The organism is Pseudomonas sp. LJDD11 (genome assembly GCF_024584215.1).
In the GTDB taxonomy this organism is placed as follows: Bacteria; Pseudomonadota; Gammaproteobacteria; order Pseudomonadales; family Pseudomonadaceae; genus Aquipseudomonas.
In genome coordinates this window covers 56,488-112,807 of sequence record NZ_JANJFL010000013.1, presented here as the reverse complement: position 1 = coordinate 112,807, position 56,320 = coordinate 56,488, and the positions used below count along the sequence as shown (strand labels likewise).

57 protein-coding genes and 1 riboswitch (2 of these 58 running past the window's edge) are annotated in these 56,320 nt (G+C 61.4%); of the genes, 21 read left to right on the top strand and 36 right to left on the bottom strand.

Going from position 1 to position 56,320, the window contains the following annotated elements; genetic code table 11:
* On the bottom strand, positions 1–741 hold the 5' portion of the coding sequence (rmuC, locus tag NRB16_RS16450; protein WP_257106532.1) for a DNA recombination protein RmuC. 624 nt of this gene lie to the left of the window's left edge; 741 of the gene's 1,365 nt are visible here — the first part of the coding sequence; its start codon is at positions 739–741; its stop codon lies off the left edge, out of view.
* Between the two features lie 1,064 nt (positions 742–1,805).
* Here rmuC and NRB16_RS16445 point away from each other — a divergent pair.
* From NRB16_RS16445 to NRB16_RS16435, 3 genes are all read left to right on the top strand, one after another.
* Positions 1,806–2,033: a hypothetical protein gene (locus tag NRB16_RS16445; RefSeq protein WP_045482064.1), complete on the top strand. Its 228-nt coding sequence runs from the start codon at positions 1,806–1,808 to the stop codon at positions 2,031–2,033.
* Between the two features lie 201 nt (positions 2,034–2,234).
* A complete protein-coding gene (locus NRB16_RS16440; protein ID WP_045482067.1) occupies positions 2,235–2,714 on the top strand; it encodes a hypothetical protein in 480 nt (159 codons plus the stop codon).
* A gap of 151 nt (positions 2,715–2,865) precedes the next feature.
* Positions 2,866–4,140 carry an OmpP1/FadL family transporter gene (locus tag NRB16_RS16435; RefSeq protein ID WP_045482070.1) on the top strand — a complete coding sequence of 425 codons (1,275 nt, stop codon included), beginning with the start codon at positions 2,866–2,868 and terminating at the stop codon, positions 4,138–4,140.
* A gap of 70 nt (positions 4,141–4,210) precedes the next feature.
* Here NRB16_RS16435 and NRB16_RS16430 read toward each other — a convergent pair whose 3' ends face one another.
* From NRB16_RS16430 to NRB16_RS16335, 20 genes are all read right to left on the bottom strand, one after another.
* Positions 4,211–4,774 carry a glutathione peroxidase gene (locus NRB16_RS16430; RefSeq protein WP_045482074.1) on the bottom strand — a complete coding sequence of 188 codons (564 nt, stop codon included), beginning with the start codon at positions 4,772–4,774 and terminating at the stop codon, positions 4,211–4,213.
* A 71-nt stretch (positions 4,775–4,845) separates the two neighbouring features.
* On the bottom strand, positions 4,846–4,968 hold the full coding sequence (locus NRB16_RS16425) for a hypothetical protein (protein WP_257106519.1): 123 nt from the start codon (positions 4,966–4,968) through the stop codon (positions 4,846–4,848).
* Entirely contained in the window at positions 4,965–6,167 is a 1,203-nt protein-coding gene (locus NRB16_RS16420) for an MFS transporter (RefSeq protein WP_253115067.1), read from the bottom strand. The genes NRB16_RS16425 and NRB16_RS16420 overlap by 4 nt, the downstream gene beginning before the upstream one ends.
* Positions 6,168–6,212: 45 nt before the next feature.
* Entirely contained in the window at positions 6,213–6,617 is a 405-nt protein-coding gene (locus NRB16_RS16415; protein WP_045482079.1) for a MarR family winged helix-turn-helix transcriptional regulator, read from the bottom strand.
* A gap of 128 nt (positions 6,618–6,745) precedes the next feature.
* The gene (locus tag NRB16_RS16410; protein ID WP_257106518.1) at positions 6,746–7,474 is read right to left on the bottom strand and encodes an adenosylcobinamide-GDP ribazoletransferase; all 729 of its coding nucleotides are present in this window, start codon (positions 7,472–7,474) and stop codon (positions 6,746–6,748) included.
* A gap of 1 nt (position 7,475) precedes the next feature.
* Positions 7,476–8,054 (bottom strand): alpha-ribazole phosphatase family protein, encoded by a 579-nt coding sequence (gene cobC, locus NRB16_RS16405; protein WP_045482086.1) that lies wholly within the window; start codon positions 8,052–8,054, stop codon positions 7,476–7,478.
* Entirely contained in the window at positions 8,051–9,103 is a 1,053-nt protein-coding gene (gene cobT / locus NRB16_RS16400) for a nicotinate-nucleotide--dimethylbenzimidazole phosphoribosyltransferase (protein ID WP_045482089.1), read from the bottom strand. Before cobT ends, cobC begins: the two co-directional genes overlap by 4 nt.
* Positions 9,100–9,621 carry a bifunctional adenosylcobinamide kinase/adenosylcobinamide-phosphate guanylyltransferase gene (gene cobU / locus NRB16_RS16395; RefSeq protein ID WP_045482092.1) on the bottom strand — a complete coding sequence of 174 codons (522 nt, stop codon included), beginning with the start codon at positions 9,619–9,621 and terminating at the stop codon, positions 9,100–9,102. Before cobU ends, cobT begins: the two co-directional genes overlap by 4 nt.
* Position 9,622: 1 nt before the next feature.
* On the bottom strand, positions 9,623–11,083 hold the full coding sequence (locus tag NRB16_RS16390; RefSeq protein WP_257106517.1) for a cobyric acid synthase: 1,461 nt from the start codon (positions 11,081–11,083) through the stop codon (positions 9,623–9,625).
* On the bottom strand, positions 11,080–12,087 hold the full coding sequence (cobD, locus tag NRB16_RS16385) for a threonine-phosphate decarboxylase CobD (protein ID WP_257106516.1): 1,008 nt from the start codon (positions 12,085–12,087) through the stop codon (positions 11,080–11,082). Before cobD ends, NRB16_RS16390 begins: the two co-directional genes overlap by 4 nt.
* Positions 12,080–12,988: an adenosylcobinamide-phosphate synthase CbiB gene (gene cbiB / locus NRB16_RS16380; RefSeq protein ID WP_045482101.1), complete on the bottom strand. Its 909-nt coding sequence runs from the start codon at positions 12,986–12,988 to the stop codon at positions 12,080–12,082. Before cbiB ends, cobD begins: the two co-directional genes overlap by 8 nt.
* Entirely contained in the window at positions 12,985–13,635 is a 651-nt protein-coding gene (gene bluB / locus NRB16_RS16375) for a 5,6-dimethylbenzimidazole synthase (protein ID WP_045482104.1), read from the bottom strand. Before bluB ends, cbiB begins: the two co-directional genes overlap by 4 nt.
* Positions 13,632–14,933, bottom strand: a complete 1,302-nt coding sequence (locus NRB16_RS16370; RefSeq protein ID WP_257106515.1) for a cobyrinate a,c-diamide synthase — start codon at positions 14,931–14,933, stop codon at positions 13,632–13,634. The genes bluB and NRB16_RS16370 overlap by 4 nt, the downstream gene beginning before the upstream one ends.
* The gene (gene cobO / locus NRB16_RS16365) at positions 14,930–15,541 is read right to left on the bottom strand and encodes a cob(I)yrinic acid a,c-diamide adenosyltransferase (protein ID WP_045482110.1); all 612 of its coding nucleotides are present in this window, start codon (positions 15,539–15,541) and stop codon (positions 14,930–14,932) included. The genes NRB16_RS16370 and cobO overlap by 4 nt, the downstream gene beginning before the upstream one ends.
* Positions 15,542–15,637: 96 nt before the next feature.
* Positions 15,638–15,857: riboswitch (cobalamin riboswitch) on the bottom strand.
* 374 nt (positions 15,858–16,231) lie between these two features.
* Positions 16,232–16,771, bottom strand: a complete 540-nt coding sequence (locus NRB16_RS16360) for a C40 family peptidase (protein WP_045482113.1) — start codon at positions 16,769–16,771, stop codon at positions 16,232–16,234.
* 154 nt (positions 16,772–16,925) lie between these two features.
* On the bottom strand, positions 16,926–17,618 hold the full coding sequence (locus tag NRB16_RS16355) for a C40 family peptidase (protein WP_045482116.1): 693 nt from the start codon (positions 17,616–17,618) through the stop codon (positions 16,926–16,928).
* Positions 17,619–17,694: 76 nt separating this feature from the next.
* Positions 17,695–18,471 (bottom strand): NAD-dependent deacylase, encoded by a 777-nt coding sequence (locus NRB16_RS16350; protein WP_045482119.1) that lies wholly within the window; start codon positions 18,469–18,471, stop codon positions 17,695–17,697.
* Complete coding sequence (hda, locus tag NRB16_RS16345) at positions 18,465–19,169, bottom strand: DnaA regulatory inactivator Hda (RefSeq protein WP_045482122.1); 705 nt, start codon at positions 19,167–19,169, stop codon at positions 18,465–18,467. The genes NRB16_RS16350 and hda overlap by 7 nt, the downstream gene beginning before the upstream one ends.
* A 161-nt stretch (positions 19,170–19,330) precedes the next feature.
* A complete protein-coding gene (locus NRB16_RS16340; protein WP_045482125.1) occupies positions 19,331–20,404 on the bottom strand; it encodes an AI-2E family transporter in 1,074 nt (357 codons plus the stop codon).
* Positions 20,405–20,580: 176 nt separating this feature from the next.
* Positions 20,581–21,639, bottom strand: coding sequence for a DUF2066 domain-containing protein (locus tag NRB16_RS16335; RefSeq protein WP_257106514.1), 1,059 nt, complete (start codon positions 21,637–21,639; stop codon positions 20,581–20,583).
* Positions 21,640–21,920: 281 nt separating this feature from the next.
* On the opposite strand from NRB16_RS16335, the gene purM reads away from it, so the two are divergent.
* From purM to NRB16_RS16315, 4 genes are all read left to right on the top strand, one after another.
* A complete protein-coding gene (purM, locus tag NRB16_RS16330; RefSeq protein WP_257106513.1) occupies positions 21,921–22,979 on the top strand; it encodes a phosphoribosylformylglycinamidine cyclo-ligase in 1,059 nt (352 codons plus the stop codon).
* A complete protein-coding gene (gene purN / locus NRB16_RS16325; RefSeq protein ID WP_045482134.1) occupies positions 22,979–23,641 on the top strand; it encodes a phosphoribosylglycinamide formyltransferase in 663 nt (220 codons plus the stop codon). The genes purM and purN overlap by 1 nt, the downstream gene beginning before the upstream one ends.
* 8 nt (positions 23,642–23,649) lie before the next feature.
* Positions 23,650–24,363, top strand: coding sequence for a DUF3108 domain-containing protein (locus NRB16_RS16320; RefSeq protein ID WP_045482137.1), 714 nt, complete (start codon positions 23,650–23,652; stop codon positions 24,361–24,363).
* Positions 24,364–24,439: 76 nt separating this feature from the next.
* A complete protein-coding gene (locus NRB16_RS16315; protein WP_257106533.1) occupies positions 24,440–24,841 on the top strand; it encodes a hypothetical protein in 402 nt (133 codons plus the stop codon).
* Between the two features lie 203 nt (positions 24,842–25,044).
* On the opposite strand, the gene NRB16_RS16310 is transcribed toward NRB16_RS16315, so the two are convergent.
* The 5 genes from NRB16_RS16310 to cysM form a co-directional block, all read right to left on the bottom strand.
* Entirely contained in the window at positions 25,045–25,584 is a 540-nt protein-coding gene (locus NRB16_RS16310; protein WP_257106512.1) for a DUF2058 domain-containing protein, read from the bottom strand.
* A 21-nt stretch (positions 25,585–25,605) separates the two neighbouring features.
* Positions 25,606–26,439: a nucleoside triphosphate pyrophosphohydrolase gene (gene mazG, locus NRB16_RS16305; protein WP_257106511.1), complete on the bottom strand. Its 834-nt coding sequence runs from the start codon at positions 26,437–26,439 to the stop codon at positions 25,606–25,608.
* 85 nt (positions 26,440–26,524) lie between these two features.
* Positions 26,525–28,768 carry a GTP diphosphokinase gene (gene relA / locus NRB16_RS16300; RefSeq protein WP_045482143.1) on the bottom strand — a complete coding sequence of 748 codons (2,244 nt, stop codon included), beginning with the start codon at positions 28,766–28,768 and terminating at the stop codon, positions 26,525–26,527.
* Positions 28,769–28,933: 165 nt separating this feature from the next.
* Complete coding sequence (gene rlmD, locus NRB16_RS16295) at positions 28,934–30,289, bottom strand: 23S rRNA (uracil(1939)-C(5))-methyltransferase RlmD (RefSeq protein ID WP_045482146.1); 1,356 nt, start codon at positions 30,287–30,289, stop codon at positions 28,934–28,936.
* Complete coding sequence (gene cysM / locus NRB16_RS16290; RefSeq protein WP_045482149.1) at positions 30,289–31,191, bottom strand: cysteine synthase CysM; 903 nt, start codon at positions 31,189–31,191, stop codon at positions 30,289–30,291. The genes rlmD and cysM overlap by 1 nt, the downstream gene beginning before the upstream one ends.
* A 380-nt stretch (positions 31,192–31,571) precedes the next feature.
* On the opposite strand from cysM, the gene NRB16_RS16285 reads away from it, so the two are divergent.
* From NRB16_RS16285 to NRB16_RS16275, 3 genes are read left to right on the top strand one after another with little or no spacing between them, the layout of a single operon-like run.
* Positions 31,572–34,325 (top strand): response regulator, encoded by a 2,754-nt coding sequence (locus NRB16_RS16285; RefSeq protein ID WP_045482152.1) that lies wholly within the window; start codon positions 31,572–31,574, stop codon positions 34,323–34,325.
* Positions 34,326–34,371: 46 nt separating this feature from the next.
* A complete protein-coding gene (locus tag NRB16_RS16280; protein WP_045482155.1) occupies positions 34,372–34,809 on the top strand; it encodes a hypothetical protein in 438 nt (145 codons plus the stop codon).
* Positions 34,806–35,207 carry an META domain-containing protein gene (locus NRB16_RS16275; protein WP_045493696.1) on the top strand — a complete coding sequence of 134 codons (402 nt, stop codon included), beginning with the start codon at positions 34,806–34,808 and terminating at the stop codon, positions 35,205–35,207. The genes NRB16_RS16280 and NRB16_RS16275 overlap by 4 nt, the downstream gene beginning before the upstream one ends.
* A gap of 13 nt (positions 35,208–35,220) precedes the next feature.
* Here NRB16_RS16275 and NRB16_RS16270 read toward each other — a convergent pair whose 3' ends face one another.
* Positions 35,221–35,688 (bottom strand): TlpA disulfide reductase family protein, encoded by a 468-nt coding sequence (locus NRB16_RS16270; RefSeq protein WP_253140688.1) that lies wholly within the window; start codon positions 35,686–35,688, stop codon positions 35,221–35,223.
* Between the two features lie 129 nt (positions 35,689–35,817).
* On the opposite strand from NRB16_RS16270, the gene arsC reads away from it, so the two are divergent.
* The 3 genes from arsC to NRB16_RS16255 are packed head-to-tail and all read left to right on the top strand — an operon-like array spanning position 35,818 to position 37,476.
* Positions 35,818–36,171: an arsenate reductase (glutaredoxin) gene (gene arsC, locus NRB16_RS16265; protein WP_045482160.1), complete on the top strand. Its 354-nt coding sequence runs from the start codon at positions 35,818–35,820 to the stop codon at positions 36,169–36,171.
* Entirely contained in the window at positions 36,168–36,767 is a 600-nt protein-coding gene (wrbA, locus tag NRB16_RS16260; protein ID WP_253140687.1) for an NAD(P)H:quinone oxidoreductase, read from the top strand. The genes arsC and wrbA overlap by 4 nt, the downstream gene beginning before the upstream one ends.
* A gap of 37 nt (positions 36,768–36,804) precedes the next feature.
* Complete coding sequence (locus NRB16_RS16255) at positions 36,805–37,476, top strand: DNA-3-methyladenine glycosylase I (RefSeq protein ID WP_253115054.1); 672 nt, start codon at positions 36,805–36,807, stop codon at positions 37,474–37,476.
* A gap of 6 nt (positions 37,477–37,482) precedes the next feature.
* Here the strand turns inward: NRB16_RS16255 and ttcA are convergent, their stop codons facing one another.
* Positions 37,483–38,307 carry a tRNA 2-thiocytidine(32) synthetase TtcA gene (gene ttcA / locus NRB16_RS16250; protein WP_045482168.1) on the bottom strand — a complete coding sequence of 275 codons (825 nt, stop codon included), beginning with the start codon at positions 38,305–38,307 and terminating at the stop codon, positions 37,483–37,485.
* A gap of 269 nt (positions 38,308–38,576) precedes the next feature.
* On the opposite strand from ttcA, the gene NRB16_RS16245 reads away from it, so the two are divergent.
* Positions 38,577–39,176, top strand: a complete 600-nt coding sequence (locus tag NRB16_RS16245; RefSeq protein ID WP_045482171.1) for a Yip1 family protein — start codon at positions 38,577–38,579, stop codon at positions 39,174–39,176.
* Positions 39,177–39,272: 96 nt separating this feature from the next.
* Positions 39,273–39,767: a SprT family zinc-dependent metalloprotease gene (locus tag NRB16_RS16240; protein WP_257106510.1), complete on the top strand. Its 495-nt coding sequence runs from the start codon at positions 39,273–39,275 to the stop codon at positions 39,765–39,767.
* Between the two features lie 58 nt (positions 39,768–39,825).
* On the opposite strand, the gene NRB16_RS16235 is transcribed toward NRB16_RS16240, so the two are convergent.
* The 3 genes from NRB16_RS16235 to NRB16_RS16225 all read right to left on the bottom strand — a co-directional run bounded on the left by NRB16_RS16235 (position 39,826) and on the right by NRB16_RS16225 (position 43,608).
* Positions 39,826–41,172 carry a dicarboxylate/amino acid:cation symporter gene (locus tag NRB16_RS16235; protein ID WP_045482177.1) on the bottom strand — a complete coding sequence of 449 codons (1,347 nt, stop codon included), beginning with the start codon at positions 41,170–41,172 and terminating at the stop codon, positions 39,826–39,828.
* A 415-nt stretch (positions 41,173–41,587) separates the two neighbouring features.
* Positions 41,588–42,934 carry an ATP-binding protein gene (locus NRB16_RS16230; RefSeq protein WP_257106509.1) on the bottom strand — a complete coding sequence of 449 codons (1,347 nt, stop codon included), beginning with the start codon at positions 42,932–42,934 and terminating at the stop codon, positions 41,588–41,590.
* Positions 42,931–43,608 carry a response regulator gene (locus NRB16_RS16225; RefSeq protein ID WP_045482183.1) on the bottom strand — a complete coding sequence of 226 codons (678 nt, stop codon included), beginning with the start codon at positions 43,606–43,608 and terminating at the stop codon, positions 42,931–42,933. The genes NRB16_RS16230 and NRB16_RS16225 overlap by 4 nt, the downstream gene beginning before the upstream one ends.
* A 227-nt stretch (positions 43,609–43,835) precedes the next feature.
* Between NRB16_RS16225 and NRB16_RS16220 the strand changes: the two genes are divergently transcribed.
* Positions 43,836–44,624, top strand: a complete 789-nt coding sequence (locus tag NRB16_RS16220; protein WP_045482186.1) for a dienelactone hydrolase family protein — start codon at positions 43,836–43,838, stop codon at positions 44,622–44,624.
* A 96-nt stretch (positions 44,625–44,720) separates the two neighbouring features.
* Positions 44,721–45,446 carry a 4'-phosphopantetheinyl transferase gene (locus tag NRB16_RS16215; RefSeq protein ID WP_257106508.1) on the top strand — a complete coding sequence of 242 codons (726 nt, stop codon included), beginning with the start codon at positions 44,721–44,723 and terminating at the stop codon, positions 45,444–45,446.
* 11 nt (positions 45,447–45,457) lie between these two features.
* Here NRB16_RS16215 and fhuF read toward each other — a convergent pair whose 3' ends face one another.
* The 3 genes from fhuF to NRB16_RS16200 are packed head-to-tail and all read right to left on the bottom strand — an operon-like array spanning position 45,458 to position 48,491.
* A complete protein-coding gene (gene fhuF, locus NRB16_RS16210) occupies positions 45,458–46,198 on the bottom strand; it encodes a siderophore-iron reductase FhuF (RefSeq protein ID WP_373568474.1) in 741 nt (246 codons plus the stop codon).
* Complete coding sequence (locus tag NRB16_RS16205; RefSeq protein ID WP_045482196.1) at positions 46,144–47,766, bottom strand: ATP-binding protein; 1,623 nt, start codon at positions 47,764–47,766, stop codon at positions 46,144–46,146. Before NRB16_RS16205 ends, fhuF begins: the two co-directional genes overlap by 55 nt.
* The gene (locus tag NRB16_RS16200) at positions 47,763–48,491 is read right to left on the bottom strand and encodes a response regulator transcription factor (RefSeq protein ID WP_045482199.1); all 729 of its coding nucleotides are present in this window, start codon (positions 48,489–48,491) and stop codon (positions 47,763–47,765) included. The genes NRB16_RS16205 and NRB16_RS16200 overlap by 4 nt, the downstream gene beginning before the upstream one ends.
* Before the next feature lie 648 nt (positions 48,492–49,139).
* Here NRB16_RS16200 and NRB16_RS16195 point away from each other — a divergent pair.
* From NRB16_RS16195 to NRB16_RS16180, 4 genes are all read left to right on the top strand, one after another.
* Complete coding sequence (locus NRB16_RS16195; RefSeq protein WP_253140678.1) at positions 49,140–52,055, top strand: ribonucleoside-diphosphate reductase subunit alpha; 2,916 nt, start codon at positions 49,140–49,142, stop codon at positions 52,053–52,055.
* Positions 52,056–52,241: 186 nt separating this feature from the next.
* Positions 52,242–52,412: a YhfG family protein gene (locus NRB16_RS16190; protein WP_253115134.1), complete on the top strand. Its 171-nt coding sequence runs from the start codon at positions 52,242–52,244 to the stop codon at positions 52,410–52,412.
* On the top strand, positions 52,412–53,008 hold the full coding sequence (locus NRB16_RS16185; protein ID WP_253115050.1) for a putative adenosine monophosphate-protein transferase Fic: 597 nt from the start codon (positions 52,412–52,414) through the stop codon (positions 53,006–53,008). The genes NRB16_RS16190 and NRB16_RS16185 overlap by 1 nt, the downstream gene beginning before the upstream one ends.
* Positions 53,009–53,637: 629 nt before the next feature.
* On the top strand, positions 53,638–54,891 hold the full coding sequence (locus tag NRB16_RS16180; protein ID WP_045482210.1) for a ribonucleotide-diphosphate reductase subunit beta: 1,254 nt from the start codon (positions 53,638–53,640) through the stop codon (positions 54,889–54,891).
* A 159-nt stretch (positions 54,892–55,050) separates the two neighbouring features.
* On the opposite strand, the gene NRB16_RS16175 is transcribed toward NRB16_RS16180, so the two are convergent.
* A complete protein-coding gene (locus NRB16_RS16175; protein WP_257106506.1) occupies positions 55,051–56,172 on the bottom strand; it encodes a Gfo/Idh/MocA family protein in 1,122 nt (373 codons plus the stop codon).
* A 64-nt stretch (positions 56,173–56,236) separates the two neighbouring features.
* Positions 56,237–56,320: the final stretch of an ABC transporter permease gene (locus tag NRB16_RS16170; RefSeq protein ID WP_045482216.1), read on the bottom strand. It continues 942 nt past the right edge of the window; the window shows 84 of its 1,026 coding nt (coding positions 943–1,026); its start codon lies off the right edge, out of view — the gene reads right to left on this strand; the stop codon is at positions 56,237–56,239.

The window sequence follows — 56,320 nt, the reverse complement described above, 5'->3', positions numbered from 1 at the left end:
CGGCAGCATGATCAGCACGTCAGGCTGAAAGCGTTCACCCTCAGGCCCCTTGAGGCTGACCTGGGTCTGGTACTCACGGCCCTTTTCCAGCCCGGCGTGCTCCAGCACCCGCTCCAGGATCAACTCTCCCCAGTTGCCTTGGGTCTTCTGACCCTTGAGGGCCTGGGTCAGGTTGGTGGCTTCATCGCTCAGGCGCAGATTGAGCTGTTGCAGGCGCTCCAGCTCCTTACCTAGCGAGAAGCGCTCGCGCGCTTCGTTCTGGTAGCTTTCCTCCACGCGCTTTTCGAACGATTGAATGCGCTCCTTGAGCGGGTTGAGCAACTGGCCGAGCTGCTCCTGGCTGGTCTGGGCAAAGCGCTGCTCGCGCTCGTCGAAAATCTTGCCGGCCAGTTCGGCGAATTGCGCCCGCAGTTCATTGCGTGAATCCTGCAAATCATTGAGGCGTTGCTGGTGGCCTTCCTGCTGCTCGGTCAACTCGGCCTGCAACGCCGCGCAGCGGGCTTCCAGGCGCCGTAACTCGCTTTCTTTGCCAGTGCGCTCGACATTCCAGCCCTCAGCGGCGTCGCGGCGGTCATCGCACTCCTGACGCAGCAACTGGACCTCACGGCGCAATGCCGCCAGATCGGCCTGGCGGGCGGCGTTGGCCTCGCTCAGGTCGCTGACTTCGTCACGGCTGGCTTCAAGCTGCACGGTCAGCCCGTCCTGCGCCAGCTGCGCGGTGCTCAGGCGCTCTTCGAGCAATGCCTGTTCGCCAGCAGCGGTCGCGGCCCGCCGCTGCAACTGCCAGGCCAATGCCAGTAGCGGCGCAGCAGCCAAGGCCAGGCCCAACAACAGGCTGTTCAGTTCAAGCGCCATTTGAGAACTCCACGGCCAGCAGCAATGTGCGTGTTCAGACCCGTAGCGAAGACTGCGTCCTGATGACCGAAGGATCAAGGACTTAAATCGAGGGGGAGCATACTCTACGCCATTTTCTGCCAAGGTAAAGCCCCTGATACACACAGAAATGCACCGGGACAATCCACAGAAGCTGTGGATAACTCAGTGGACAACCCCCCCTATCCCCTCGCAAAGCCACACAGAATGAGGCCTGCGCTCAAACTGTCGATTTTTTCACCAGTAAAAAAAAGCGATGTTTTTCATTGACTTATTAATTCACCGCAGTAAATCAAGCTCTTAGGCGCCCATATGACAGTGATGCGGCAGCTTGTGCCGCTAATGTGCACAACGATGCTTGACAGCTGGCCAGGCTGTAAGCCTCGCCTTACAGAAAGTGAAAAACCAGCGAGCCAGACACTACGGCCGGTCATCGACGCCTGGACGCACCCGGCGTGCAAACCGGTTCACCAGAAATTTTGTCAAAGGGCTTGCATTACCCGCCAATCTCAGGCAGCATCGCCGCCGTTAAGTACCAAGCTGAATGTCAATTCACTCAGGTCAACCAGGTTCCCAAGGCCAGCCACGGCTATAACCCACGGGAACAGACCCCATCGCTGGTTTTTCGAGCACCTCCTTGCTCTCTCTGCTGCGCCAACGCGCTGCACATCAAGGCCCATGCTCCACCGACCCTTCTGCAATTGATCAGGATCTTCATCAGAGCGCGAACCTTTGCTCTTGTATGTTGCCTGACTTCCCACGTACCTACCGGTCAGCCCGAGCGCCACATATTTATGCGCTTCAACTGGCTGCTTTTGTTCCAGTCAGGTTCTACGCCCAATTACGGCCCCAAGACTCCGTACCCCGCGTTTACTGGAATCCTTAATGGATGCACGGCATGCAGACATGCCGTACTCAGGAATATTTTCATAATGACAACTCAACACTTTCATACCCAAGAAGCCATCAACGCCCTGACTCACGCTTTTGCCCCCATGAACTGCCTTATCGTCGCAGCACGCAAGGGCAGCTTCAGCTTTACCCTGGTCAACGAGCACGGCATTGCCCGTCACAGTGAGCGCCTGTACCCCGAGCAGTACGCCAGCGCAGCCCCGCTGCAGGCCGTCATCGACCGCACCCGCCAGGCCCTGGCGGCCTGATTGAGCGGCAGCCGGCTAATCGCCAAGCGTTCTATCGAAGTGATGCTGATAAGACAAACGATGTAAAAACAGACCTTTACACCGTAAATATGACACTACACTTGAACTCAAGCGGCCCTGCCGCTTCCGACGGACCCAACCTTTCATAGTGCTGCCACGCGCGCGGGTCCGCCGGCCACTTCACAGTGAGCGGACTGTCTTATGGGTATCGCAGCCGTACATTTGCACCGTCACGTCATTCGCCCGACTCTGGCCTACCTTGATCGTCACCACCCCGCTGCCGAGGCATTGCTGTTGGGTATCGCCGCCAGCCAGTCGGCGCTCGGTGCCGCACTGGACAGCCCTCGCGGTCATGGCCTCTATCATATTTCCGAATCACGCCATCAGCGGCTCTGGGACGACTACCTGGCGCAGGACCCGAACCTTGCCAGTCTGGTCCGTGGGCTGGCCAGCCAGCATGCGTTTCTCAGCGGCCCGCACCTGGAACTGACCGTCAACCTGCGGTACGCCACAGCGATTGCCTGGCTGATGGTCGAGGCGCAGATCAACACCCTGCCCACGGAAGACGATCCTCTGGCAATGGCCAGAATCTGGCGACAGATATTTCAGCCGCAAGGCAGACTGAAAGATTTTGTCACTGCATGGCAACTCAGCGTCGCCCCTTTATTTGCCACCGCCTAAGCGATGGCCGTAGTCCGCACGTTCTGGGACGATCGTGCAAAAAGGTCCGATTGTCAGACAAAAAAAGGCTCTATCTCGGGCTCTTCAGGCTATGGCGCACGGTAGGAAATATTGATACTTTCGATGCCGTGATTCTCATGGAGTACTAATAATGAAAAAAGCAATGCTCAAGACCACACTCGGATTGACTGCCTGTCTCGCCTCCTCCCATCTGCTGGCTTCCGGTTTCGCCCTCAACGAACAAAGCATCAGTGGCATGGGCACCTCGTTCGCCGGTCGTGCATCGGCAGCTGAAGACGCCAGCACAGTGGCTGGCAACCCTGCCGGTATGTCACGCCTCAAGCGTGAACAGGTCAACCTCGGTGCCGCTGCAATTTTTGCCAAGACTGACATCGACAATGGCCAGGGCACCTTCGGCGGCAGCAATGATGGCGACATGGTCCCTGTGGTCGCGGTACCCATGGGTTACTACGTCAAGCCACTCAGCGAACAATGGACCTTCGGCCTGGGCATGTATGCACCATTTGGCCTGAAGACCGACTACGAAAGCGGCTTCGCCGGCCGTTACTGGGGCTCCAAGAGCGAAGTTCAGGTCGTGACGCTGCAGCCGACCATCAGCTACGCCTTCAACGACCGGGTCTCGATCGGTTTCGGGCCGACAATCAACCGTATTGAAGGCGAGCTGGCTTCGGCAGCCGTCAACGCCGCCACACCTGGCCGCAACGACGGCAAGGTCACCATCAAGGGTGATGACGTCGCGGTAGGCTTCAACATCGGTGTGCTGGTCCAGGCCACCGACGACACAAGCATCGGCCTGGCTTACCGTTCCAAGGTCGACTACAAGCTCAAGGGCAAGACCAAGATCGAAGGCCCGGGCTTCAGTGTGTTCAACGGCCAGAAATACGACGCCTCGCTGAAACTGGAAACCCCGGAGTCTGCCGAACTGTCCATCACCCACCAACTGGATGACCAGTGGACACTCTACGCAGGCAGCACCTGGACCCGCTGGAGCCGTCTGCAATCGATCGACGTGAACAACAGCGGCGTGCCGGCCCAGCTCGGCGGCGCAACAGGCCCGATCGGGCGCATTTCGGAAGTCCAGGAGTGGAAAAACACCTGGTACCACGCCATTGGTGCAGCCTACAAACTGAACAACCAGTGGACCCTGCGCACCGGCCTTGCCATGGACCAGTCGCCAGTCAGCAACTCGCATCGTTCGCCACGCATCCCGACTGGCGATCGCAAGATCTTCAGCCTTGGCGCCGGTTACAGCCCGACCGAAGACATCACCATCGACTTCGCTTACCTGTACCTGCGTGAAGAAGAAGCCAAGCTGCGCGATGCCAGCGCAACCAAAGGCGCCTACAACGCTGACTTCCGCAACAGCGCACACACCATCGGTACTTCGCTGACCTACAAGTTCTGATCACGGATCAGCCATGAAAAAGCCCGCAGCCGGTCACGGTTGCGGGCTTTTTAATACCCCTGTGTATGCCTCAAGGCTTTGAAGCAATCGCCTTCTCGATGGCCGCAATCAACTGCGGATCATCCGGCTTGGTGGTGCTGCCGAAGTGGGCGACGACCTTGCCCTGACGATCCACCACATACTTGTTGAAGTTCCAGCGCGGTGCGGCGCCATCGCTTTGTTCGGCAAGATTACGAAACAACGCAATGGCATCGCTGCCGCGTACCGGTTGCGGCTCGGTCATGGTGAAGGTCACGCCGTAATTGACGTAGCAGACCTTGGCCGTTTCTTCACCGTCCCCGGACTCCTGCTTGAAATCATTGGACGGTACGCCCAGCACCTCAAGGCCTTGAGCCTTGTACTGCTGATTCAACGCCTCCAGGCCCTTGAACTGCGAGGTAAAGCCACAGAAGCTGGCCGTATTGACCACCACCAGCGGTTTACCGGCAAAACGCTGGCACAGGTCAATGGTTTGTTTGCCGCGCAACGCGGGCAACTCGCCCTGTTCCTTGAGCACGGCGGGGCAATCGGCGGCCTGGGCGGTACTGCCCAAGGCCAGCAATAGAAGTGGCAGTGAAATCCAGCGCGCAGTCATCGGAGCATCCCTGTGGGTGGTGTTTTAGTCGGTGTATTGTCCGACACGTTACTCCCACAACCGGCCACAGCTCAACAATTGCCCATGCCCAGTTGCAACGCCGCCAGCCCCATGCGCTGCCATCCCCACCAGCTCAGCGCCAGCAGCGCAGTGCCGGCCGCCACAACGAGCAGCCAGGGGCCAAGGCGGATCACACTGCAACCTGCAAACGAGCCACCGGACGCTCACGCACCGGCCAGTTCAGGGCCGCCGCCAGCACGCTGAGCAACACTGCGATTTGCCAGACCAGATCGTAACTGCCGGTACGGTCATAGACCACCCCGCCCAGCCAGCCGCCCATGAACGAGCCCAACTGATGGAACAGAAACACGATACCGGCGAGCATCGACAGGTTACGCACACCGAACATCACCGCCACCGTGCCATTGGTCAACGGCACAGTCGACAGCCACAACAGCCCCATCACCACGCCAAACAGGTAGGCCGAGGTCTCACTGAGCGGCACCCAGAGAAATATCACGATCGCCACGCCGCGCAGCAGATACAGCGCGCTGAGCAGCCGAGGTTTGGACATCCGCCCGCCCAGCCAGCCGGCGGTGTAAGTACCGAAGATATTGAACAGCCCCACCAGCGCCAGCACCGTGGTGCCGACCTGCACCGGCAGGTGCTGATCCACCAGATAAGCCGGCAGGTGCAAGCCGATGAAAACCACTTGAAAGCCACAGACGAAAAAGCCCAGCGCCAGCAGCCAGAAGCCGGAATGGCTGCAGGCTTCGCGCAGCGCCTCAGCCAGCGTCTGCTGCGGCCCCTGCGCCTCCACCGGGCGCTGCTCCTTGAGCATCGCGGCCAGCGGCAGGATCAGCGCCACCAGCACGCTGAGCACCAACAAAGCACCGGACCAGCCCAGGCCGCCAATCAGCCCCAGGGTGCCTGGCAGCATCGCGAACTGGCCAAACGAGCCCGCCGCACTGGCAATCCCCATGCCCATGCTGCGTTTTTCAGCAGGCAACGAGCGCCCCACCAGGCTAAGCAAAATCGAGAACGAGGTCCCGGACAAACCGATGCCGATCAGAATCCCGGCACTCAACGACAGGCTCCAGGGGGAATCGGCCATGCTCATCATCGCCAGGCCGATGGCATACAGCACACCCCCTACGAACACCACCTTGCCGGAGCCATAGCGGTCAGCCAGTGCACCGGCGAACGGTTGCGCCAGCCCCCAGCACAGGTTCTGCAGGGCAATGGCGAAGGCAAACACTTCGCGGCCCCAGCCAAAGTCGCTGCTCATGGGCGCAAGAAACAGCCCGAAACCATGCCGCGTTCCCAGTGATAACGCCAGAATCAGCGCACTGCCCACCATGATCCAGCCGCTGGTTCGCCAGGCTGATGTCATTTGTCATTCCCTCGTTCGTTATTCGGGTGGTTTACCCGTTGTTATTCAGGCCAGGCTTTGCAGCACGCGCAGCAGTTCATTACGCCGGTCTTCACCCAATCGATCGATCAATTGTTGCTGGGCCTGCTCCCAGGCCGGGCCGGCTGCGTGCAGACGCTTATTACCTTCAGCCGTCAGGCGCACCAGCCGATTACGCTGATCACGCCCCTCATCCAGCGCCACCAGCCCTTCGGCTTCCAGCACCCGCAGATTGCGACCCAACGTACTGCGCTCCAGCCCCATGGCTTCAGCCAGACTGGAGATACTCGGTTGGTCGAGACGCTGCAGATGGCGCAGCAGGGAAAACTGGGCGACATTAATCCCGAAGCCGTCCAGCGCTTCGTCATAATGCCGGCTCACCCCACGGGCAGCACGACGCAGATGGGTACAGATACATTCGGTGGTCAACATGAATACGTGTATATACCCGCATCAGTGGATATTGCAAGATATTTCACAGTATGCCAGCCACGACAAGAACAACATCGTCTGTAGGAGGGGCTTGTGCCCCGAAGGCTCTATTCACAGCGAACGCTGCTTTACAAGGCCAACGCCACCAGCACGGCGACCTCAAGCAACTCCAGCAACGCCCCGGCGGTGTCCCCGGTGGTGCCGCCGAGTCGGCGCAGCATCAGGTTGCGCAGCCAAATGAAGCCCGCGCTGGCGACGAGCAAGGCAACTACGCCGCTGGCGCCCCCCAACAACAGGCAGGCCACCACCACTACGCCCGACACTTGCCAGCCAGCGCGACGCGGCAGGTGATCGGCTAGCGCCTGGCCCAGGCCGCCAGCACGCACGTAAGGCGTGCTGAGAAACAGTCCCAGCAACGCCGTGCGCCCGATCAGCGGTGCCAGCAGCAAGCCGATCCATGCCTGCTGCTCAAGCAGGACCAGGATCGCGCAGAACTTCAGCAGCAACACCAGCACCAGGGTGACCACCGCAATCGGTCCGCTGCGCGGGTCTTTCATGATGCTCAGGGTGCGCTCACGATCACCGAAACCGCCCAGCCATGCGTCCGCGCTGTCGGCCAGGCCGTCCAGGTGCAGCCCACCGCTGAGCAGCACCCAGGCGCAGAGCAGCAGCGCCGCCTGCAAGATCGGCGGGGTTGCGGACAACAGCGCCGCGAGCAACATCAACAACGCGCCGAACAGCGCCCCGACCAGCGGATAAAACAGCAGCGAACGGCCCATCTGCTGCGGTTCCGGCATGCCCGGCAAACGCACCGGCAGGCTGCTGAGAAATTGCACGGCGATCCACAAAGGCAGCATCTCAAAGCTCCGTCAGGGTGCCATCCACCGCCACTTGCACGCTGTGCAGCGCGCCATGGGCCACCGACACTTGCAGCAACTGCTCACGGGGCAGGCCGCGGGCACGGGCCAACAACAGGCGGATCACCCCGCCATGACAGACCAGCAATACCCGCTCGCCACTATGGCGCTGTTGCAAGCGTTGCAACGCCGCGCCCACACGCTCGGCAAACACCGCCACCGGCTCGCCATTGGGCGGGGTGAAGGTGTAGGGGTTGTTCCAGAACGCGCCCAGGCCATCGGCATCGGTTTGCATGATCTGCGCCGCGCTGCGCCCTTCCCAGTCACCGAAATGCAGCTCCTGAACATCAGCGTCCAGGCTCAGCGGCAGTTGCAGACGCTCGGCCAATACTTGCGCGAACCGTGCACAGCGCTGCAACGGCGAACTGACGATCCGGGTCCATGACGCGGCACCTGTTGCAGCGTCGGCCACGGCGGCATGCATCTGTGCCCAGCCCGCTTCGGTCAGGGCATCGTCGATACTGCCGCGCAGACCGCCGCCCAGCTCGGTTTCGCCATGGCGCAGCAGGTCGACGATCATGCCGGGCGATCCGCCACGGCGGCTTCGGCAAAGGTCGCCATGCCGTTATGCAGCTCGCAGGCCAGGCGCACCAGCGGTACTGCCAGCGCCGCACCACTGCCTTCGCCCAGCCGCAGCCCCAGATCAAGCAGCGGCTCGGCCTGCAGCACTTCCAGGACATGCCGATGACCGGGCTCGGCACCGCGATGACCAAACAACAGCCATGGCCGTATCGATGGATTCAGGCGCACCGCCACCAAGGCGGCGACGCTGCAAATAAAGCCATCGACCAGCGCGACGATACCTTCCTGAGCGCAGGCCAGGTAGGCACCGGCCAGAGCGGCGATCTCGAAGCCGCCAAGGCTCAGCAAACTGCCCAGCGGATCGCCCGCATGTTCGGCATGCAACGCCAGGCCGCGCTCGATCACGGCGGTCTTGTGCTGCACGCCCTCGGCGTTCAGACCGGTGCCCGGACCAACCATCAATGCTGCTGCACACTCAAGCAATGAACAGGCTACGGCACTGGCTGCGGTGGTATTGCCAATGCCCATTTCACCGCCGACAAACAGCTCGATACCGGCGGCCTTGGCGCGTAGTACGCTGTCACGCCCGGCCTGCAACGCCGCATGGCCCTGCCCGGCGTTCATCGCCGGGCCGCTGACGAAGCTGGCGGTGCCGGCGCCCAGTTGCAGATGACGCACACCTGGCAAGTTCAGGGCACTGACAGTGCCGAGGTCGACCACATCCAGCTGCGCGGCCAATTGCCGGGCCAGTACGCTGATAGCCGCACCGCCATTGACGAAGTTGCCGAGCATCTGCCCGGTGACTTCCTGCGGATAGGCCGACACGCCTTCGCTGACCACCCCGTGGTCGCCGGCAAAAATCGCAATCCACAGCCGGTCGACAGCTGGTTTTTCGCGGCCTTGCAGGCCCGCGATCTGCACCGCCAGACGCTCCAGTTGCGCCAGCGAGCCGGCCGGTTTGGTCAGTTGCTGCTGACGCGCCAGCGCCGCTTCACGGGCCGCCACGTCGATACCGCGAGCAGGGGCAAGCCACCAGGATTGAGTCATGGAGCAGTTCCTTTCAAAGTCAGAGGCAGGCCGGCAACCGTCAACACCACGCGCTGGCAGCGTTCGGCAAGGGCCTGATGCAACAAGCCGGCTTCGTCAACATAGCGACGGGTCAGCTCACCCAGGGGCACTACACCCAACCCGGTTTCATTGCTGACAAAAATGATTTCGCCCGGCAGGGCCGCCACGCTATCGAGCAGCGCCTGGCGCTCATGGGCCAGCCGTTGCGGGTCGTCGAGCATCAGCAGGTTGGTCAGCCACAGGGTCAGGCAATCGATTAGCAGGCACTGGCCCGGCGCCGCCCACTCACGCAGGACCCGCGCCAGTTCCAGCGGTTCTTCGACCAACCCCCAGTGCTCGGGGCGTCGCGCCCGGTGCAGGGCCACACGCTGGTTGAGTTCGCCGTCTACCGGCTGGCTGGTGGCAATGTAGGTCACCGCCAGCCCCGAGCGGCTTGCCAGCTCTTCAGCCAGGCGGCTCTTGCCAGAGCGGGCGCCGCCGAGAATCAGTTGCAGCATGTCAGTTGTTCTCCAGACCGCACAGCCCACGCAACAGCGCGCCATCGAGGTGCTTGTCGACCAGATCGGCGAGGCGTTCGATATCGCGCTCGCGCAGCGCGTGATAGTCAACACTCTGCACGTCTTCAAGCCCGGCCCAGCGCAGCAGCGCGCCGCAAGCGGCCGGCGATTCAAACAGGCCATGCAGATAGGTGCCAAGCACCTGGCCATCGGCGCTTTGCGCGCCATCACAGCGACCGTCTGCCAATTGCACCGCTGGTTGCTCCAGGGCCGGGCCACTGGTGACCCCGGCATGAATCTCGTAGCCGCTGACCTCGGCGCCTTCCAGGCTCAGCACACCGCGCACGTTACGCAGTTGCTTTTGCGCCTCCAGCACCGTGCTGATCTGTAGCAGAGCAAAACCGGCACTGGAACCCGGCGCGCCTTCCAGGCCCAACGGGTCATGCACCTGCTCACCGAGCATCTGCAGCCCGCCGCAAATGCCCAACAGCTTGCCGCCATAGCGCAGATGCCGGGCGATCGCCGGCTCCCAGCCATTGGCGCGCAGATACGCCAGGTCACTGCGCACGCTCTTGGAGCCAGGCAGGATGATCAGGTCGGCGGGCGGAATCGGCTGGCCGGCGCTGATGAACTGCAAGTTAACCTGCGGGTGCAGGCGCAGCGGGTCAAAGTCCGTGTGATTGCTGATGCGCGGCAGCACCGGCACCACCACGTTGAGTACCTTGTCGAGCTTTTCGGTCTGGCGTCGGTCCAGACCGTCTTCGGCTTCCAGATGCAAATCCATCAGGTAGGGCAGCACACCCACTACCGGCTTGCCGGTGCGTTGCTCCAGCCAGTCCAGGCCTGGCTGCAGCAACGCCACATCACCACGAAAGCGGTTGATGATAAAGCCCTTGACCCGCGCCTGCTCGCTGGGCGAGAGCAGCTCCAGCGTACCGACCAGGTGGGCAAACACCCCGCCGCGGTTAATGTCGGCAATCAACAGCACCGGGCAGTCCACCGCCTCGGCAAAGCCCATATTGGCGATGTCGTTCTCGCGCAAGTTGATCTCGGCCGGTGAGCCGGCGCCTTCGACCATCACCACTTGATACGCCGCGCCCAGGCGCTGGTGCGAGTCGAGCACAGCTTGCATGGCGATGGCTTTGTAACCGTGATAAGCCACCGCATTCATGGTGGTCACCGCCCGCCCATGAATGATCACCTGCGAGCCGGTGTCGGTATTGGGTTTGAGCAGCACCGGGTTCATGTCGGTGTGCGGTTCAAGACCGCTGGCCTGGGCCTGTACAGCCTGGGCACGGCCAATCTCGCCGCCGTCGGCAGTGACCGCGCTGTTGAGCGCCATGTTCTGCGGTTTGAACGGCACCACACTGATGCCCTGGCGTTTGAGCCAGCGGCACAGGCCGGTTACCAGCGTGCTTTTGCCCGCATCGGAGGTGGTGCCTTGCACCATCAGGGTGGTCATTTCAGGTCCTTGCGGTAGTCATGCAGCAGGGTTTCCAGGCGCTGCCAGTCAGCTTCACTGTGCGGCAGGCCAAAACGCAGGCTGCTGTGTTCGGCACGCTCTGCCTTGAACAAGCGCAGCAACACTCCACGCCGGGCAGCAAACTCGTGCAACGGCTCAGCATGGGCAGTGACCAGCCATTGAAACAGTGCGCAACCGCCGTCAGGTTCCAGACCATGAGCGCTGAGCAGCGCTGACAAGCGCAGCGCCGCATATTCACAACGCTCCCGCTGCAATTGCTGGCCGGGCAGATCGCTCAGGCACGCCAGCCCGACCTTGCGGGTGGGGCCGCTGACGGCCCAGGGGCCGATCTCGCTCGCCAGTGCCTGCAACAAACCGGCCTCAGCCAGCACAAAGCCCAGGCGCGCACCGGCCAGGCCAAAAAACTTGCCAAACGAGCGCAACACGATAAGCCCGCTGCGCCAGGTTTCGGCCGCCAGGCTGTGCGCCGGCGCGGTGTCCATAAACGCCTCGTCCACCACCAGCCAGCCACCGCGCTCGGCCAGCCGGGCATGCCATTTGAGCAACTGCTCAGGCGCAATCAAACGGCCGGTGGGGTTGTTCGGGTTGACCACCACCAGCACGTTGAAGACGTCGATGAAGTGCTCGACTTCATGCTCCAGCACTTCACGCACCAGAAAACCGCTCTTGCGCCAGGCATGAGCATGCTCGGCGTAACACGGCGACAGCACGCCAACCTTGCCGACGGGGCCACGCAAGCGAGGCAACGCCTGAATGGCGGCCTGGGACCCCGGCACCGGCAACACCTGCGCGGCGTTGTAATAAGCGCAAGCCGCCGCCTCCAGACCGTCATCGGTTTCTGGCAAACGTGCCCAGTCGCGCGCATCGACCGGCGCAATCGGCCAGGACCACGGCGCGATACCGGTGGACAGGTCCAGCCAGTCGGCCTCGGCAATCGCGTACTGCTGCGCCGCTGCGCGTAGCCGGCCGCCATGTTCAAGCATAGAGTTGCGCTCCCACGCAGAGAATCAGCAGCCACAGCCATACGCCGCGCTGCACCAGTTGCCAGCCGGCTTCGATGGACTCGGCATCGGCAGGCCGGCCTTCGCCCAGCGCTGGACGCTCGTGCAACTCACCGTGATAAATCGCTGCACCGCCCAGCTCGACCCCCAGCGCGCCAGCGCCCGCCGCCATCACAGGGCCAGCATTGGGGCTGTCCCAGGTCGGCCCCTGGGTGCGCCAGCAACGCAGCGCCAGGCGGGTTTTGCCCAGCAGCGCGTAGGTCAAGGCCACCAGCCGCGCAGGAATGTAATTGAGCACGTCGTCGATCTTCGCCGCCGCCCAGCCGAAGCGCTCGAAGCGCTCGTTGCGGTAACCCCACATAGCGTCGAGGGTATTGCTCAGGCGATACAGCACCACCCCGGGCGCACCGGCCACGACAAACCAGAACAACGCGGCGAATACCGCATCGCTGCCATTTTCCAGCACCGACTCGGTGGCCGCGCGGGCCACGCCATTGGCGTCAAGCTCCGAAGTCTGGCGGCTGACCAGATAACCGACCCGCTGCCGCGCCTGGTCGAGGTCACCGCCACGCAACGCCGCCGCGACCGGCTGCACATGCTCGCCGAGGCTGCGCAGGCCCAGCGCGCAGTACAACGCCAGAATGTCCACCAGCAGCCCGATATAAGGCAGCCAGCTCAGCAAGGTGATCAGCAGGGTCAGCGGAATCACCGCCAGCACCCAGGCGGTGACCCCATGACTGCGCCAGCCGCGCCCGGCGGCATTGAAACGCTGTTCGATGCGCTCGGCGTATCGCCCGAACGCCACCAGCGGATGCGAGCGTTTCGGTTCTCCAAGCAACGCATCCAGCGCCACCCCCGCTACGCTCAACAGCGCCACACTCATCGATGCACTCCCCATTGATTCTCATACAGCAGTTGTTCCAGCGGGCGCTCTTGCGCCCAGCCTTCGAGCACCAGCATGGGTGCCGGATAGAAACCGGTGACCGGCCCCAGGCATAGAATCGCCAACGGTCGGGCGCCCTCGGGCATGTTCAGCAGGGCGGCCAGGTTGTCAGGATCGAACAGCGACACCCAGCCCATGCCCAGCCCTTCGGCGCGGGCCGCCAGCCACATATTCTGAATGGCGCAGGACATTGAGGCGATGTCCATTTCCGGCATCGTGCGTCGGCCAAAGACAAACTGCTCACGGCCGTCCATCAGCGCCGCGACGATCACCTCGGCACAGTCGCTGATACCCTCGACCTTGAGCTTCATGAATTCATCGGCGCGCTCGCCCAATGCTTCAGCGGTGCGGACCCGCTCCTGCTCGACCTGCTCTTGCATGCGGTTGCGCAGCGCCGTATCAGTGATCCGGATAAAGCGCCAAGGCTGCATCAGGCCGACGCTCGGCGCGTGGTGCGCGGCTTCGAGCAAGCGCGCCAGAACCTCGGGCGCCACCGTGCCACCGCTGAAATGACGCATGTCGCGGCGCTCGGCAATTGCCCGGTACACCGCGGCCCGCTCATCCGGGCTAAAGGCTGCTTCACTCATGGTTTCAGCAACGCCGCCACCGCCTGGGGGTTGGAAGGGAAATAAAAGTGCACATAAGAGGCGGTCAGCCGGCCCAGCCGGTACACAGCTTCCGCGCCGCGTCCGCCATTTGGGCTGATGCCTCGGGCAATCGGCTCCAGCTCAGTGCTGGTCAGCGAATGGTGATAGGTGTGCCCGCGCAACACGCCCTCAGGCAGCGTCACCGCTTGCAGTGCCAACGCCGCCAGGCGCTTCTGCATGGTCGCCTCACCGGGCAGCAGGCCGGCCAACTCAGCGCGCACCCCGTCGACATCGGTCAGTGCGTCGAGCAGATACAGCATGCCGCCACATTCGGCCAGCAGCGGCTTGCCCTGTGCATGGTGGGCGGCAATCGCATCGCGCATCGAGCGGTTGGCCTGCAACGCAACGTGGTGCAATTCAGGGTAACCGCCGGGCAGGTACAGGCTGTCCGCTTCGGGCAACTGGCTGTCGTGAATCGGCGAAAAGAACTTCAGCTCCGCGCCCATGGTGCGCAGCAACTCCAGGCTGGCGCCGTAGGTGAAAGCAAAAGCTTCGTCACGGGCAATCGCAACCCGCACCCCGGCCAGCCAGGGCTCGACCGGTTGCGGCTCGGGCGCAGCAAAACTGACCGGCGGCGGCAGCGCAACTTCGCAAGTGCCGGCCAGCGCCTCGGCCGCAGCATCTAGGCGCGCATCCAGGTCATTCAGTTCGCTGGCCTGCACCAGGCCCAAATGCCGACTGGGCAGTTCAATACCGGTTTCACGTGACAACGCGCCGTACCAGCGCAGGCCTTCGGTCAGGCTGTTTTCCAGCAACTGCGCATGGCGCACCGTGCCAACCCGGTTGGCCAGCACACCGGCGAATGGCAGGTCTGGCTGATAACGGGCCAGTCCCAGCGCCAGTGCGCCAAAGGTCTGGGCCATGGCAGTACCGTCAATAACGCCCAGCACCGGCACCCCGAAGTGGCGGGCCAGATCCGCGCTGGAGGGCGTGCCATCGAACAGGCCCATAACCCCTTCAATCAGGATCAGGTCAGCCTCAGCGGCCGCCTCCCAGAGCAGCCGCCGGCTTTCATCGGCGCCGACCATCCACAGGTCCAGTTGATAGACCGGCGCACCACTGGCGCGTTCGAGAATCATCGGGTCGAGAAAGTCCGGCCCGCACTTGAACACCCGGACCTTGCGGCCCTGATTGCGATGCAAACGTGCCAGGGCAGCAGTGACGGTAGTCTTGCCCTGGCCGGACGCCGGCGCGGCGATCAGTACCGCAGGACATTGTCGCGCTTGCGCATCACTCACAGTTCGATGCCCTTCTGCGCCCGGATGCCGGCCTGGAAGGCATGCTTGACCATGCCGATCTCCGAGACGGTATCGGCCAGCTCGATCAGTTCCGGTTTTGCCCCGCGACCGGTCACCACGACGTGCTGCATCGGCGGGCGCGCCTGCAGGTCGTTGAGCACCTGCTCCAGGTCGAGGTAGCCGTGTTTGAGCGCGATATTCAGCTCGTCGAGGATCACCAGATTGATGTTCGGGTCGCTGAGCAACTGCTTCGACACTTGCCAGGCCGCTTCGGCAGCGGCGATGTCGCGCTGGCGGTCCTGGGTTTCCCAGGTAAAGCCCTCGCCCATGACGTGATAACGCACCTGGTCGGGGAAACGGCGGAAGAACAGCTCTTCGCCAGTGGCGTTACGGCCCTTGATAAATTGCACCACGCCACACTGCATATCGTGGCCCATCGCCCGGGCGAGCATGCCAAAGGCCGAGCTGCTCTTGCCCTTGCCATTGCCGCCCAGCACCAGCAGCAGGCCGCACTCGTTGGGCGAGTTGGCGATGCGTTCATCGATAATGGCTTTTTTACGCTGCATGCGCGCCAGATGGCGCTCGTCGCGTTCGAGGGACTCGTTCATCTCAGCTCTCCGCTGGAAAGGCAGGCGAAAGCAGACAACAGGACGACAGAACGCCAAGGCAGTCAGTTGCCTTGCGCAGAGCATCGCCCGCCGTGATGCCTTGAATACGTGACAGGCCGGTCTCCGGGCTCATGAGCGAGGCATTGCCTGCCGACCGTGCGCCTTCCCGGAGAATGTCCAGTGGCACGATGCGCGGTCTTGACTCATTTACCGTTGCGGGGGCAGCGCCGGAATCGAAGTGCGTGTCTTCCCACCGGCTTCCCTGTTTCACCCTGCCAGCCGTTGGCTGCCGGGCACCTGAAACAAACCGCGAAGGGTAGAGGGTTGGGCATGGAGCGTCAAACGGTATCGGGTCGGGTATCGGCGCGTCTGAGCGTAGGAGCGGCTTTAGCCGCGAAGATCTTTAGCGTTGTGCACAGGGTCTTTGCCGCAGTTGTCTGTTCGCCAGGTTCCGTTCTTTACGAGCGGGTTACTTTGGTTTCGCCCAAACTAACCAAAGGCATTGCTCCGGTCTTGGCCCCGCCCTTCGGGGCGGGGTTCCCTCGCTCCGGCGCCAATCGTCGCGTTCGGCGGCGTCTGTGATAACTCGGTTCAAAAAGCAAAAGCAACAACAGAAGCGAAAGCAATGGCGACGCTTCGCGGCTGAAGCCGCTCCTACAATCTGGGTGTCCGGGCGAACACCCAAGCGGCTCAACGGTTGTTCTGCGCCAGGCTGGAAGGCTCCAGAACGCGCTTGGCGTTCAGGTAGGCTTTCTGCCAATAAGGCGAGCCGAGGCTGTCGAGCTTGACGGTGCCGCCAGTGGCCGGGGCATGCACGAAGCGGCCTTCGCCGACGTAGATGCCGGCATGGGAGACCTGCGAGCCGCCGGAGGTGGCGAAGAACACCAGGTCGCCGGTCTGCAGGTTCTCGCGGCCGACGTTGGGCGCTTTCATCACGATCATGTCGCGGGTCGAACGCGGCAGGCTGATGCCCGCCATGTCGCGGTAGACATAGCCGATCAGGCCACTGCAGTCGAAGCCGGAGTCCGGGGTATTACCGCCCCAGCGGTAAGGCGTGCCGACCAGGCCTAGCGCGCGAAACAGCACGTCTTCGGCAGCGGGTGAATTCAGCACCGCAGGCGCGACGATCACCGGACGCTGGACGACCTTGGGTTTGGGCGGCGGCGCGCTGGCGCAGGCGCCGAGCAGCGCAGCGAGAGAGATCACGGCACAGCGTAAGAAAATCGACATGACCACAAAAACTCCATCAGGAATGCGGCTTTACTGCCGAAAGCTAGAAAGCCCGTTAAGAGAGACTAGCTGAAGACCAGAGCGCTTTGCAGAGGTTTCAGACAATCCGACCAAACGGGCTTTCCAGTTAACAGGCCGTTTCAAACAGCTTGTGTTAGTTATGACGCTTGTTGCTGACCGGCTTGACGCTGGTGGAAGTCATTGCAGTGGTCTGGGCCTCACCGGAGGCTGGTGCCAACACCAGAGCGCGCTTGGCTTCGACGAAGGTTTTGCTCCAGTAGGTGTCGTCCAGGCTGTCGATCCGCACCCCACCGCTACGGCGGCTGCTGGAGTGGATGAACTGGTCGTCGCCCAGATAGATCGCAGCGTGGCTGATACGGCCGCGGCCGGCAGTGCTGAAGAACAGCAGGTCGCCTGGCTTGAGGTCATGACGCGAGACCTGCGGGGCGTCGATTTTCATCATGTCGCGGCTCGAACGCGGCAGGGTCATGCCGGCTTCTTCGCGGAACAGGTAGCTGATGAAACCGCTGCAATCGAAACCGGCAGTGGAGTTGCCGCCAAAGCGGTAACGGGTGCCGATCAGCGCCTTGCCGCGCTCCAGAATGCTGTCTGCCAGCAACGGCAGCTGGTAGGCGTTCTCGTCGGTGAACTCGGCCAGCTCTTCTTCCGCTTCCAGAGCCTGCTGGGCACGGATGTTGTGCGCCTGACGGGCACTGGATTGAGCGGTAACGGAATTCTGGTATTGAGCGAATTGCTCTGGCTGGGTCACCGATGACTGGGTGGAGCAGCCGAATAGAAAAGTAACTAAAGCGAGTGGCACGAGGGGTGCGAAGCGTAAAACTTGCATGGGCACGACCGTGGCGTCAAAAAATGAGGAGCCGCGACTATGCCCGCTATCCAACCGATTTGCAAATTCTATCGAATTAAATGTGACTTATGAGTTCCGGCATGACATGTGCCGCCCGGCCCTGCAGGAAAATATCCATCCCCGCACTGTGATCAGTGGCCTGAGGATTGATTTCCAGGGTAAAGCCGCCGGTAATCCGCGTGCGCAACACCGGCTCGTGAATATAGGGAAAGCTGGCGGTGGTGCCGATACTCAGCACCGCGTCGAAGCCCAGCGCCATTTGCGCTTGCAGAGCGTCTATAGCGGGCTCAGGGAGCATTTCCTGGAACAGAACAACCGGCGGTCGCAAAATGCCATGACAATGGCTACACAGCGGCGGTAGCTCGGCTGACAGGTGCCCGGCCAGTTGCGGGTCTTCGGCGCCGCACGCCTGGCAAAACAGCGGAGTCATTTGCCCATGAATCTCGATCAGGCGCTCCGGCGGACTGCCCGCAGCCCGGTGATAGCCATCGACATTCTGGGTCAGCACCCAGCAATCAGGCTTGAGGCGCTGTAATTGCGCGATGGCGTAATGGGCGATGTTGGGCTCGCCAGCAAGGCAGGCCTTGCCCAGTTCAGCGATGTATTTCCAGCACAGCGCCGGATCGCGGCGCAGCATCGGCCCGGACAGCGCCATTTCAATAGGCAAGCCATCATCGGTACGGCCGTTATACAGGCCGCCCAGACCACGATAGGTCGGCAACCCTGAATCGGCCGACAGACCGGCACCGGTGATGATCAGAATACGTTGGGCATGCCGCAAGGCGGCGGCGGCCTGGCGGATCAGTTGCTGATCGAGCGGCGCCGCTACCACCCAAGGGTTTCCTTGAGAAAAGGAATGGTCAGTTTGCGCTTTTCTTGCAGCGAGGCCTGATCGAGGCGTTCAAGCAGTTCGAACAACGCACTCATGCTGCGCGTGCCACGGGTCAGAATGAAATGCCCGACTTCGTCGGTGAGGTGCAGGCCACGGCGCGAGGCACGCAGTTGCAAGGCGCGCAGCTTGTCTTCATCAGACAGGCCGCGCATCTGGAACACCAGCGCCATGGTCAGGCGTGACTTGAGGTCAGGCAGCTTGATCGACAGCTCGCGGGGTGACTTGGACGCGGCAATCAATAAACGCCGGCCACTGTCACGCAAACGATTGAACAGGTGAAACAGCGCCTCTTCCCAGTCAGCCTTGCCGGCGATGGCCTGCAAGTCATCCAGGCAAACCAGTTCGTACTGCTCAAGATGATCGAACAGCTCGACGCCCTGCTCGAGCAACTCGGTCAGCGGCAGGTAGACCGCCGGCTCGCCCAGTTGCTTGAAGCGCAGGCAGGCCGCCTGCAACAGATGAGAGCGCCCCACCCCGTCTTTGCCCCACAGATAGATGAGGCTTTCGGTCCATCCCGCATCGGCCTCGCACAACCGCTCGACATAGCCGAGGGCCGCCGCGTTGGCGCCGGGATAGTAATTGATGAAAGTGGCGTCATCGCGCAGACGCACACTCAGGGGCAGCTGAACCGGTTTCATGCTGACTGGGCGCTTCCTGGGAGCAAGCGATGACCTCTGAATAAAGTTAGCAAAGTCTATACCCGTGAGGCGGACCGCACAATGCGACAGACTTCAAGCAAAATCAAAGGCTTGCGTTTTTTCGCAGCGCCTGCTCCAGCGGTGTTTGCCAGCATCGGCCATCAAAGTTCCGGGTCACGACTGCCTGCATACATGTCCGACTCTTTGTACAGGGTATGCACATGGCGCAACAACACCATGATCACCGCCGCCACCGGCAACGCCAACAGGATGCCAGTAAAGCCGAACAACTCACCGCCCGCCAGAATCGCGAAGATCACCGCCACCGGGTGCAGGCCGATACGGTCGCCCACCAGCAAAGGGGTGAGAACCATGCCTTCCAGCGCCTGACCGATCATGAACACCGCAACGATCCCGAGCATCGGATACAGGTCACCACCGAACTGGAACAAGCCGGCGATCAGTGCCGCGCCAATACCGATAACGAAGCCCATATAAGGCACGATCGCTGCCAGACCGGCAATCATGCCAATCAGCAATCCCAGTTCCAGGCCCACCAGCATCAGCCCGGCCGAATAGATCACGCCAAGGCCGACCATCACCAACAACTGGCCGCGAATGAAGGCGCCCAGCACTTCGTGACATTCACTGGCAAGGCCCATGATCTGGGTTTCACGCTGGCGCGGCAGCAGGCTGCGCAGCTTGGCCATCATCAGATCCCAGTCGCGCAGCAGATAGAAGCTCACCACCGGGATCAGCACCAGATTGGCCAGCCAGGCCATCAGCGCCAGGCTCGAAGCGGTGGCCTGGGAGAGCACCAGGCCAACGATATCGCCGGCCTGCCCCATATGCCCGGCCAGCGCAGTCTTGAGCTTGTCGAACCGCCAGAAGCCATCGGACAGGCCGAACTTGGCCTGCGCCCACGGCAAGGCGGTGTGTTGCAGCCAGTCGAGGATCTGCGGGGCCAGCTCATAAAGGCGGATCAACTGCTTGACCAGCATCGGCACCAGCACCAGCAGCAACGCCAGCATGATCAAGGTAAACAAACCGAACACCGCTGCTACGCCGAGGGTACGGGACAAGCCAAGACGCTCCAGGCGGTCGACCAGCGGGTCGCCCATATAGGCCAGCAGCAACGCGACCAGAAACGGCATCAGGATCGAATGCAGCGAGAATAGAAAGGCGATCAGCAGCGCCGCAGCGCCCAGCCAGTACCAGCGTTTTATGTCAGTCATTGATGTTCCTCATCAAACAACCGGTGCGCAGGAGCCACCGTTGGGTAGCGCCGCTCGCTCAGCGCAAATCAAAGGTGATCGTGGGAGCGAGCCTGCTCGCGAAGAGGCCAGTAAAGCCGGCACATTTGCCATGAACTTCAGGCAGTCTTCGCGATCAAGAATCTCCCGCAAAACCGTTACCAACGGAAATACAGTTTGCCGGCACTGACGGGCGCGCCAGCCTCAGCACCTGACGTCGGAGCTGTAGCCGGGGCGCTGGCATCCACGGGCACGGCCTCACTGGCCGGGATTTCCTGCAGACGGGCCAGACCAAGCTGGTTACGCAGTTGCTCGGCACTGGTCCCGACCGCAAAGGTGCTGCGCTCGCCTTCGACCAGTACCAGCTTGCCGCCCATGGCTTCGAGCACCCGCATCAATTGCGCATAACGCTCAAGGTTCATGCCCTGAACCTCGAACTGCAGCGTACTGGCGGTCGCGCCGGGCTTGACCGCGAAGCGTGGCGCCAGGCGCTCGGTAACCGCCAGCAGCACGGCATCGGCCAGCGCCTCGACACTGTCGCCGCCGACATTGCCCTGCTCACGCTGCTCACCCAGCCACAGGCGCCACTGCGCCTGCCACTTGCCGCCCTCTTCACGGGCATGCACCGCCAGAATGGCGTCAGCGCCGTAACGCTCGGACGCTTGCTTGAGCTCGCCCGGATCACTGGCGGACAGATGATGTGCGGTGCCGACACCCTGCTCGCTCAGATCGGCCAGCGGCAACTGCATGGGCAGACCGCGATGCTGAGCGGCGCGGCGCAGCGGCGCGGCAGCCTCCTGCGCGTCGCCGACCAGATTCGAGCCTTCAGTGGAGTCGATCAGCCACCAGCCAAGAATGCTCGGGCGGTTGCTGCCCCAGATCGGCAGACCGGCCTGACGCAAGGCACGATCCGTGCTGGCCGGGTCAAAATCGACCAGCAGGGTCTGCGGCGGGCCAGGCTCATAGCCGTACTGGCTGATGATTTGTTGCGGGTCCTTGCGCACCTCGGCCAGCGCCGCCCCCTCGGCGGCCCTGGTGTTGCCGGTCAGGCGCACCACCATGGTCTGCACCGCCGCCTGGGTAGCCCGGTCACGCTCCTGGGGCGACTGACTGGTGACTGGTTCGCGGACTTGATAAAGGTCATTCACGGTCTGCGCCAAACCCGGCAGGCTGGCCAGACTCAGGCAGCCAAGAAGAAGGTAACTGGAAAAACGCATGGAAGGTTCCTGGTCTAGGAAGAACGCAGTCGCGGCACTTCGTGGTTGAGACAGCAGCGGGCGCTCAATCATTCACATTAACGTCGCGATTGTACAGCGCTGCCCTGCCCGTCGGCCCAAGGATGGCTCCAGAGCAGCAAGCCTGTTAAAATCGCGCGCCTTCACAGACCGACAATGGTATCGGCTCCGAAACAGCACTGTGCGATTGCGCAAGACTGGACCGGACCCGGCCGCAACGGTCGATTGTCCTTCCGAATCCCCCCTAAAGGCCTGGATTTTCTATGAGCAAGCAACCTTCCCTGAGCTACAAAGACGCCGGTGTAGACATCGACGCCGGTGAAGCATTGGTCGAACGCATCAAAAGCGTCGCCAAGCGCACCGCACGTCCTGAAGTCATGGGCGGCCTGGGAGGTTTCGGCGCGCTTTGCGAAATCCCGGCCGGCTACAAGCAGCCAGTGCTGGTTTCAGGCACCGACGGCGTCGGCACCAAACTGCGCCTGGCGCTGAACCTGAACAAGCACGACAGCATTGGCCAGGATCTGGTCGCCATGTGCGTCAACGACCTGGTGGTGTGCGGTGCCGAGCCGCTGTTTTTCCTCGACTACTACGCCACCGGCAAACTGAACGTTGACGTCGCGGCGACCGTGGTCACCGGCATCGGCGCCGGTTGCGAACTGGCCGGCTGCTCGCTGGTCGGTGGCGAAACCGCTGAAATGCCTGGCATGTACGAAGGCGAAGACTACGACTTGGCCGGCTTCTGTGTCGGCGTGGTCGAAAAAGCCGAGATCATCGACGGCTCCAAAGTGGTGACCGGCGACGCCCTGATCGCCCTGCCGTCTTCCGGCCCGCACTCCAACGGCTACTCGCTGATCCGCAAGATCATCGAAGTCAGCGGTGCCGACATCGAAGCCACCCAGCTGGATGGCAAGCCGCTGACCGAACTGCTGATGGCGCCAACGCGCATCTACGTCAAACCGCTGCTCAAGCTGATCAAGGACACCGGTGCGGTCAAGGCCATGGCCCACATCACCGGCGGTGGTCTGCTCGACAACATCCCGCGGGTCCTGCCAAAAGGCGCCCAGGCGATCATCGACGTCGCCAGCTGGCAACGCCCGGCAGTCTTCGACTGGCTGCAAGAGCAGGGCAACGTTGACGAGCACGAAATGCACCGCGTCCTGAACTGCGGCGTGGGCATGGTCATCTGTGTTGCGCAAGACCAGGTCGAGAAGACCCTGAGCGTGCTGCGTGATGCCGGTGAACAGCCATGGGTGATCGGTCAGATCGCGGCGGCTGCCGAAGGTGCTGCCCAGGTCGAGCTGAACAACCTCAAGGCGCATTGATGCCAGCATCGACACAAGCTCCCTGCAATGTCGTGGTGTTGCTGTCGGGTACCGGCAGCAACCTGCAGGCGATGATCGACAGTTTCAGCGCCCCGGACAGCCCGGCGCGCATCCGCGCCGTGATTTCCAACCGCGCCGATGCATTCGGCCTGCAACGTGCCAAAGACGCGGGCATTGACGCCTGTGTCCTGGACCACAAGCAGTTCGACGGACGCGAGGCGTTCGACGCGGCGCTGGTCGAGCTGATTGACGGCTTCAATCCTGACCTGGTGGTGCTGGCCGGCTTCATGCGCATTCTCAGCGCAGGTTTCGTCAATCACTACCACGGCCGCCTGCTGAACATTCATCCTTCGCTGCTGCCGCGCTACAAGGGTTTGCATACCCATCAGCGGGCGCTGGATGCCGGTGATCGCGAGCATGGTTGCAGCGTGCACTTCGTCACCGAGGAACTCGATGGCGGACCACTGGTCGTACAGTCAGTGATTTCGGTAGAGTCGCACGATTCATCCACGACTCTGGCGCAACGCGTTCATATCCAGGAACACCGGATTTACCCGCTGGCCATTCGCTGGTTCGCTGAGCGGCGTCTGCATCTTGACCAACAAGGCGCCAGCCTCGATGGTCAACTGCTCCCGGCCAGCGGCCACCTGATTCGAAACTAGGAGACATCATGCGTCGCGCACTGCTCTTCGCTTTCGCCCTGCTCGCCCTGCCTGCCACCCAGGCGGCCGATCTGCAGCCATTCTCCGCCAGCTACACGGCCGACTGGAAACAGTTGCCCATGAGCGGCACAGCCGAACGCAGTCTGGAAGCCGGCCAGAACGGCACCTGGAACCTCAACTTCAAGGCGTCGATGGTCATTGCCAGCCTGACCGAGTCCAGCACGCTGAAGGTCGACAAGGATGTGTTGATGCCACAGACCTACACGTTCGAGCGTAGCGGTCTGGGCAAGTCCAAGAAGGTTGACCTGGCTTTCGACTGGTCGAGCAAGTTCGTCACAGGCAGCGACCGCGGCGACGCGATCAAGCTGCCGATCAATCGTGGTGTGCTGGACAAGTCCACGTACCAGCTGGCCCTGCAACATGACGTGGCGGCCGGCAAGAAGAGCATGAGCTATCAGGTGGTCGATGGTGACGAGCTCGACACCTACGACTTCCGTGTGCTGGGTTCGGAGACCGTGTCGACCAAGGCTGGCCAGATCGATGCGATCAAGGTCGAGCGGGTACGCGACCCGACGCAGAGCAAGCGCATCACGGTGCTGTGGTTCGCCAAGGACTGGGATTATCTGCTGGTACGCTTGCAGCAGGTCGAGACCGATGGCAAGGAGTACAACATCATGCTCCAGGACGGCACGGTGAACGGCAAGTCGGTTAAAGGCCGCTAAGACGTACGTTACAAAGAGCCTCTGGTACGCAGGTATCAGGGGCTTTTTTGTGGGCGGCCACTTTGCCCCTTGAAACATGAAGAAACATTCATGCTGGCGCGAGGGCTTGTATTTCAAGGGCTTCGGCTATTTCGCGGGTTTCATGGTCGGTAAAGGGTATTTACTTAGCAGGCTAACAAAAACTATAAAAAAGACCTGCGACATCTCGCCGCAGTTATCAGATCCGGGAGATCACACCATGACCGTAACAGTGACTGAACGCGACGAAGCCCACCTCTCTCATGAGGCGATTGGCCACGGAATTCATATCTGGGATGTGCGCCAGCAGGATCAGCTGGTGGGGATGTTCCACGATGAGGCTGATGCGCAGCGTTACAAGCAGGAACTTGAGGCGCTGGAAGAGCAGGCACAGCACAATTGCGCCGTCGTGCAGCAGACACAGCCCTTTGTAGGAGCAGCTTTAGCTGCGAAGCTTTGAGCTTTCGCGGTTAAAGCCGCTCTCTCATCAAACAAGACCACAACCCGTTGATTTGCAAGGAATACACCGTAGGAGCGGCCGGGCGGCGATCCGCTTCAGCCGCGAAGGCTTCCCGGCTGAAGCCAGTCCTACGGGGTTCCGTGTTTGCTGCGCGACAGCGCGGTGCCGTGGCGACGGCCGCTCCTACCGGGGTGTGGCGGTACTTACCACATCAAATCATCAGGGATCTGGTACGCAGCGTACGGATCATCGGCATCCGGCTCTTCGGTCGGGGCGTTGAGCAGTACGATGCGGCGTGGGTCGCGCTCCTGGATTTTCAGGGCTGCTTCACGGGGGATGATTTCGTAGCCGCCGCCGTGGTGGACGATACCCAGCGAGCCGCTGCTGAGTTTGTTGCGCACCAGGGTGTTGACCGAGATGCGCTTGACCTTTTTGTCGTCGACGAAGTTGTAGTAGTCCTCGGTGGTGAGCTTGGGCAAGCGGGACACTTCGATCAGTTGCTTGATCTGCGCCGTACGGGCCTTGGCCTCGGCTTTTTCCTGTTGCTGACGATTCAACTCCTGGTCGCGCTTGGCTTTTTCGGCCTGGGCCTCCTGGGCGGCGCGCTTTTGTGAGTCGTCAGCTTCGATCTGGCCCTTATGAACCAGACGCTGTTCTTTCTGTTTGGCTTTGCTGACCTGCTTGGCCTGTTTTTCGTTGACCAGGCCGGCCTTGAGCAATTGGTCGCGTAGGGAGAGGCTCATTCTTTACTCGCTTTATCCGGTTCAACCGCAATGGGTTGTGTTCTTTTCCTGACGTTTGGCTTCGCCCCACAAGGCATCGAGTTCTTCCAGGCTGCAGCCCTCAAGGGCGCGCCCCTGATCGTGCAAGACCGCTTCGATGAAGCGAAAACGCCTGTCAAACTTGCCATTGGCCGAGCGTAGCGCAATTTCCGGGTCGACTTTAAGATGCCGGGCCAGATTGACCACCGAAAACAGCAGGTCCCCGATTTCATCGGCCACTTCTGCGGCATCACCATCGGCCATGGCTTCCAGCACTTCGTCGAGCTCTTCACGCACTTTATCGACCACCGGCAAGGCGGCCGGCCAGTCGAAGCCCACCTGGGCCGCACGCTTTTGCAACTTGCTGGCTCTGGACAGCGCCGGCAAGGCTTGCGGCACGTCGTCGAGTAACGACAACTGCTCGGGCGCGGCAGCCTGCTCGGCACGCTCCTGAGCCTTGATTTCGTCCCAGCGCCGATTGACTTCGCTTTCACTCAGACGCGGCGTCTCCAGCGGCGCATACAGCTCGCCGGTGGGAAATACATGCGGGTGACGGCGCAGCAGTTTACGGGTGATGCCATCGACCACCGCAGCAAACTCGAAGCGCTGCTCTTCTTTGGCCAGTTGAGCGTAGAACACCACCTGGAACAGCAAGTCACCCAATTCGCCTTGCATCTGCCTGTAGTCACCCCGCTCGATGGCGTCGGCGACCTCATAGGCCTCCTCCAGCGTGTGCGGCACGATACTGGCGTAAGTCTGCTTCAGATCCCAGGGGCAACCGTACTGCGGATCACGCAGCCGGGCCATGAGATTGAGCAGATCGTCGAGCGTGTACATAGAAGGCTCCCAAGGTCGCCCGTAGGAGCGGCTTCAGCCGCGAAAGCGCATCTTCGCGGCTGAAGCCGCTCCTACGGGCTGTCCATCACGACGTCTTGTTACGCCGGGTCTCGATGATGTTCGGCAACTGGGAAATACGCCCCAGCAACCGGCCCAGTGCATCGAGCCCCGGAATTTCGATGGTCAGCGACATCGTTGCAGTGTTGTCTTCCTTGTTCGAGCGGGTGTTGACCGCCAGCACGTTGATGCGCTCGTTGAGCAGCACCTGGGTGACGTCACGCAACAGCCCGGAACGGTCGTAGGCACGAATCAGGATGTCCACCGGGTAGGTGAGCACCGGCGCCGGCCCCCAACTGACCTGGATGATCCGCTCCGGCTCCTTGCCGCCCAGTTGCAACACCGAGGCGCAATCCTGCCGGTGAATGGTCACGCCACGCCCCTGAGTGATATAGCCGACAATCGCATCGCCCGGCACTGGCTGGCAGCAGCCGGCAATCTGGGTCAACAGGTTACCGACGCCCTGGATCTGGATATCGCCACGCTTGCCCGGCTTGTAACCGGTCGCCTTGCGCGGAATCAGCTCGACCTCGTCGACCCGCTCCGGCTCGACTTGCTGCTGCGCCAGGTTGACCAGCTGGGTCAGACGCAGGTCACCGGCACCCAGTGCCGCGAACATGTCTTCGCCGGTCTTGTAATTGGCCTTGTCGGCCAGCTTCTCGAAGTCGACCTGCTGCAACGCCATGCGCGCCAGTTCGCGCTCCAGCAAGGTGCGGCCAGCGGCGACGTTCTGGTCGCGGGCCTGCAGCTTGAACCAGTGGACGATCTTGGCCCGTGCCCGTGAGGTGGTGATGTAACCGAGGTTGGCATTGAGCCAGTCTCGGCTGGGGATGCCATTCTTGCTGGTGATGATCTCGACCTGCTCACCGGTCTGCAGGCTGTAGTTGAGCGGTACGATCCGCCCGTTGATCTTCGCACCGCGGCAGTTGTGGCCAATCTCGGTGTGCACCCGATAAGCGAAATCCAGCGGTGTCGCGCCCTTGGGCAGGTCGATGGCATGACCGTCCGGGGTGAACACATAGACCCGGTCCGGCTCGATATCGACCCGCAGCTGTTCGGCCAGCCCACCGATGTCACCCAGTTCTTCGTGCCACTCCAGCACCTGACGCAGCCAGGAGATCTTCTCTTCGTAGTGGTTGGAGCTGGATTTGACGTCGGTGCCCTTGTAGCGCCAGTGGGCACACACGCCCAGCTCGGCCTCTTCGTGCATGGCGTGGGTGCGGATCTGCACTTCCAGGACCTTGCCTTCCGGGCCGATCACGGCAGTGTGCAGCGAACGGTAGCCGTTCTCCTTGGGGTTGGCGATATAGTCGTCAAACTCCTTGGGAATATGCCGCCACAGAGTGTGGACGATACCCAGCGCGGTGTAGCAGTCGCGCATTTCCGGAACCAGCACCCGCACGGCACGCACGTCGTAGATCTGGCTGAACGCCAGGCCTTTGCGCTGCATCTTGCGCCAGATCGAGTAGATGTGTTTCGCCCGGCCGCTGATATCGGCCTTGACCCCGGTGGCCTGCAGCTCGTTGTCGAGCTGGGTCATCACATCGCTGATGAAGCGCTCACGGTCCAGCCGCCGCTCATGCAGCAGCTTGGCGATCTGTTTGTACTGGTCAGGCTCCAGGTAGCGGAACGAGAGGTCTTCAAGTTCCCACTTGATATGCCCGATACCCAGCCGATGGGCCAACGGGGCATAGATGTCGAAGACTTCCCGGGCAACGCGGTTGCGCTTTTCTTCGTCGGCATTTTTTACCGCACGAATCGCGCAGGTACGCTCGGCCAGCTTGATCAGCGCCACGCGCACGTCATCGACCATTGCCACCAGCATGCGGCGCAGGTTCTCGACCTGCGTCTGGCTGCCCAGCACCAGCGACTGGCGCGGGCTGAAGCTGGCACTGATCGCGGCCATGCGCTGAACGCCTTCGATCAGTTTGGCCACGGTGGCGCCGAAGCGTTCTTCGACCTGCGCGAGGGGAATCAGCCCCTCGCGTACGCCACGATAAATGACCGCCGCAATCAGCGAGTCCTGATCGAGCTTGAGGTCGGCGAGGATCTCGGCAATTTCAAGACCGGTCTGAAAACTGGAGGTGCCGTCGGCCCAGTCGTCTTTATGGGTGGGGTTGTTCTGCTCTTCTGCCAGCCTTGCGAATTCGCAGGCTTCTTTCATGGCCTGGCGATCCAGAATCAGATCGACACTGACAATATGGTCGAGCCATGCGTCGAGATTGATACTGCCGTCGGTGTTGACCGGCTGGTGTGCTCTCACCTGTACCATGCTGCTTACCTTCCCTACGGCGCGATGAATGGCGCCGAAAGTCGCCGGCCTTTTAAAGCGAATGCCACTTGCCGGGCCAGCAAGCAACAGCATTCACGGGCCAGTCTGAATTAAACGAGATTCCCTGTGGCACCGGTTCGATCCAATGAACCGGCGTCCACTCACTCATTCTTTCATTTCAAATAACGCCATCGCTTCGACATGCGCCGTTTGAGGAAACATGTCGAGAATTCCGGCTCGTTTCAAGCGGTAACCCTGTTTGATCAATTCTTGCGCGTCACGGGCCAGGGTGGCGGGGTTGCAGGACACATACAGCAACCGCCGGGCCCCCGACTTGCCGATCTGGCGCACCACTTCAAAGGCACCGTCGCGTGGTGGGTCCAAGAGTACCGCAGAAAATCCTTTTACAGACCAGCTTGCCTGCGTCAAAGGCTGAGAAAGATCAGCCTGGAAAAATTTCACGTTCTGCAGCCCGTTGTCGCGGGCATTGAGTGCGGCGCGATCGACCATCACCTGGACACCTTCGACCGCCACCACCTCGCGGGCTTGTGCAGCCAGCGGCAAGGCGAAATTGCCCAGGCCACAGAACAGGTCCATGACCCGCTCGCCCGGCTCGGGCGCCAGCCATTGCAGGGCCTGGTCGATCATCGCGGTGTTGACCGCCGCGTTGACCTGAATGAAATCTCCAGGCCGCCAGGCCAGTTGCATATCCCAGGGTTCGAGGCGATAGCCCAGGGTCTGCTGCGGGTCGAGCGGATACGGCTCGCCATCGCCGTGCAGCCAGAGCTGCACGCCCTGTTGATCACAGAATTCACCCAGTATGGCCAGATCGGTAGCAGCCAGCGGCGCGACATGCCGGACCAGCAGTGCCAGGGCCGTACCACTGAACAGCTCGACATGCCCCAATGCCTGGGGCTTGGCTAGCCGCCCCAGCAACTCAGGCAGGCTGGCCATCAGCGGCTGGAGTTCTTCGACCAGCACCGGGCAATGGCGCACATTGACGATGTCCTGGCTCGCCGCAGCGCGGAAGCCGACCTCCAGCTGGCGCGCCTTGTTGTCCCAGCGCACCGCGACCCGGGCCCGGCGCCGGTAGGCCAGCTCGCTGCCGACCAACGGCGGCGCCCACTGCTCCGGCGCAACCTGGGCCACCCGCTGCAGTTGCTCTGCGAGCATTTCCTGCTTGAATGCCAATTGCTGATCGTGGGGCATGTGCTGCACGCTGCAGCCGCCACAGCGACCGAAATACTCGCAAGCGGCAGCACGTCGTGTCTCGCTGGCCCGCACCACCCGCTCGGTACGGGCCTCGACCACCTTACCGCGGGCGTTGAGGACCCGCGTGTCGACTTCTTCACCGGCCAGACTGCCGGCCACAAACCAGGTCTTGCCGTCAGCGAAAGCAATGCCACGACCGTCGCTGGACAGTCGCTCAATGACCAGGCGCTGCTTCTTGCCGACCGGAATCTGCGCGCTTTTAACGCCACCGGCGGGCTGGAAACGCAGCCCTCGTTGCTGTTTGGCCATCAGTTGGGTGCGTCGTAAACGCCGGTCGACAGGTAACGGTCGCCACGGTCACAGATAATGGCGACGATCACGGCGTTTTCCAGCTCGCGGGACAGGCGCAACATCCCGGCCACTGCACCACCGGACGACACGCCGCAGAAGATGCCTTCTTCACGGGCCAGGCGACGCATGACGTCTTCGGCCTCAGCCTGCCCCATGTCGATGATCTGATCGACCCGGGAAGCCTGATAGATGCTGGGCAGGTACTCTTCGGGCCAGCGACGGATCCCCGGAATGGCTGCGCCTTCCATCGGCTGCAGGCCGACGATCTGCACGTTGGGGTTCTGCTCCTTGAGGTAGCGCGAGTTACCCATGATGGTGCCGGTGGTGCCCATCGAGCTGACAAAGTGGGTGATGGTGCCGCCGGTCTGCCGCCAGATTTCCGGGCCGGTGCCGGTGTAGTGCGCCTCGGGGTTGTCACCGTTGGCGAACTGGTCCAGCACCTTGCCACGACCTTCGGCCTGCATGCGCTCGGCCAGGTCGCGGGCACCTTCCATGCCCTCTTCCTTGCTGACCAGAATCAGCTCGGCGCCATAGGCCGTCATCGCGACCTTGCGCTCGGCACTGGAGTTGTCGGGCATGATCAGGATCATGCGGTACCCCTTGATGGCCGCCGCCATGGCCAGGGCAATGCCGGTGTTGCCGGAGGTGGCTTCGATCAGGGTATCGCCGGGCTGGATCTGCCCGCGCAACTCGGCGCGGGTGATCATCGACAGCGCCGGACGGTCTTTGACCGAACCTGCGGGGTTGTTACCTTCAAGTTTCAACAGGAGGGTATTGCTGGTGTCACCGCCGAGGCGCTGCAGGCGCACCAGCGGTGTGTTGCCGACGCAATCGGCAATGGTTTGATACTGCAGGGTCATGGCGTATTCGCAATCCAGTCTGCGGGGGCGCCTATCATACCGGCAAACGCCCAAAGCCCATATCACGCAAAGTGAGGCATTTATCACCAAAAAGAATAAGAGACTTGCCGGCACGCCTTGCCTGGCGGGCTGCGCTGCTGGCGTGCGGCTGCCCAGCCCGTTGCGCTCGCGCCAAGCCTGTCAATAATGCCAAGGCCGCTCCACAATGACCAACGGGCGGCTGATTGCCCCTGCCACCGGGGATGGTGACGCCGTGCGCCGCCGCAGGCAGTTAAGGATGTAATATGTCTGGCAGCCAATGGCTACACTGGTGTGTCACTGTTCAGGGGTGACAAATAAAGGACCTTCCGGGACACCTTCCGGGTTGCAGGAGAGCGTGTGTGCTGACCAAGCTGGGTATCAAGAGCCGGGTTCTGCTGTTGACCATTTTGCCCACCAGCCTGATGGCTGTGGTGCTGGGCGGCTATTTCACATGGATGCAGTTGTACGAGCTGCAAAGCCAGCTACTGGTGCGCGGCGAAATGATCACCCGCCAACTGGTACCGCTGGCCGCTACCGCGCTGGGGCATAAAGACAAAGCCATTCTCAGCCGCATCGCCACCCAGTCGCTGGAAGAAGACGACGTGCGCTCGGTGACGTTCCTGGATGCCGATCGTAATGCACTGGCGCATGCCGGCCCGAGCATGATCAATCCCGCGCCCACCGGTCAGGGCACCCAATTGCTCAATCGCACCGGCAGCGATGCCACCCGCTATCTATTGCCGGTGTTCGGCAACCAGCGGCATCTGACCAGCGCTGTCATCCCTGAAGAGGCCGACCGTCTGCTGGGCTGGGTCGAACTGGAGATTTCCCATAACGGCACGCTGTTGCGCGGCTATCGCAGCCTGTTCGCCAGCCTGCTGCTAATCCTCCTCGGGCTGGGCGTCACCGCCGCACTGGCGCTGCGCATGAGCCGCAGCATCAACCAGCCGCTGGGGCGCATCAAGCATGCGGTCAGCCTGCTCAAGGAAGGTCATCTGGAAACCCGCCTGCCGCCACTGGGCAGCCATGAGCTCGACGAACTGGCGTCGGGCATCAACCGCATGGCCTCGACGCTGCAAAATGCCCGCGAAGAACTGCAGCAGAGCATCGATCAGGCGACCGAAGACGTGCGCCTGAACCTCGAAACCATCGAGATTCAAAACATCGAACTGGACCTGGCGCGCAAAGAGGCGCTGGAGGCAAGCCGTATCAAGTCGGAGTTTCTGGCCAACATGAGCCATGAAATCCGTACGCCGCTCAATGGCATCGTCGGTTTTACACATCTATTGCAGAAAAGCGAACTGACGCCACGTCAGATCGACTACCTCAACACCATCGAAAAGTCCGCCGACAGCCTGTTGAGCATCATCAACGAGATTCTCGACTTCTCCAAGATCGAGGCCGGCAAGCTGGTCCTCGACACCATCGCCTTCAACCTGCGCGACCTGTTGCAAGACACCTTGACCATTCTCGCTCCGGCGGCGCATGCCAAGCAGCTGGAACTGGTCAGCCTGGTGTACCGCGACACGCCGGCGGCCCTGATCGGCGACCCGCTGCGCCTCAAACAGATTCTCACCAACCTGGTGAGCAACGCGATCAAGTTCACCCGCGAAGGCACCATTGTTGCCCGCGCCATGGTCGAGGAAGAGACCGAAGACAGCGCGCAACTGCGCATCAGCGTCCAGGACACCGGAGTCGGGCTGTCCAGCCAGGACCTGCGCGCGCTGTTCCAGGCCTTCAGCCAGGCCGACAATTCGCTGTCGCGCCAGCCAGGCGGCACCGGTCTGGGGCTAGTGATTTCAAAACGCCTGATCGAGCAGATGGGCGGCGAGATCGGGGTAGACAGCACCCCTGGCGTCGGCTCGGAGTTCTGGATCAGCCTGAAACTGCCCAAGGCCCGCGACGACTCCGAAGACCCGATGCCGCAACCGCTGCAAGGCGTGCGGGTGGCGGTTCTGGAGCACCATGAGCTGGCGCGTCAGGCACTGGAGCATCAGCTAGAGGATTGCGGCCTGGAGCCTCTGCTGTTCAAGAACCTGGAAAGCCTGATCAACGGTGTGACGGTCGCCCATGAAACGCCAGCGCGCATTGAACTGGCAGTGATCGGCGTGACCAGCTACGAGATGCCTCCGGAACGTCTGCGCCAGTCAATCTGGGAGCTGGAAAACCTCGACTGCAAGGTGCTGGTGCTGTGCCCGACCACCGAGCAGTTGCTGTTCCAGCAGTCAGTCCCGGATGTATATACCCAGTTGCAGGCCAAGCCTGCCTGTGACCGCAAGCTGCGTCGCGGGCTGTCAGAGTTGATTGCCCCGCGCGCAATCCGTACCGAAAACAGTATTCAGTTGCCCAGCCGGGCACCCCGCATCCTCTGTGTGGACGATAACCCTGCCAACCTGTTACTGGTACAGACCCTGCTGGAAGACATGGGCGCCAAGGTGGTGGCGGTGGACAGTGGCTACGCCGCCGTCCAGGCCGTGCAGGAACAGAGCTTCGACCTGGTGCTGATGGACGTGCAGATGCCCGGCATGGATGGTCGCCAGGCCACCGAGACAATTCGTGACTGGGAAGAAGAGCGGCAGAACAGCCCGATGCCGATTGTGGCCCTCACCGCCCACGCCATGGCCAACGAGAAACGCTCGTTGCTGCAAAGCGGTATGGACGACTACCTGACCAAGCCGATCAGCGAGCGGCAACTGGCTCAAGTGGTGCTCAAATGGACCGGTCTGGCGCTGCGTACGCCGGTGCCGGAGTCGCCACTGGACGCCGAGCAGAGTCATGTCGGGCCGCTGGTTCTGGACCCGGAAGAAGGCCTGCGCCTGGCGGCCGGCAAAGCTGACCTGGCCGCCGACATGCTGGCCATGTTGCTGGCCTCGCTGGACGCCGATCGCGAAGCGATTCGCACGGCCCGCAGCGCTGCCGATATCCAGGCGATGATCGAGCGCATCCACAGGCTGCATGGTGCGACCCGGTACTGCGGTGTGCCGCAGCTACGCGCCGCCTGCCAGCGGGCAGAGACCCTGCTCAAGCAAAATGCCCCGCAGGCCAGCGACGCCCTGGACGACCTTGACAAAGCCATTGCCCGCCTGGCGACCGAAGCGCGAGTCACCGCGTGAGCGCACGCGCTTAGCCTGATACCATAGCGGGCATTTTGGAGGACTCATGGCCGAACACGATTTTCGCTACAGCATGCTCAACCCGCAACACACCCTCACCGAGTGCCGCACTCTGGCACCCGGCCGCTACCAGGTCACCGGTAACGGCGGCTCGATTCAAGGCGACGACCAACTGCTGGTCACCCTTAAAGGCAGCAAGAGCCTGTACATGCGCCTGACAGTGGAAAAGGTCCGCCACCTGATCAACCCGCCCGGCCAGTGGGTCGCGGTGGCCAACGGCCCAGTGTTCGACGAACTGGCGATCCATGAGTGGGCGGTGCATTGCGACAGCTGCAACAGCGAGCTGAAGTTCGAGTTTTCGGTGGAAAGCAAACTGGGCACCAAGGCTCAGAAACCGGCGGCCGTTGCGCGCATCGCCGAACTGGGCTGGAAGACTGACGGCGACAAACACACCTGCCGTAAATGCCAGGCCCAGCCGGCATGAAACGCCGAGGGTTAGCAAGCCTGATCGGTGCCTTGCTGCTGACCGGCTGTGCCAGTGAGCCAGTGCTGATTCAGCAGGAGCAGAGTTACGTGCTGGAGTGGATCGGCGAGCGCCCGCTGGTTGATCGCAGCCGCATGACCATGACCCTGGGCGCTGACGGTCGGGCGTATGGCAACGCCGGTTGCAACCACTGGTTCGCCGCCTACACGCTGCAAGGCCAACTGATCAGCTTCGAGCGGATCGGCAAGACCCGCAAACTGTGCGTCGAAGCGCTGATGGAGCAGGAACAGCGCTTTCTCGAAACCTTGCCCAAAGTGCAGCGCTGGGATATCTCGCCGATCAACCAGTTGCGGTTGTGGCCGGCAGAGGGCAAACCGCTGCGGTTCTGGCAAGAATAACCGCGCAGCAGCGTCAGCCCTCGCCGCGCAGCGCCTTGAGTTTGGCGGTCAGGCCGGCGGCGGTCTGTTCGCCCAGCAACTGCTCACGCAGTTTGCCTTTGTCATCGATGATGTAGGTCACCGGCAGGGCTTCGGCAGGCGGGAATTCATAGCGCTCGGCCGGGTCCTGAGCCAGTACGGTGAACTTGATGCCCAATGCATCGGAAGCCTTTTTCAGCTCATCGCCTTGCAGGTTATCGAAGTTGACCCCCAATACGGTGACCTTCTGGTCCTTGAGCTGTTCGGCCAGGTGGTTCAGTTCCGGGATCTCGACCCGGCACGGCCCGCACCATTCAGCCCAGTAATTGATCACCAGCCAGTGCTTGTCGATGCGCTCACTGGTCACTTTCTGACCATTCTGGTCAGTGCCCAGGTCCATACCACAACCACTGAGCAAGATACTGCCGAGCAGTGCCAACGTTGCCACTAATCGCCTTGCCATCGAAACTTTCCTTCTTTCGTCAAACCAAACTCATATGACACTTGATGCGTGCAATCGGCACTGTATATGTCGATCCAGCACACCGCGCAGTTAGAATACGCGCCACACTCTACAAGATGCGACCCGCAAATGACTGATCTGAAGCTTTATCACAACCCGCGTTGCTCAAAATCCCGCGCGGCGCTGGAGCTGCTGCAAGCCCGCGGCCTGACTCCTGAAGTAGTCCTTTATTTGCAAACCCCGCCCGATGCAGCGCAGTTGCGCGACCTGCTCGGCAAGCTGGGAATCGCCCCGCGCCAGCTGCTGCGCAGCGGTGAAGACGAATACAAGGAGCTGAACCTGGCCGACCCGGCGTTGAGCGATGAGCAGTTGATTGGCGCCATGGCCAGCCACCCGAAATTGATCGAACGACCGATTCTGGTCGCCGGTGATCGTGCGGCAATTGGTCGCCCCACCGAAAAGCTGCTGGAGTTGCTGCCGTGAGTGCACCTTACATTCTGGTGTTGTTCTACAGCCGTAATGGTTCGACCAGCGAGATGGCCCGGCAAATTGCCCGCGGTATCGAGATGGGCGGGCTGGAAGCACGGCTGCGCACCGTACCGGCGGTGTCGGCCGACTGCGAAGCCAGCGCCCCGGATATCCCGGAAAGCGGCGCGCCTTATGCCACTCTGGACGATCTCAAACAGTGCGCAGGCCTGGCCCTCGGCAGCCCGACGCGCTTCGGCAACATGGCTGCGCCGCTCAAGTACTTTCTCGACGGCACCAGCAATCTGTGGCTGACCGGTGCGCTGGTCGGCAAACCCGCCAGTGTGTTTACCTCCACCGCCAGCCTGCACGGCGGCCAGGAAACCACTTTGATGTCGATGCTGCTGCCGCTGCTGCACCACGGCATGCTGATCACCGGCCTGCCCTACAGCGAGTCGGCGCTGCTGGAAACCGCCGGTGGCGGCACACCGTACGGCGCCAGCCATCACGCCGGCCCCGACGGCAAACGTCCGCTGGACAAACACGAGATCGAACTGTGCCGCGCCCTGGGCCAACGCCTGGCGCGGACCGCGTCGTTGCTGAGCGCGGCGTAGAAGGCCAAACCCGCAAATCTATAAGCCTGGAGTTCGAATGCAAGACTACAAATGGCTCCATGAGTATTGCCTGAACCGCTTTGGCTCGGCCAAGGCGCTTGAGGCGCAATTGCCGCAGCCCAGAACGCCAGAGCAATTAAAGGCCATCGGCGATGACCGCTACCTGTCGACCCTGGCCCTGCGGGTGTTTCGCGCCGGGCTCAAGCACAGCCTGGTCGATGCCAAGTGGCCGGCCTTTGAGCAGGTGTTTTTCGGTTTTGACCCGGAAAAGGTGGTGCTGATGGGCGCCGACCATCTGGAGCGGCTGATGCAGGACACCCGCATCATTCGCCACCTCGGCAAGCTCAAAAGCGTGCCACGCAATGCCCAATTGGTACTGGATATCGCTCAAGAGCACGGCAGCTTCGGCAACTTCATCGCCCAATGGCCGGTGGAGGACATTACCGGGCTGTGGCAGTACCTGAGCAAGCATGGCAGCCAGATGGGCGGTTTGTCGGCGCCGCGCTTTCTGCGCATGATCGGCAAGGACACCTTCGTGCCGAGCAACGATGTGGTCGCTGCCCTCAATGCGCAGGACATTGTCGACAAGGTGCCGTCCAGCAAACGCGACATGGCCATTGTCCAGGCCGCATTCAACCAGTGGCAGGCCGAGAGTGGCCGGCCACTGTGTCAGTTGTCAGCGATGCTGGCCTATACCGTCAACCACTGAGTCGGCTCAGAGATTGACCACATTGACGAAGCGCGACGCCGCGCTTTCGTCCATGCGCAGGCTGCTGAAGTCGAACAGGTTGCGGTCGGCCAGTTGCGAAGGCTGAACGTTCTGCAGGGCACGGAAGATGTTCTCGACCCGGCCCGGGGTCTTGCGCTCCCAATCCTGAAGCATGTCCTTGACCACCTGGCGTTGCAGGTTTTCCTGAGAACCACACAGGTTGCACGGGATGATCGGGAAGCCCTTGAAGTTCGAATAGGCCTGAATGTCCTTCTCATGGCAGTAAGCCAGAGGGCGGATCACCACATTACGGCCGTCGTCGGAGCGCAGCTTGGGCGGCATGGCCTTGAGCGAGGCGTTGAAGAACATGTTGAGGAAGAACGTCTCGACGATGTCGTCGCGGTGATGCCCCAAGGCCATCTTGGTCGCGCCGATTTCATCGGCAAAGGTGTACAGCGTGCCGCGACGCAGGCGCGAGCACAGCGAGCAGGTGGTTTTGCCCTCCGGCACCAGTTCCTTGACCACCGAGTAGGTGTCTTTCTCGACAATGTGATACTCGATGCCCAGGGTTTCCAGATAAGCCGGCAACACATGCTCGGGAAAGCCGGGCTGCTTCTGGTCCATGTTCACCGCGACGATATCGAACTTGATCGGCGCCACCTTCTGCAGGTGCATCAGCACGTCGAGCATGGTGTAGCTGTCCTTGCCGCCGGACAGACAGACCATGACCTTGTCGCCGTCCTCGATCATGTTGTAATCGCTGACAGCCTCGCCGGCCAGCCGACGCAGGCGTTTCTGCAGTTTGTTCTGATTGACTGAAAGAGTGCCCATGATGCTGGTGGTTTCCGCTGGCAAGGTTTCTACAAAGGGGCCTGAACAAGGAAAATGTCGCGCAAGACCGCCGAAAGGGCCGACATTTTACGCACATCGTCAGCATCATTGAACCTCCATGCATGGCATTAACGACGTGTTGCAGATCACCAATCGCTCTAAGCAGCAGCGCACCGGCTGTGCGGCACTTCTATACTTTTAATGTGAGGCCTGAATCAGGTGGTTGGCGGCGCCATGCCACTGCAGGCGCTAACTGCGAGGAGGACACCGTGATCAATCATGTCTGGGGTCTGTTCACCCATCCGGAGCGTGAGTGGCAACAAATCCGCACAGAAGACGAAAGCATTCGTCATATCTATCTCACTCACACCCTGCTATTGGCGGTGATCCCACCGTTATGCGCCTATATCGGCACCACGCAGGTCGGCTGGACGATCGGCGAGCGCGCGCCGGTCATGCTCACTCAGGCCAGTGCCTTGGGCATGGCAATGATGTCTTACCTGACCCTGTTGGCCGGCGTGGCGATCATGGGCGGTTTCATCCACTGGATGGCTCGCACCTATGATGCCGACCCGAGCCTGGCGCGCTGTATCGCGTTTGCCACCTACACCGCCACACCGCTGTTCATTGGCGGCGTGGCAGCGCTTTATCCGCACCTGTGGCTGGGGCTGATAGTGGGCACTGCAGCGATCAGCTACACGGTGTATCTGCTGTACAGCGGCCTGCCAACGTTCATGAACGTCTCGGCCGAAGAGGGCTTCATGTTTTCAAGCTCCATCCTGTCGGTAGGCCTGGTGGTGCTGGTGGCGATCATGGCCTTTACTGTGGTGCTCTGGGGACTGGGCGCCGGGCCGCAATATACGACCTGACAGGCAGTGTAACCCTCCCGACGAGTAGCCAGTGTCGGGATTTTCAGTCGGCGCCCGCCTTGCGGCATACTGGGCGCCACTGGAGAGTCGTCACGCATGCCCGAGCTACTGAAGTCCCACGTAGAAGCCTGTTATCAAAAAGCCGAAGCCTTTTTCAAACGTCCGTTCAAGCGCCCCTTGGTGAGTTTCAAGCTGCGCGGGCAGAAGGCGGGGGTTGCCCATCTGCAGGAAAACCTGCTGCGCTTCAACCCTAAGCTATACCAGGAAAACCACGAAGACTTCCTGCGCCAGACCGTCCCTCATGAAGTGGCTCACCTGATCGCTCATCAGTTGTTTGGCAGCAAGATCCAGCCCCATGGGGAGGAATGGCAACTGATCATGCGCGGCGTGTATGAGCTACCGCCCAACCGCTGCCATACCTATGCCGTGGAGCGGCGGCAGGTGACCCGTTACATCTACCGCTGCCCATGCCCGCAGAGCGATTTTGCGTTCACAGCACAGCGCCATCGCATGGTGGTCCAGGGCCGCCGCTACCTGTGTCGCCGTTGTCGTCAGACCCTGGTGTTCAGCGGCGAGACCCGCATTGAATAGAACCGGCAGCAACGAAAAAGCCCATCCGAAGATGGGCTTTTTCAGATCCGATCGATGATCAGACGGTTGGCTTGGTGGTGCTCACCGGAGCCGGGCCTTCAGCGACACCCAGGTCATCTTCATGACGGGTTTCGATGATTGCCGAACCGCCCGAGGCCAGCTCGGATTGCAGTTTGTCGTTGTCCAGCTCGCCGACCCACTTGGCAACAACCAGAGTGGCAACCGCGTTACCCACCAGGTTGGTCAGGGCGCGGGCTTCGGACATGAAGCGGTCGATACCCAGGATCAGCGCCAGACCGGCAACCGGCAGGTGGCCTACGGCCGACAGGGTTGCAGCCAACACGATGAAGCCACTACCGGTCACGCCAGCAGCACCTTTGGAGGACAGCAGCAGCACCAGCAGCAGGGTGATCTGGTGGGTGATGTCCATTTCGGTGTTGGTCGCCTGAGCGATGAACACAGCAGCCATGGTCAGGTAGATCGAGGTGCCGTCCAGGTTGAACGAGTAGCCAGTCGGGATAACCAGACCCACGACCGACTTCTGTGCACCCAGGCGCTCCATCTTGATCAGCATACGTGGCAGGGCCGATTCCGACGAGGAAGTACCCAGTACGATCAGCAGCTCTTCACGGATGTAGCGAATCACCCTGGAGATGGTGAAACCGTGGGCACGGCAGATACCGCCCAGGACCAGCATCACGAACAGGAAGCAGGTGATGTAGAAGCACAGCATCAACTGACCGAGCTGAACCAGGGTGCCGACACCGTATTTACCGATGGTGAAGGCCATGGCACCGAACGCACCGATAGGCGCCAGCTTCATGATCATGTTGATGATGTTGAACATCACGTGTGCGAAGCGATCGATGAAGTCCAGTACCGGACGACCGTAAGCACCCAGGCGATGCAGGGCGAAACCGAAGATCACCGAGAACATCAGCACTTGCAGGATGTCGCCGTTGGCGAAGGCGCCGACGATGGTGTTCGGAATCACGTTGAGGATGAAACCAACGATGCTCTGGTCCTTACTCGCCGTTACATAGGCGGCGATCTTGGAAGCGTCCAGAGTGGTCGGGTCGATGTTCATGCCAACGCCCGGTTTGACCACGTTGACGACGACCAGGCCGATGATCAGGGCCAGGGTCGAAACGATTTCGAAATACAGCAGCGCGTAACCGCCAGTCTTGCCGATCGACTTCATGTTCTGCATGCCGGCGATGCCGCTCACTACAGTACAGAAGATGATGGGCGCGATGACCATCTTGATCAGTTTGATGAAGCCATCACCCAGCGGCTTCAAGGCTTCGCCGGTCTGCGGGTAGAAGTGACCGATCAGGATACCGATCACGATGGCCACGATGACCTGGAAGTACAGGGTTTTGTAGATAGGCTGACGAGTCGTCATTGTAGTTATCCTCAAGGGCTTCACGGCACTATCCGGTGCGCGTGTTGCCTATAAAGCGCTAACCCTCCTGCACTGGAGGGATTTGTTGTGTCGAGCTGCGCGTAGCAGGCCTCTGCCGGTTGTATAGCAATGGCCGTGCCACGTTCGGTTATTTACCGCAGAACCCGCGCCAGACAAGGCGCTCAGCATTGACACTAGATGCTCTTGAGAAAAATGGGTGGCGGATTTCCGCCTGTTTTAGAGGTTGACGGCTTAACAGTGGCGGGTATCCGCCTGCGCCCTGAGCAGCACGCTTTAGCGCTGCACGCCCGTCAGCGCCCTGCTGGCCGACAAGCGCAATCTGCCTGTGGCGCGGCCTGCCTGAGCGGCCAGTGCCGGTGGGCCTGCCATGCCAGCGTTGGCGGAAATACGCCAGTCACTCGGCGGTGAAGTGAATGCGAAACAGCGCACCGCCCAACGGCGACTCATCCAGGGTCAATTGTGCGCTGTAGCTTTCGATGATGTCCTTGACCACCGCAAGACCAATGCCCTGCCCGGGGTTCTGCCGGTCCAGGCGCTCGCCGCGCTGCAGAATGCGCGCGCGCTGGCTGGCGGGCACACCGGGGCCGTCATCTTCAACACACAGTTCGTCGCCAGACTCCAGCGCCATGAAACTGATACGCACCTCGCCCAGGCACAGCCGGTAGGCGTTCTCCAGCAGGTTGCCGAGCAGCTCCATCAGGGCAGCCTCTTCCATAGGCACCTGGCAGTGCTCCGGCAAGTGCAGGGTGACATTGACCGTTTTGTCGCGGTAAACCTTCTGCAAGGTGTTGCACAGGCTCTCGACCACCGGCCGCAGTGCGACGTAATGCCGGACCAGACCGCTCTTGCGCAGGCTGGCACGCTGCAACTGGTAGCCGATCTGCTGGCTCATGCGCTCGATCTGGGTTTGCAGCACCCGCGCCTGCTCAAGGTCTTGCGGGCGCTTGGCAATGGTTTCGCTGACGCCCTGCAAGACGGTCAACGGTGTTTTGAGGCTATGGGCCAGATCACCCAGCGAGTCGCGATAACGAATCCGCTGTTCACGCTCACTGCGTAACAGGCGGTTGAGCGAGCCGGTCAGGCGCAGCAGTTCGCTGGGGTGGTTCTCGCTGAGGCTTTCCCGCTCGCCGGCTTCCACCTGGTCAAGCTCGCGGCTGACGCCTTTGAGCGCCTTCAGGCCCCAGGTCAGGCCCAGCCACAGCAGGCCAAGCAGTACGATCAGGGCGCCACCGAAGCCCAGATAAAGCTTTTTGCGCAATTGGCCAACGGTTTCCTGGTAGCCGTGCAACGGCTGCACGGCGACGATGCTGAACGCCGCATTACGCCCGCCCAACAGCCGGATTTCCACGTCGTAGACGAAAAACTCGTTGCCGTTGTCGGTCTTGATCCGGTTGAACTTGCTGCCCAGGCCGTCATATTCAGGGCGGTAATCGAGCTCTTCGCCTTCACTGGCCAGCGAACGCCAGACCAGTTGGCCCTGACGGTTGAAGATATAGCCGTGCAGACGGCTGCCCGGCAGGTTGAACTGCTCGCCCGGCAATAAAGAAGGCATCATCAAACCGCCGCTCTCGACCCGCGCCGCGGAAATCATGGTGGTCACATCGGCAGCCAGGCGCTGCTCGATGGCGCCACGCAGTGCCAGGCTAAAGGCGCTTTGTAATGCCGGCAGCATCAACAACATAAAAATGACCGCGAGGGTCGCTGCCCCCAGCATCAAGCGCAGGCGCAGCGAACGGATCATGTGCAGCGCTCAGTGAACAGATAGCCCATGCCGCGCACGGTTTCGATGGGTTTGAACGCTGCAGCGGTGTCGAGCTTGCGGCGCAGGCGGCCGACCAGCACTTCGATCACGTTCGGATCGCGCTCATCATCGTCAGGGTACAGCTGCTCCATCAAACGCTCTTTGGGCACCACCTGCTGGTGATGGAGCATCAGGTATTCCAGGATACGGTATTCGTAGGCCGTCAGCGCCAGCGGCTGCTCTTGCAGGGTGGCCTGCTTGCGGTTGAGGTCAAGCAGCAAGGGGCCGGCGGTGATGGTCGACTGGATAAAACCGCTGGAGCGGCGCAACAACGCATTGAGCCGCGCCTCCAGCTCTTCGAACTGGAAGGGTTTGACCACGTAATCATCGGCGCCGGCAGCCAGGCCTTCGACCTTGTCCTGCCAGTTGCCACGCGCGGTGAGGATCAGGATCGGAAAGGCCTTGCCCAGGGTGCGCAACTGACGAATCAGATCCAGCCCGCCCAGGCCTGGCAGGCCCAGATCGATAATTGCCAGGTCATGATTGAATTGCCCGACCTGATACAGCGCCTCCTCGGCATTGGCCACCGCTTCCACCACGTGTCCGGCCTCGCTCAGGCGCGTATACAAGTGATGGCGCAACAGCGCCTCGTCCTCGACCACCAACAACTTCATGCAGCTCTCCCGGATGCGGCTGCACCCTCAGGACAAAAAACGGCGATCGTCATGATCACCCGGTAACCGCCGGTTCCATGGCAGGCATCATAACGACCTTGCTGCGACTACGGTAATAGGCCAGCGCTGAACCCCGACTGAACACCTGCGGCACACCCATGACACACCTGAACGGGCAAATCGGCTAGGCTGTGCGCTCCCCCACTCTTGCAGAAAAGGAATTGCCCATGCGTGTCTGGATTGCGTTGACCTTGATGGGCCTGGCCGGGCTGGCGCAGGCGGCGGTAAAGACCGAGCAGATCAATTACCAGAGTGCTGACGGTACGCAACTGGTCGGCTACTACGCTTACGATGACGCGATCACTGGCCAGCGCCCAGGCGTTCTGGTGGTCCACGAATGGTGGGGGCTGAACGACTATGCCAAGCGCCGCGCCCGCGACCTGGCGCAACTGGGCTACAGCGCGCTGGCCATCGACATGTATGGCGATGGCAAGAACACCGAACACCCCAAGGACGCCCTGGCATTCATGCAGGCCGCGCTCAAAGACAGCGACGCCTCCAGCAAGCGCTTCGACGCCGGCCTTGAGCAACTCAAGAAACAGCCGCAGACCAACCCGGCCAAAATTGCCGCCATTGGCTACTGCTTCGGCGGCAAGGTGGTGCTGGACGCCGCCCGCCGTGGTGAACCGCTGGCGGGCGTGGTGAGCTTCCACGGCGCCCTGGCCACCCAGAGCCCGGCCAAGCCAGGCATCAAAGTTCCCATGCTGGTGGAACATGGCGCCAGCGACAGCATGGTCACCGCCGAACAGGTCGCGGCCTTCAAACAGGAAATGGACGCGGCCAAGGCCGACTACAAGTTCGTCAGCATCGAAGGCGCCAAACACGGCTTCACCAATCCTGACGCGGACCGCCTGAGCCACGGTGAGCATGGCGGGCCGGACATTGGCTATAACAAAGCCGCCGACCAAAGCTCGTGGGCCGACATGCAGACGTTCTTCAAGAAGATTTTTGGCTGACAGCCCCAACACCGCAGGAGCGGCTTTAGCCGCGGATGGAATATGGCCATTCGCGGCTAAAGCCGCTCCTACGCCCGTAACCGACGACACAAGACCATGACTGCACATCTGCCCCTCCCCGCCTGCTGCCCTGATCTCACGCTGCACTGGCCTCTGCCGGAAACGCTATCAGGGGTGGTATTAATTAGCGGATCATTCGACCCGCAGCAACTCGCCCCCAGCGACTGGTCACTGTGCAATATCGAGCCACCGGCCAGCATCCAGCGTTCGGTGGCCAAGCGTCAGGCTGAATTCCTCGCTGGGCGCCTGTGTGCCCGTCAGGCCTTGCAGCAGCTTGACCGGCGTCTCTATGTGCCCGCCATCGGCGAGGACCGCGCACCGGTCTGGCCTGCCGATGTCTGTGGTTCGATCACCCACAGCACCGGCTGGGCAGCGGCCATCGTTGCACCGCGCACGCACTGGCGCGGCCTGGGCCTGGATGCAGAAAGCCTGCTCAGCCATGAGCGCGCCAGCCGCCTGGCCGGAGAAATCCTTACCGCAGACGAACTGGCCCGTCTGCAACAGTTGCCAGAGGAGCAACTGGCGCTGTGCGTGACCCTGACCTTTTCGATCAAGGAGGCGTTGTTCAAGGCGCTGTATCCGCTGGTTGGCAAACGCTTCTACTTCGAAGATGCGCAGGTACTGGACTGGTCGATTGACGGCCGGGTGCGTCTCGGTCTGCTGTGCGACCTGTCGGAACAATGGCAGCACGGTGCAGTGCTGCAGGGGCAATTTTGCCTGCATGACGACCATCTGCTGAGTCTGGTGGCCGTGGCGGCGTGAAGGACGAAGGTTTACGGCGGCTTTGAGCCCGTCGGCAACGGGCAATACTCACAGCGCCCGACCCACTCGACCCGATGACTCAGGCAACAGCTGCGGCGCTGGCGGCGGGGGGTATAAACAATGGTCTGGTATAACGGGTTGCGACGCCCGTCAGCCTTCAGCCGCTGGCTCAGTAGCGGCCAGCCTTTTTCCGCGAGCGGCGCGTCAAGACGAATCAGGCAGTGTTCCAGAGCTTCCCCGACGCTGCTCCACAACACCGTCCGCGGCACACCGCCATAAGCGCTCAGGGCATTGACCAACGGGGTCAGCAAGTCATCCAGCAGGTCGGCAAAGCACTGTAAAGGATCACCACCCGGCGCTGCTAACACAGCACCTGCGGCAAGAAACTTCACCCCGGTCGGGATACCCCGCTCATCAAGTGCCACCGCCACGCGCTCAAGCCCCAATGGCCAATGCCAGTCCTGGGTTATCGAGGCCACCAGCAGCGGCGGGATCACCAGCATGAAGCCGTACTTGGCCCACTGCGAGACCAGCACATCTCGCTGCTGCGGCATCAAGTGCGCGCCATAGAGATTCAACAGCAGAGCCTCCAGACGCTGCGGCTGCAGCAGTTCAGCCAGCGTCAACAGCGGACGCTGGTCATCCTCGGCCACGATATGTTGCATGAACGGCTGTAGCTGAGCGGCAACGTGCAGCATCACGGCTCGACCTTTTCTGCGGTCTGCACGCGCGGCCAGGCCAGGCTGAAACAGGCACCGCCCAACCGCTCGCTACGGCCGATCAAGGCCCGCCCCTGATGCCAATTGATAATGCGCCGCACGATGGACAACCCCAGGCCATGACCGCCTGAGGTGCGGGTGCGGCTGTCGTCCAGACGCATGAAGGGGGTAAAGATCCGCTCCCAGGCACTTTCCGGCACACCCGGGCCATCATCCTCGACGTCAAGCCGGCAGCGGCCATCCTCGACCCGGAAACTGATGCTGACCCGCGACTCGGCATGGCGCATGGCATTGCTCACCAGGTTCTGCACGGCACGGCGCAGATAACGCGGTTCGGCCTCGACCCAGGCATTGCTGTCCTCGGGGTCGATCCGACAGACACCACGGGCGACCCGCACTTGGGCGCGCAGCGGCGCCAGCTCGGCAATCACCTGATCGATCAGGCTTTCAAGATCGACCCGCTGGAAATCCAGGGTCGGCGCGCCCTGCTCCAGACGCGCGTAGGTCAGCATCTCGTCGACCAGCTTGTCGAGGTCCTGAATGTCGTTGTCCATGCCGATCATGTATTTGTGTCGCGCTTCGGGGCTTTCGGCATCCTGGACCATCTCCAGGCCAAAGCGCAGGCGCGCCACCGGTGTGCGCAATTCGTGCGAGACGGCACGCACCAGTTCCCGCTGGATGGTCAGGGAGCGCTGCAAATGCTCGGCCATGCTGTTGAACGCCGTGGCCAGCCTGCCGACCGAGTCGTTGCCGCTGCTGGGCACGCGGGTCTGCAAACTGCCTTGGGCGATCAGCGTGGCGGCAGCCTCCAGCGCCTGCACCCGGCGCTCCAGGCGGCGCACCAGCCAATAAACCACCAGGCCGATAAAGCACAAACCCAACAGTGCAATGCCCACCAGCACGTCGGTCGGGTATGGCCGCATCTGGTACAGCGGCCCCAGCTCCAGCACCCATTGGGTGTCAACGATGCCAGACAGCACCCGGATCGAATCACCGCCCTTGCCCAGCGCCATCACCGTATCGCCTTCATAGATGCGCCGGCGCTGATCGTCGTCCAGGTCAGCCAGGTCCAGAGGCAACAGTTGCAAATCGAAACCGAAGCCCTTGTCGGCTTTCAAGGCCTGCAAACGCGCTGGCTGCTCTGCGGCCGGCGCGCGCACCAGTTCATCGCTCAGCAAATACAGGGTGGCTCGCGCCAACTGCTCGGTGATCTGCTGCACCTCGCCAGTCAGCAATAAAGGCTCATTGACACTGAGTTGGCGATAGACCTTGGCCGCGTGCGGCCCGGTCTGTTCGACCACCACCTGGCCTCGCAGCAAACGGCTGCGCGCGCTGCTGTCCAGTTGTGCCTGGTCAGGCGTCTGCAGGCTCAGCGGAATACCTAACAGACGCTCCCAGATCGCCAGGGCCCGCTGGCGCTGGAGATCGTTCATGGTCGCCAGATTGTCGCCCATCAGAGCGAAGGTGCCATGGGCCATGCGTTCACGGTATTGCTCGCCGCGCTGCTGGTTAAGCACATGCAGCGACAACGTGCCAAGCAGCGCCACCAGAATCAGCACCCCCAGCATGCCGCCATAGATACGCAGGAAAATGGCGTTCATGCGGGGTTCAGCAGGGTCAGTTGACGGGCCGCTTCGGCCACGAACAGATACCCCTTGTTGCGCACCGTCTTGATCAGCCGCGGGTGTTCAGGATCGTCGCCGATCCGCGGGCGGATACGGGAAATGCGTACATCGATAGAGCGGTCCTGGCCGTCGTAGCCGACCCCGCGCAGGGCGGTGAAAATCTCTTCCCGAGACAAAATGCGCCCGGCATTGCTGACCAACAGCCACAACAGGTCGAACTCGGCGGCAGTCAACTCGATGAGCTGGCCGTGCAGCGATGCCTCGCGCAACCCGCTGTCGACCTGCAACGGGCCGAAACTCACCCGCTGCTGGGCACTTGGCGGCGTCGGCTCGCTGCGACGTAACAGCGCATGGACCCGCGCCAGCAGCACCCGCGGGTGCACCGGTTTGCAGACAAAGTCATCGGCCCCGGTGTCCAGCCCTTGTACCTGGTCACTGTCATCGGTCCGTGCGGTGAGCATCAGAATCGGCCCGGCATAGTACGGGCGGACCCTGGCGCAAATGCTCAGGCCGTCTTCGCCGGGCAGCATCAGATCGAGAATCAGCAGGTCCGGCTGCATCTCGATGATCCGCGCTACAGCCCGCGCGCCATCGCCCTCAAGGCTGACCTCAAGGCCATTGGCTTGCAGGTAATCACGGGTCAGTTCGGCCAGCCGCTGGTCGTCTTCGACAATCAGCACCCGCCAGGATTCATCAGCCATGCGCAACCTCCCTCAGCACTGCCGCGAGTGTAGCAATGCCGCAGGCTTTGCCCCAGCGTCAGTTGCCCGGTGGCGGCGGTAGCAGACGAGGTGCCAGAGGACTTGCCGAGTTGTTTTTTTGTGATAGGGTTCGCGCCCGCAAAATTGCACCCATCGCCAGTGCAGCCAGAAAAAAAACAGCGACCAACGGTTCAACGTACAGAGGCTGCGGGCTGGACCGCGTTATACACCCTGCAATGCACAAACTGTGCACAAGTTTATCCACAGGCAGTGCGTTGAACTGAGGCTAGAAACGCATTATCTTGTATGTCCTTTCCTGGGCAGACCCTAGATGTAGGGTTTGGACCAAAAAACCGTGAACACAATTCGAGGCAGGTTTTCAAGCCCTTTAACTTGAATTTGTGGAGTTGAACTAAACGCAGGATCCGTAGCCAAACCGCTCGCGCGAATGGCCCGATGTAATCGGCACGCTGCACTGCACGTCCTGCAACATCGAATATGCACTATCCAGAGATTTCCAGGCAGCGTGCCAACCCGCTGCCTTTTTGATTTAAAGCCGGGGAACGCGCACAGCCTTCCTCAAACCGGCCAAAAGCCGGCCACGGTGGGCAGCAATGCCCGAACATACTTAAAAATGTGGAGCCCCCCATGCAGACAGACACAACTCGCGAGAACCAGCCGACCGCTGCGCCGCAACCCGCCCAGGCCCAACAGGACCTGAGCGCTACTGCCCCCGGTCAATTGCGTGTCATCAAGCGTAACGGTACTGTCGTTCCTTACACCGACGACAAGATCACCGTGGCCATCACCAAGGCGTTTCTTGCAGTTGAAGGCGGCACCGCCGCCGCGTCGTCACGCATCCACGACACCGTGGCGCGCCTGACCGAACAGGTCACCACCACCTTCAAGCGTCGCATGCCATCGGGCGGCACTATCCACATCGAAGAGATCCAGGATCAGGTCGAACTGGCGCTGATGCGTGCCGGCGAGCAGAAAGTTGCCCGTGACTACGTGATCTACCGTGATTCGCGCGCCAAGGAACGTGCCGGCCGCGCCGCTGCCGACACCGCCGTCAAGCCGCACCCAAGCATCCGCATCACCCGTGCCGATGGCAGTCTTGAGCCGCTGGACATGGCGCGCCTGCACACCATCGTCAGCGAAGCCTGTGAAGGGCTGGCCGAAGTCGACGCCAACCTGATCCAGAACGACACCCTGAAAAACCTGTACGACGGCGTGGCCATCAAGGACGTCAACACCGCCCTGGTAATGACCGCCCGGACCCTGGTCGAGCGCGAGCCGAACTACTCGTACGTGACCGCCCGCCTGCTGCTCGACACCCTGCGCGCCGAAGCCCTGAGCTTCCTGGACGTGGCCGAGAGCGCCACCCACCACGAAATGGCCGACCTGTACGCCAAGGCCCTGCCGGCCTATGTTGCCGCCGGTATCAAGTTCGAGCTGCTCGACCCGGCACTGGCCGGCTTCGACCTGGAAAAACTCGGCAAGGCGATCAACCACGAGCGTGACCAGCAGTTCACCTACCTGGGCCTGCAGACCCTGTACGACCGCTACTTCATCCACAAGGACGGTATCCGTTTCGAACTGCCGCAGGTGTTCTTCATGCGCGTGGCCATGGGCCTGGCCATCGAAGAGAAGCAGCGTGAAGACCGCGCCATCGAGTTCTACAACCTGCTGTCGTCGTTCGACTACATGTCGTCGACCCCGACCCTGTTCAACGCCGGCACCCTGCGTCCGCAGCTGTCGAGCTGCTACCTGACCACCGTGCCGGATGACCTGTCGGGCATCTACCACGCGATCCACGACAACGCCATGCTGTCCAAGTTTGCCGGTGGTCTGGGCAACGACTGGACACCGGTACGCGCACTGGGCTCCTACATCAAGGGCACCAACGGCAAGTCACAAGGCGTCGTGCCGTTCCTGAAAGTGGTCAACGACACCGCCGTGGCGGTCAACCAGGGCGGCAAGCGCAAAGGCGCTGTCTGTGCCTACCTGGAAACCTGGCACATGGACATCGAAGAGTTCATCGAGCTGCGCAAGAACACCGGTGATGACCGTCGTCGTACCCACGACATGAACACCGCCAACTGGATCCCTGACCTGTTCATGAAGCGCGTCTTCGACGACGGCAAGTGGACCCTGTTCTCGCCATCGGAAGTGCCGGACCTGCACGACCTGACCGGCAAAGCCTTCGAAGAGCGCTACGAGTACTACGAAGCCCTGACCGAATACCCTGGCAAGATCAAGCTGTTCAAGACCATCCAGGCCAAAGACCTGTGGCGCAAAATGCTCTCGATGCTGTTCGAGACCGGCCACCCGTGGCTGACCTTCAAGGACCCGTGCAACCTGCGCAGCCCGCAGCAGCACGTGGGCGTGGTCCACAGCTCGAACCTGTGCACCGAGATCACCCTGAACACCAACAAGGACGAGATCGCGGTCTGCAACCTGGGCTCGATCAACCTGCCGAACCACATCGTTAACGGCAAGCTCGACACCGCCAAGCTCAAGCGCACCGTAGACGTTGCCGTGCGCATGCTCGACAACGTGATCGACATCAACTACTACTCCGTGCCGCAGGCGCGTAACTCCAACCTGCGCCACCGCCCGGTCGGCCTGGGCATCATGGGCTTCCAGGACGCGCTGTACCTGCAACACATTGCTTACGGTTCCGATGCTGCCGTGCAGTTCGCCGACACCTCGATGGAAGCGGTCAGCTACTTCGCCATCCAGGCTTCCTGCGACCTGGCCGACGAGCGCGGCGCCTACGAGACCTTCAACGGCTCGCTGTGGAGCAAGGGCATCCTGCCACTGGACTCGCAGCAGATCCTGATCGAAGCCCGTGGCCAGAAGTACATCGATGTCGATCTGAAAGAAACCCTCGACTGGGCGCCAGTTCGCGAGCGCGTCAAGAAAGGTATCCGTAACTCGAACATCATGGCCATCGCGCCGACCGCGACCATCGCCAACATCACCGGCGTGTCGCAGTCCATCGAGCCGACCTATCAGAACCTGTACGTGAAATCGAACCTGTCGGGCGAATTCACCGTGATCAACCCGTACCTGGTCCGCGACCTCAAGGCCCGCGACCTGTGGGACTCGGTGATGATCAACGACCTGAAGTACTACGACGGTTCCGTGCAACAGATCGAGCGTATCCCGCAAGAGCTCAAAGACCTGTACGCCACCGCGTTCGAAGTCGAAACCAAGTGGATCGTCGACGCCGCCAGCCGTCGCCAGAAGTGGATCGACCAGGCGCAGTCGCTGAACCTGTACATCGCCGGCGCTTCGGGCAAGAAGCTGGACGTGACCTACCGCATGGCCTGGTACCGTGGTCTGAAAACCACTTACTACCTCCGTGCCCTGGCCGCGACCAGCACCGAGAAGTCGACCATCACCACCGGCAAGCTCAACGCCGTTTCCAGTGGTGGCCACGGCCCGGACGACTCGGCCATTGCTGCGCCGCGCCCAAGCGAAGCAGCACCGGCAGGTCCGGCCCCAGTGCCGAAGGCCTGCGCCATCGACGAGCCTGATTGCGAGGCTTGTCAATAAGCACCGATAGAGTGCAGCCGATACATTGTGTTGGCTGCCTCCTCAGGTGCTGAAAAAAGCCGGTACGCTCAACGGATAATCGTTGGTCGTATCGGCTTTTTCATACACGCAGGAACGGCGTTTGTCCGACGCTCAATACACTTTTTTCGCTACACTGAGGCCTTTGAAGTGTCCGAGAACGCCCTCATGCCTGCTCCCTCACTACAAGCCAAAAAGGCTTACTACGCCAAGATGCGTCGCTCCAACTATGCTGCCAGCCTCCGGCTTGAAGGCTTCGATAGCAAGCCTGCCGACTTGCACAGTGCACGACCAACTCGTGAAGAATTGCTGAAAATCTATCGTGCTGATCCGGCGTGATGCGGGATAAATATGGCACAGGGCAAGACCCTTACTGCTACCCAGGTACCAGCCTGCTGCGTAACCGACTTGGTTTGAAGGATGAGCAGATACTGGAACATGCAGAGCTTGAATTGTCTGAACTGGCTGCCGACAGCATAGAGTTCGGGCAACCGCCTTACGATCTTCAGTACTTGAGCAATATCCATCGCCAGCTATTTTCAGATATTTATGACTGGGCTGGGCAGCTACGCACCATCGATATTTCCAAAGGAAATACGCTTTTCTGCACGGTCTCACGCATAGAACCAGAAGCTGAACGGCTTTTCAAAAGCCTGGCCAATGCCAACTGGTTTCAAGGTCTGGACCGAGCAAGCCTGATCATTGCCGGTGCCGAGATGTTCGGCGACCTTAATATGATTCATCCCTTCCGTGATGGTAACGGCAGAGCGCAACGCATCCTGTTCGAACATCTCATCATCAATGCAGGTTTCCAGATCGACTGGTGGGGCGTCGGTATTGATCAATGGGCACAAGCCAACATCAATTCCGTCGTGTGCGATTACCGTGCAATGCAAGCCGTATTTGAACAATGCGTAGGTGACGCAATCGAATAGAGCCGCTGGTCACCCGTCCATTCAGCTCTCAAGTAATCCTGACCTCATGCAACCCCTGACACCCGTCAGCTTTCTTCACCGTTACCAGTGCCAGAATCACCTAAGTCGAGAATAATTATCGACGGCCAATGAAACTATATCTTGTGCCTACACTCAAAAAGAAACACAATATAGGCGTTTTAAGTGTGACCCGAGCGCGTTTTCCCGGCAGGAAAAAAGCCCTCGGCAGCGATACGCAAAGCAGTGATTTCACAAACTGATTTTCTCAACGGGTGAAGCAGTGCACAGCAATATTCTGTATACTTCGCGCCCTTGATCCAGGGTACTCACATGACCAATTGCACACGCAATGTCGGCTCACCTGACTACAACCGAGATTCGTATCGCAGGCTCGCCTGCCACTGCCCACGTCGCGGTGGCCCAAGCAAAAAACGCAGCCTCAAGCACCCGACACCGTAGACGCCTCGACAGATCGAGAAAAATTCCGTTGCCAGCGCACCCTTCGCAACGCTGGCAGCCCATACTTTGAAATTCACCGGTCACACAGGGCACCTCTAGAAACCTGAGCGATGGCAACGCAGGTAGTTTTTAGAGATGCCCGACGCGACCCTCAAGCAGGAGATGTACCCATGCTGAGCTGGGACGAGTTCGATAACGAAGACGGCGAAGTCGCCGCTGCCAAACCCGCTGCCCAGGCTGCCAAAGGCAATGAAGGCGCGCTGGATCGCCTCGACACCGACGGCGGTGCCGCCGCCGTTGAAGCGCGCGCCGTCACCTCCAGCGACTCGGCTGCCGTGGCTCGCGCCAAACAGGCGCTGAACGACCTGGACATCGCCGAAGGTCTGGCTGAACTCGAAGGCTCCTCGGCTCGCGTGGCGGTCGACGAAAAGCGCATGATCAACTGCCGCGCCGACCTCAACCAGCTGGTGCCATTCAAGTACGACTGGGCCTGGCAGAAGTACCTCGACGGCTGCGCCAACCACTGGATGCCGCAAGAGGTCAACATGACCGCCGACATCGCCCTGTGGAAAAACCCTGAAGGCCTGACCGACGACGAGCGCCGCATCGTGCTGCGCAACCTGGGCTTCTTCTCCACCGCCGACTCGCTGGTTGCCAACAACCTGGTGCTGGCCGTGTACCGCCTGATCACCAACCCGGAGTGCCGCCAGTACATTCTGCGCCAGGCCTTCGAAGAGGCGATCCACACCCACGCCTACCAGTACTGCATCGAGTCGCTGGGCATGGATGAAGGCGAGATCTTCAACATGTACCACGAGATCCCGTCGGTCGCGAAAAAAGCCGCCTGGGGCCTGAAGTACACCCGTTCGATCTCCGACCCGGAATTCAAGACCGGCACCCCGGAAACCGACAAAGAACTGCTGCGCAACCTGATCGCCTACTACTGCGTTCTGGAAGGCATCTTCTTCTACTGCGGTTTCACCCAGATCCTGTCCATGGGCCGCCGCAACAAGATGACCGGCGTCGCCGAGCAGTTCCAGTACATCCTGCGCGACGAATCCATGCACCTGAACTTCGGCATCGACGTGATCAACCAGATCAAGATCGAAAACCCGCACCTGTGGGATGCCGAGATGAAAGAAGAAGCCACGCAGATGATCCTGCAAGGCACCCAGCTGGAAATCGAATACGCCCGTGACACTATGCCACGCGGCGTACTGGGCATGAACGCAGCGATGATGGAGGACTATCTCAAGTTCATCGCCAACCGTCGCCTGACCCAGATCGGCCTGAAAGAAGAATACCCAGGCACCACCAACCCGTTCCCGTGGATGAGCGAAATCATGGACCTCAAGAAGGAGAAGAACTTCTTCGAGACCCGCGTGATCGAGTACCAGACCGGCGGCGCGTTGAGCTGGGATTGATCGCTGTGGGAGCGACCTTGGTCTGGGCGGCACTCCCACGAAGAGGCCAGTAAAGGCACTGTATATGCTTCGAATGTGCCGCCTTCTTCGCTAGCAAGCTAGCTCCTACTTAAAGCCTGGATCGCAACGATTGCAATCCAGGCTTGCACTCCTACAGCATCAACCCACCGCCCCCACCTTCACCCAACGCTGCTCTTGGGCTGATCGGCGCGCCGCTTCTGCCAGTCGCTCGACCTCCCAGGCTTCCTGAAAGTCCACCCCTGCGCTGCCCGGCTGACCGGCCAGAGCTTGCAGCAAGCCATGTACTTCCAAGGTCTTGAGTTCGTTATAGCCAAGCTGATGCCCTGGGGCCGGGCAGAACGCTGCGTAGCCAGGCAATTGCGGCCCGGCCAGCAAGGTACGAAAGCCGCTGGTTTCGACCCGTGAGCCGGGCTGGTAGAGACGCAGTTCGTTGAGCCGCTCCTGGTTATAGACCAGCGTGCCCCGCGTACCGGTGACTTCGAAGCACAGCCGGTTCTTGCGCCCATGGCGCAGCCAACTGGTTGTCACCGTGCCGCGTGCGCCGTTGGCAAAACGCATCAGGATATGCGCTTGGTCATCGACTTCGACCTGACGCGGCCCATTGGCTGAGGGCCGCTGGGCATGCACGGTGTGCAGGTCGGCGCAAAGGCTGTCGACCTCACCGAGCAGAAAGCGCGACAGTGACAGGATATGGCTGCCAAGGTCGGCCAGCGCTCCACCGGCCTGGCGAGTTTCGCAGCGCCAGCCGAATGGAGCCTGTGGGTCGGCCATGAAGTCTTCGCTGAATTCGCCGCTGTAGCCGACGATTTCGCCCAGCTCACCACTGGCAATCAGTTCACGGGCCAGGCCGAGCATGGGGTTTTGCAGGTAGTTGTAACCGACACGGGTGACCACACCGGCAGCGCGGGCGGCATCGCGCATCTGGGTGGCCTCTGCCAGGGTCGCGGCCAGCGGTTTTTCGCAGTACACCGCCTTGCCTGCGGCCAGCGCCGCCATGGCCATTGGATGATGCAGCAGGTTAGGCGTGGTGATCGCCACCAGATCGACATTCGGATCATTGATCAACGCCTCCCAGCCCATCGCCTGCTGGAAGCCCCAGGCCCGCGCGCAGTCGGCGGCCCGTGCCGGGTCAGCGTCGGCCAGCGCCACACAATCGACCTGCAGGGGCAGGTCGAACACCGAACCTGCATGTTGAAACGCCAGGGCATGGGCGCGCCCCATGAATCCGGTGCCGATCAGGCCAAGACCGAGTCTTTGCATGAGAGACCTCTAAGACAGAAAAAAAGACCCGGCAGGCCAGCCGCCGGGCAAGGAAGATGCTTGTTCAGCGCTTGGCTTTGCGTTTGTTGCGGTACTGGTCGACGATCACGGCAACGACGATGATCACGCCCTTGATGATGTCCTGAAT

Coding starts and splice junctions, on each gene's coding strand:
- NRB16_RS16235 (WP_045482177.1), bottom strand. CDS start 41,172: ATGACGACTCGTCAGCCTATCTACAAAACCCTGTACTTCCAGGTCATC.
- NRB16_RS16255 (WP_253115054.1), top strand. CDS start 36,805: ATGCAAGACTACAAATGGCTCCATGAGTATTGCCTGAACCGCTTTGGC.
- NRB16_RS16190 (WP_253115134.1), top strand. CDS start 52,242: ATGCCTGCTCCCTCACTACAAGCCAAAAAGGCTTACTACGCCAAGATG.
- NRB16_RS16270 (WP_253140688.1), bottom strand. CDS start 35,688: ATGGCAAGGCGATTAGTGGCAACGTTGGCACTGCTCGGCAGTATCTTG.
- NRB16_RS16320 (WP_045482137.1), top strand. CDS start 23,650: ATGCGTCGCGCACTGCTCTTCGCTTTCGCCCTGCTCGCCCTGCCTGCC.
- NRB16_RS16355 (WP_045482116.1), bottom strand. CDS start 17,618: ATGCAAGTTTTACGCTTCGCACCCCTCGTGCCACTCGCTTTAGTTACT.
- NRB16_RS16410 (WP_257106518.1), bottom strand. CDS start 7,474: ATGCTGCCTTTGTGGATCGCCGTGCAATTTCTCAGCAGCCTGCCGGTG.
- ttcA (WP_045482168.1), bottom strand. CDS start 38,307: ATGGGCACTCTTTCAGTCAATCAGAACAAACTGCAGAAACGCCTGCGT.
- NRB16_RS16315 (WP_257106533.1), top strand. CDS start 24,440: ATGAAGAAACATTCATGCTGGCGCGAGGGCTTGTATTTCAAGGGCTTC.
- NRB16_RS16310 (WP_257106512.1), bottom strand. CDS start 25,584: ATGAGCCTCTCCCTACGCGACCAATTGCTCAAGGCCGGCCTGGTCAAC.
- NRB16_RS16205 (WP_045482196.1), bottom strand. CDS start 47,766: ATGAACGCCATTTTCCTGCGTATCTATGGCGGCATGCTGGGGGTGCTG.
- arsC (WP_045482160.1), top strand. CDS start 35,818: ATGACTGATCTGAAGCTTTATCACAACCCGCGTTGCTCAAAATCCCGC.
- NRB16_RS16200 (WP_045482199.1), bottom strand. CDS start 48,491: ATGGCTGATGAATCCTGGCGGGTGCTGATTGTCGAAGACGACCAGCGG.
- NRB16_RS16430 (WP_045482074.1), bottom strand. CDS start 4,774: ATGACTGCGCGCTGGATTTCACTGCCACTTCTATTGCTGGCCTTGGGC.
- cobU (WP_045482092.1), bottom strand. CDS start 9,621: ATGCTGCAACTGATTCTCGGCGGCGCCCGCTCTGGCAAGAGCCGCCTG.
- NRB16_RS16390 (WP_257106517.1), bottom strand. CDS start 11,083: ATGACCACCCTGATGGTGCAAGGCACCACCTCCGATGCGGGCAAAAGC.
- NRB16_RS16230 (WP_257106509.1), bottom strand. CDS start 42,934: ATGATCCGTTCGCTGCGCCTGCGCTTGATGCTGGGGGCAGCGACCCTC.
- cobD (WP_257106516.1), bottom strand. CDS start 12,087: ATGCTTGAACATGGCGGCCGGCTACGCGCAGCGGCGCAGCAGTACGCG.
- NRB16_RS16340 (WP_045482125.1), bottom strand. CDS start 20,404: ATGACTGACATAAAACGCTGGTACTGGCTGGGCGCTGCGGCGCTGCTG.
- NRB16_RS16275 (WP_045493696.1), top strand. CDS start 34,806: ATGAAACGCCGAGGGTTAGCAAGCCTGATCGGTGCCTTGCTGCTGACC.
- NRB16_RS16435 (WP_045482070.1), top strand. CDS start 2,866: ATGAAAAAAGCAATGCTCAAGACCACACTCGGATTGACTGCCTGTCTC.
- NRB16_RS16360 (WP_045482113.1), bottom strand. CDS start 16,771: ATGTCGATTTTCTTACGCTGTGCCGTGATCTCTCTCGCTGCGCTGCTC.
- bluB (WP_045482104.1), bottom strand. CDS start 13,635: ATGAGTGAAGCAGCCTTTAGCCCGGATGAGCGGGCCGCGGTGTACCGG.
- NRB16_RS16215 (WP_257106508.1), top strand. CDS start 44,721: ATGACTGCACATCTGCCCCTCCCCGCCTGCTGCCCTGATCTCACGCTG.
- purN (WP_045482134.1), top strand. CDS start 22,979: ATGCCAGCATCGACACAAGCTCCCTGCAATGTCGTGGTGTTGCTGTCG.
- rlmD (WP_045482146.1), bottom strand. CDS start 30,289: ATGGCCAAACAGCAACGAGGGCTGCGTTTCCAGCCCGCCGGTGGCGTT.
- NRB16_RS16440 (WP_045482067.1), top strand. CDS start 2,235: ATGGGTATCGCAGCCGTACATTTGCACCGTCACGTCATTCGCCCGACT.
- cobT (WP_045482089.1), bottom strand. CDS start 9,103: ATGACTCAATCCTGGTGGCTTGCCCCTGCTCGCGGTATCGACGTGGCG.
- purM (WP_257106513.1), top strand. CDS start 21,921: ATGAGCAAGCAACCTTCCCTGAGCTACAAAGACGCCGGTGTAGACATC.
- mazG (WP_257106511.1), bottom strand. CDS start 26,439: ATGTACACGCTCGACGATCTGCTCAATCTCATGGCCCGGCTGCGTGAT.
- NRB16_RS16195 (WP_253140678.1), top strand. CDS start 49,140: ATGCAGACAGACACAACTCGCGAGAACCAGCCGACCGCTGCGCCGCAA.
- relA (WP_045482143.1), bottom strand. CDS start 28,768: ATGGTACAGGTGAGAGCACACCAGCCGGTCAACACCGACGGCAGTATC.
- cobC (WP_045482086.1), bottom strand. CDS start 8,054: ATGATCGTCGACCTGCTGCGCCATGGCGAAACCGAGCTGGGCGGCGGT.
- NRB16_RS16420 (WP_253115067.1), bottom strand. CDS start 6,167: ATGACATCAGCCTGGCGAACCAGCGGCTGGATCATGGTGGGCAGTGCG.
- cobO (WP_045482110.1), bottom strand. CDS start 15,541: ATGAACGAGTCCCTCGAACGCGACGAGCGCCATCTGGCGCGCATGCAG.
- NRB16_RS16175 (WP_257106506.1), bottom strand. CDS start 56,172: ATGCAAAGACTCGGTCTTGGCCTGATCGGCACCGGATTCATGGGGCGC.
- NRB16_RS16185 (WP_253115050.1), top strand. CDS start 52,412: ATGCGGGATAAATATGGCACAGGGCAAGACCCTTACTGCTACCCAGGT.
- hda (WP_045482122.1), bottom strand. CDS start 19,169: ATGAAACCGGTTCAGCTGCCCCTGAGTGTGCGTCTGCGCGATGACGCC.
- cbiB (WP_045482101.1), bottom strand. CDS start 12,988: ATGAGTGTGGCGCTGTTGAGCGTAGCGGGGGTGGCGCTGGATGCGTTG.
- NRB16_RS16180 (WP_045482210.1), top strand. CDS start 53,638: ATGCTGAGCTGGGACGAGTTCGATAACGAAGACGGCGAAGTCGCCGCT.
- NRB16_RS16280 (WP_045482155.1), top strand. CDS start 34,372: ATGGCCGAACACGATTTTCGCTACAGCATGCTCAACCCGCAACACACC.
- cysM (WP_045482149.1), bottom strand. CDS start 31,191: ATGACCCTGCAGTATCAAACCATTGCCGATTGCGTCGGCAACACACCG.
- NRB16_RS16445 (WP_045482064.1), top strand. CDS start 1,806: ATGACAACTCAACACTTTCATACCCAAGAAGCCATCAACGCCCTGACT.
- NRB16_RS16335 (WP_257106514.1), bottom strand. CDS start 21,639: ATGCGTTTTTCCAGTTACCTTCTTCTTGGCTGCCTGAGTCTGGCCAGC.
- NRB16_RS16220 (WP_045482186.1), top strand. CDS start 43,836: ATGCGTGTCTGGATTGCGTTGACCTTGATGGGCCTGGCCGGGCTGGCG.
- NRB16_RS16225 (WP_045482183.1), bottom strand. CDS start 43,608: ATGAAGTTGTTGGTGGTCGAGGACGAGGCGCTGTTGCGCCATCACTTG.
- NRB16_RS16240 (WP_257106510.1), top strand. CDS start 39,273: ATGCCCGAGCTACTGAAGTCCCACGTAGAAGCCTGTTATCAAAAAGCC.
- NRB16_RS16415 (WP_045482079.1), bottom strand. CDS start 6,617: ATGTTGACCACCGAATGTATCTGTACCCATCTGCGTCGTGCTGCCCGT.